The sequence below is a fragment of the uncultured Microbacterium sp. genome (genome assembly GCF_945952435.1).
Lineage (GTDB): Bacteria > Actinomycetota > Actinomycetes > Actinomycetales > Microbacteriaceae > Microbacterium.
This window is the reverse complement of record NZ_CAMFHZ010000013.1, coordinates 1-56854: the sequence shown is the minus strand read 5'-3', so window position 1 is coordinate 56854 and position 56854 is coordinate 1. Positions and strand designations below refer to the sequence as shown.

General features: G+C 71.9%; 50 protein-coding genes, 1 tRNA gene and 1 pseudogene (1 of these 52 cut by a window edge). 31 read left to right on the top strand and 21 right to left on the bottom strand.

Translation table 11 applies throughout. From position 1 onward, the window contains the following. Positions 1-143, top strand: the 3' portion of a protein-coding gene (gene typA / locus Q0P88_RS08670) for a translational GTPase TypA (RefSeq protein ID WP_295013135.1). The gene continues 1768 nt to the left of window position 1, outside the view; 143 of the gene's 1911 nt are visible here — the last part of the coding sequence; its start codon lies beyond the left edge, outside the window; it ends in the stop codon at positions 141-143. Between the two features lie 62 nt (positions 144-205). Here typA and Q0P88_RS08665 read toward each other — a convergent pair whose 3' ends face one another. Beyond that, positions 206-754, bottom strand: coding sequence for a helix-turn-helix domain-containing protein (locus Q0P88_RS08665; RefSeq protein WP_295013133.1), 549 nt, complete (start codon positions 752-754; stop codon positions 206-208). Between the two features lie 65 nt (positions 755-819). Here Q0P88_RS08665 and Q0P88_RS08660 point away from each other — a divergent pair, with 65 nt between their 5' ends. The 6 genes from Q0P88_RS08660 to Q0P88_RS08635 all read left to right on the top strand — a co-directional run bounded on the left by Q0P88_RS08660 (position 820) and on the right by Q0P88_RS08635 (position 5244). Next, positions 820-1557, top strand: a complete 738-nt coding sequence (locus tag Q0P88_RS08660) for an AzlC family ABC transporter permease (RefSeq protein ID WP_295013131.1) — start codon at positions 820-822, stop codon at positions 1555-1557. Next, positions 1557-1871, top strand: a complete 315-nt coding sequence (locus tag Q0P88_RS08655) for an AzlD domain-containing protein (RefSeq protein WP_295013129.1) — start codon at positions 1557-1559, stop codon at positions 1869-1871. The genes Q0P88_RS08660 and Q0P88_RS08655 overlap by 1 nt, the downstream gene beginning before the upstream one ends. Positions 1872-1880: 9 nt before the next feature. Next, positions 1881-2363 carry a histidinol dehydrogenase gene (locus Q0P88_RS08650; RefSeq protein WP_295013127.1) on the top strand — a complete coding sequence of 161 codons (483 nt, stop codon included), beginning with the start codon at positions 1881-1883 and terminating at the stop codon, positions 2361-2363. Between the two features lie 9 nt (positions 2364-2372). Continuing rightward, a complete protein-coding gene (gene fdxA / locus Q0P88_RS08645) occupies positions 2373-2693 on the top strand; it encodes a ferredoxin (protein ID WP_295013125.1) in 321 nt (106 codons plus the stop codon). After that, positions 2694-3806 (top strand): succinyldiaminopimelate transaminase, encoded by a 1113-nt coding sequence (gene dapC / locus Q0P88_RS08640; RefSeq protein ID WP_295013123.1) that lies wholly within the window; start codon positions 2694-2696, stop codon positions 3804-3806. Between the two features lie 142 nt (positions 3807-3948). After that, on the top strand, positions 3949-5244 hold the full coding sequence (locus Q0P88_RS08635; protein WP_295013121.1) for a citrate synthase: 1296 nt from the start codon (positions 3949-3951) through the stop codon (positions 5242-5244). Between the two features lie 69 nt (positions 5245-5313). On the opposite strand, the gene Q0P88_RS08630 is transcribed toward Q0P88_RS08635, so the two are convergent. Together Q0P88_RS08630 and Q0P88_RS08625 are read right to left on the bottom strand one after the other, a co-directional pair. Further along, on the bottom strand, positions 5314-6726 hold the full coding sequence (locus tag Q0P88_RS08630; protein ID WP_295013119.1) for a DEAD/DEAH box helicase: 1413 nt from the start codon (positions 6724-6726) through the stop codon (positions 5314-5316). A 184-nt stretch (positions 6727-6910) separates the two neighbouring features. Further along, positions 6911-8302, bottom strand: coding sequence for an MFS transporter (locus tag Q0P88_RS08625; protein WP_295013117.1), 1392 nt, complete (start codon positions 8300-8302; stop codon positions 6911-6913). 133 nt (positions 8303-8435) lie between these two features. Here Q0P88_RS08625 and Q0P88_RS08620 point away from each other — a divergent pair, with 133 nt between their 5' ends. Then, complete coding sequence (locus tag Q0P88_RS08620) at positions 8436-9005, top strand: TetR/AcrR family transcriptional regulator (protein WP_295013115.1); 570 nt, start codon at positions 8436-8438, stop codon at positions 9003-9005. Between the two features lie 33 nt (positions 9006-9038). Here Q0P88_RS08620 and dapD read toward each other — a convergent pair whose 3' ends face one another. Beyond that, positions 9039-9992 carry a 2,3,4,5-tetrahydropyridine-2,6-dicarboxylate N-succinyltransferase gene (dapD, locus tag Q0P88_RS08615; RefSeq protein WP_295013113.1) on the bottom strand — a complete coding sequence of 318 codons (954 nt, stop codon included), beginning with the start codon at positions 9990-9992 and terminating at the stop codon, positions 9039-9041. A gap of 65 nt (positions 9993-10057) precedes the next feature. Between dapD and dapE the strand changes: the two genes are divergently transcribed. The 3 genes from dapE to Q0P88_RS08600 all read left to right on the top strand — a co-directional run bounded on the left by dapE (position 10058) and on the right by Q0P88_RS08600 (position 12624). Next, complete coding sequence (gene dapE, locus Q0P88_RS08610) at positions 10058-11131, top strand: succinyl-diaminopimelate desuccinylase (protein ID WP_295013111.1); 1074 nt, start codon at positions 10058-10060, stop codon at positions 11129-11131. Next, complete coding sequence (locus Q0P88_RS08605) at positions 11124-12374, top strand: hypothetical protein (protein ID WP_295013109.1); 1251 nt, start codon at positions 11124-11126, stop codon at positions 12372-12374. The genes dapE and Q0P88_RS08605 overlap by 8 nt, the downstream gene beginning before the upstream one ends. A gap of 76 nt (positions 12375-12450) precedes the next feature. Then, positions 12451-12624, top strand: a complete 174-nt coding sequence (locus tag Q0P88_RS08600) for a DUF3117 domain-containing protein (protein WP_295013107.1) — start codon at positions 12451-12453, stop codon at positions 12622-12624. A 105-nt stretch (positions 12625-12729) separates the two neighbouring features. Here the strand turns inward: Q0P88_RS08600 and Q0P88_RS08595 are convergent, their stop codons facing one another. Continuing rightward, positions 12730-13362 (bottom strand): O-methyltransferase, encoded by a 633-nt coding sequence (locus tag Q0P88_RS08595; RefSeq protein ID WP_295013105.1) that lies wholly within the window; start codon positions 13360-13362, stop codon positions 12730-12732. A 96-nt stretch (positions 13363-13458) separates the two neighbouring features. Between Q0P88_RS08595 and Q0P88_RS08590 the strand changes: the two genes are divergently transcribed. Next, the gene (locus Q0P88_RS08590) at positions 13459-13947 is read left to right on the top strand and encodes a Sec-independent protein translocase TatB (protein WP_295013104.1); all 489 of its coding nucleotides are present in this window, start codon (positions 13459-13461) and stop codon (positions 13945-13947) included. A 1-nt stretch (position 13948) separates the two neighbouring features. Here the strand turns inward: Q0P88_RS08590 and Q0P88_RS08585 are convergent, their stop codons facing one another. From Q0P88_RS08585 to Q0P88_RS08575, 3 genes are read right to left on the bottom strand one after another with little or no spacing between them, the layout of a single operon-like run. After that, the gene (locus Q0P88_RS08585; RefSeq protein WP_295013102.1) at positions 13949-15076 is read right to left on the bottom strand and encodes an Mrp/NBP35 family ATP-binding protein; all 1128 of its coding nucleotides are present in this window, start codon (positions 15074-15076) and stop codon (positions 13949-13951) included. Next, on the bottom strand, positions 15073-15615 hold the full coding sequence (locus Q0P88_RS08580) for a DUF1003 domain-containing protein (RefSeq protein ID WP_295013100.1): 543 nt from the start codon (positions 15613-15615) through the stop codon (positions 15073-15075). Before Q0P88_RS08580 ends, Q0P88_RS08585 begins: the two co-directional genes overlap by 4 nt. After that, positions 15612-16883 (bottom strand): magnesium transporter MgtE N-terminal domain-containing protein, encoded by a 1272-nt coding sequence (locus Q0P88_RS08575; protein WP_295013098.1) that lies wholly within the window; start codon positions 16881-16883, stop codon positions 15612-15614. Before Q0P88_RS08575 ends, Q0P88_RS08580 begins: the two co-directional genes overlap by 4 nt. An 86-nt stretch (positions 16884-16969) precedes the next feature. Between Q0P88_RS08575 and Q0P88_RS08570 the strand changes: the two genes are divergently transcribed. Genes Q0P88_RS08570 through Q0P88_RS08560 form a run of 3 tightly spaced genes read left to right on the top strand, consistent with a single transcriptional unit; the run spans position 16970 to position 19691 of the window. Next, entirely contained in the window at positions 16970-17851 is an 882-nt protein-coding gene (locus Q0P88_RS08570) for a general stress protein (RefSeq protein ID WP_295013096.1), read from the top strand. Further along, positions 17848-18534 (top strand): alpha/beta family hydrolase, encoded by a 687-nt coding sequence (locus tag Q0P88_RS08565; protein ID WP_295013094.1) that lies wholly within the window; start codon positions 17848-17850, stop codon positions 18532-18534. Before Q0P88_RS08570 ends, Q0P88_RS08565 begins: the two co-directional genes overlap by 4 nt. 5 nt (positions 18535-18539) lie before the next feature. Beyond that, positions 18540-19691 (top strand): MalY/PatB family protein, encoded by a 1152-nt coding sequence (locus Q0P88_RS08560; protein WP_295013092.1) that lies wholly within the window; start codon positions 18540-18542, stop codon positions 19689-19691. A 12-nt stretch (positions 19692-19703) separates the two neighbouring features. Here Q0P88_RS08560 and Q0P88_RS08555 read toward each other — a convergent pair whose 3' ends face one another. Then, positions 19704-20639 (bottom strand): phosphotransferase, encoded by a 936-nt coding sequence (locus tag Q0P88_RS08555; RefSeq protein WP_295013090.1) that lies wholly within the window; start codon positions 20637-20639, stop codon positions 19704-19706. Further along, positions 20615-22042, bottom strand: a complete 1428-nt coding sequence (locus tag Q0P88_RS08550) for an aminopeptidase P family protein (protein ID WP_295013088.1) — start codon at positions 22040-22042, stop codon at positions 20615-20617. Before Q0P88_RS08550 ends, Q0P88_RS08555 begins: the two co-directional genes overlap by 25 nt. A 146-nt stretch (positions 22043-22188) precedes the next feature. Here Q0P88_RS08550 and Q0P88_RS08545 point away from each other — a divergent pair, with 146 nt between their 5' ends. Then, positions 22189-22596, top strand: a complete 408-nt coding sequence (locus tag Q0P88_RS08545; protein WP_295013086.1) for a DUF3054 domain-containing protein — start codon at positions 22189-22191, stop codon at positions 22594-22596. 52 nt (positions 22597-22648) lie between these two features. On the opposite strand, the gene Q0P88_RS08540 is transcribed toward Q0P88_RS08545, so the two are convergent. After that, positions 22649-23680, bottom strand: coding sequence for an endonuclease/exonuclease/phosphatase family protein (locus Q0P88_RS08540; protein ID WP_295013084.1), 1032 nt, complete (start codon positions 23678-23680; stop codon positions 22649-22651). An 80-nt stretch (positions 23681-23760) separates the two neighbouring features. Here Q0P88_RS08540 and Q0P88_RS08535 point away from each other — a divergent pair, with 80 nt between their 5' ends. Beyond that, on the top strand, positions 23761-24651 hold the full coding sequence (locus Q0P88_RS08535; RefSeq protein WP_295013082.1) for a PHP domain-containing protein: 891 nt from the start codon (positions 23761-23763) through the stop codon (positions 24649-24651). A gap of 168 nt (positions 24652-24819) precedes the next feature. Here the strand turns inward: Q0P88_RS08535 and Q0P88_RS08530 are convergent, their stop codons facing one another. Then, entirely contained in the window at positions 24820-26340 is a 1521-nt protein-coding gene (locus tag Q0P88_RS08530) for a DEAD/DEAH box helicase (RefSeq protein WP_295013080.1), read from the bottom strand. Between the two features lie 200 nt (positions 26341-26540). Here Q0P88_RS08530 and Q0P88_RS08525 point away from each other — a divergent pair, with 200 nt between their 5' ends. Together Q0P88_RS08525 and Q0P88_RS14075 are read left to right on the top strand one after the other, a co-directional pair. Then, positions 26541-27254 carry a ferritin-like fold-containing protein gene (locus Q0P88_RS08525; RefSeq protein WP_295013078.1) on the top strand — a complete coding sequence of 238 codons (714 nt, stop codon included), beginning with the start codon at positions 26541-26543 and terminating at the stop codon, positions 27252-27254. Positions 27255-27280: 26 nt separating this feature from the next. Further along, positions 27281-27868, top strand: coding sequence for a thioesterase domain-containing protein (locus Q0P88_RS14075; RefSeq protein ID WP_363316504.1), 588 nt, complete (start codon positions 27281-27283; stop codon positions 27866-27868). 16 nt (positions 27869-27884) lie between these two features. Here the strand turns inward: Q0P88_RS14075 and Q0P88_RS08520 are convergent, their stop codons facing one another. Both Q0P88_RS08520 and Q0P88_RS08515 read right to left on the bottom strand, forming a co-directional pair. Beyond that, a complete protein-coding gene (locus Q0P88_RS08520) occupies positions 27885-28172 on the bottom strand; it encodes a hypothetical protein (protein ID WP_295013077.1) in 288 nt (95 codons plus the stop codon). Positions 28173-28174: 2 nt separating this feature from the next. Next, positions 28175-28399, bottom strand: coding sequence for a DUF3107 domain-containing protein (locus Q0P88_RS08515; RefSeq protein ID WP_295013075.1), 225 nt, complete (start codon positions 28397-28399; stop codon positions 28175-28177). Positions 28400-28526: 127 nt separating this feature from the next. Between Q0P88_RS08515 and Q0P88_RS08510 the strand changes: the two genes are divergently transcribed. Together Q0P88_RS08510 and Q0P88_RS08505 are read left to right on the top strand one after the other, a co-directional pair. Continuing rightward, a complete protein-coding gene (locus Q0P88_RS08510) occupies positions 28527-31763 on the top strand; it encodes an ATP-dependent DNA helicase (RefSeq protein WP_295013073.1) in 3237 nt (1078 codons plus the stop codon). Next, on the top strand, positions 31727-35257 hold the full coding sequence (locus Q0P88_RS08505) for an ATP-dependent DNA helicase (protein ID WP_363316503.1): 3531 nt from the start codon (positions 31727-31729) through the stop codon (positions 35255-35257). The genes Q0P88_RS08510 and Q0P88_RS08505 overlap by 37 nt, the downstream gene beginning before the upstream one ends. On the opposite strand, the gene Q0P88_RS08500 is transcribed toward Q0P88_RS08505, so the two are convergent. Beyond that, positions 35203-36606 carry a phosphotransferase gene (locus Q0P88_RS08500; RefSeq protein WP_295013071.1) on the bottom strand — a complete coding sequence of 468 codons (1404 nt, stop codon included), beginning with the start codon at positions 36604-36606 and terminating at the stop codon, positions 35203-35205. The two genes, Q0P88_RS08505 and Q0P88_RS08500, sit on opposite strands and share 55 nt — an antisense overlap. A gap of 187 nt (positions 36607-36793) precedes the next feature. Here Q0P88_RS08500 and nudC point away from each other — a divergent pair, with 187 nt between their 5' ends. Both nudC and Q0P88_RS08490 read left to right on the top strand, forming a co-directional pair. Further along, positions 36794-37696 (top strand): NAD(+) diphosphatase, encoded by a 903-nt coding sequence (gene nudC / locus Q0P88_RS08495; protein WP_295013069.1) that lies wholly within the window; start codon positions 36794-36796, stop codon positions 37694-37696. Beyond that, positions 37693-39399, top strand: a complete 1707-nt coding sequence (locus Q0P88_RS08490) for an ATP-dependent helicase (RefSeq protein WP_295013067.1) — start codon at positions 37693-37695, stop codon at positions 39397-39399. Before nudC ends, Q0P88_RS08490 begins: the two co-directional genes overlap by 4 nt. A gap of 774 nt (positions 39400-40173) precedes the next feature. Here Q0P88_RS08490 and Q0P88_RS08485 read toward each other — a convergent pair. Next, positions 40174-41589 carry a zinc-dependent metalloprotease gene (locus tag Q0P88_RS08485; RefSeq protein ID WP_295013065.1) on the bottom strand — a complete coding sequence of 472 codons (1416 nt, stop codon included), beginning with the start codon at positions 41587-41589 and terminating at the stop codon, positions 40174-40176. A gap of 124 nt (positions 41590-41713) precedes the next feature. Here Q0P88_RS08485 and Q0P88_RS08480 point away from each other — a divergent pair, with 124 nt between their 5' ends. The 4 genes from Q0P88_RS08480 (at position 41714) to Q0P88_RS08465 (ending at position 46779) form a co-directional block, all read left to right on the top strand. Continuing rightward, positions 41714-42829 carry a PDZ domain-containing protein gene (locus Q0P88_RS08480; protein ID WP_295013063.1) on the top strand — a complete coding sequence of 372 codons (1116 nt, stop codon included), beginning with the start codon at positions 41714-41716 and terminating at the stop codon, positions 42827-42829. Positions 42830-42862: 33 nt separating this feature from the next. Beyond that, entirely contained in the window at positions 42863-45787 is a 2925-nt protein-coding gene (locus tag Q0P88_RS08475) for a UPF0182 family protein (protein ID WP_295013061.1), read from the top strand. 48 nt (positions 45788-45835) lie between these two features. Continuing rightward, a tRNA-Met gene (locus Q0P88_RS08470) sits at positions 45836-45909 on the top strand. A 72-nt stretch (positions 45910-45981) separates the two neighbouring features. Further along, on the top strand, positions 45982-46779 hold the full coding sequence (locus Q0P88_RS08465; RefSeq protein ID WP_295013059.1) for a carbon-nitrogen hydrolase family protein: 798 nt from the start codon (positions 45982-45984) through the stop codon (positions 46777-46779). Between the two features lie 16 nt (positions 46780-46795). On the opposite strand, the gene Q0P88_RS08460 is transcribed toward Q0P88_RS08465, so the two are convergent. Next, a complete protein-coding gene (locus Q0P88_RS08460) occupies positions 46796-48004 on the bottom strand; it encodes an aminotransferase class I/II-fold pyridoxal phosphate-dependent enzyme (RefSeq protein WP_295013057.1) in 1209 nt (402 codons plus the stop codon). Positions 48005-48102: 98 nt separating this feature from the next. Between Q0P88_RS08460 and Q0P88_RS08455 the strand changes: the two genes are divergently transcribed. From Q0P88_RS08455 to Q0P88_RS08445, 3 genes are all read left to right on the top strand, one after another. Continuing rightward, positions 48103-49611 (top strand): S1C family serine protease, encoded by a 1509-nt coding sequence (locus Q0P88_RS08455; protein WP_295013055.1) that lies wholly within the window; start codon positions 48103-48105, stop codon positions 49609-49611. Between the two features lie 111 nt (positions 49612-49722). After that, positions 49723-50970, top strand: coding sequence for a CDP-glycerol glycerophosphotransferase family protein (locus tag Q0P88_RS08450; RefSeq protein WP_295013053.1), 1248 nt, complete (start codon positions 49723-49725; stop codon positions 50968-50970). Beyond that, positions 50967-52421, top strand: coding sequence for a CDP-glycerol glycerophosphotransferase family protein (locus Q0P88_RS08445; RefSeq protein WP_295013051.1), 1455 nt, complete (start codon positions 50967-50969; stop codon positions 52419-52421). The genes Q0P88_RS08450 and Q0P88_RS08445 overlap by 4 nt, the downstream gene beginning before the upstream one ends. A 12-nt stretch (positions 52422-52433) precedes the next feature. On the opposite strand, the gene Q0P88_RS08440 is transcribed toward Q0P88_RS08445, so the two are convergent. The 4 genes from Q0P88_RS08440 to Q0P88_RS08425 form a co-directional block, all read right to left on the bottom strand. Continuing rightward, complete coding sequence (locus Q0P88_RS08440; RefSeq protein WP_295013214.1) at positions 52434-53471, bottom strand: glycosyltransferase; 1038 nt, start codon at positions 53469-53471, stop codon at positions 52434-52436. A gap of 150 nt (positions 53472-53621) precedes the next feature. Beyond that, positions 53622-53921 carry a hypothetical protein gene (locus Q0P88_RS08435; RefSeq protein WP_295013049.1) on the bottom strand — a complete coding sequence of 100 codons (300 nt, stop codon included), beginning with the start codon at positions 53919-53921 and terminating at the stop codon, positions 53622-53624. Positions 53922-54024: 103 nt separating this feature from the next. Next, positions 54025-55002 carry a hypothetical protein gene (locus Q0P88_RS08430; RefSeq protein WP_295013047.1) on the bottom strand — a complete coding sequence of 326 codons (978 nt, stop codon included), beginning with the start codon at positions 55000-55002 and terminating at the stop codon, positions 54025-54027. A 100-nt stretch (positions 55003-55102) separates the two neighbouring features. After that, entirely contained in the window at positions 55103-55795 is a 693-nt protein-coding gene (locus Q0P88_RS08425; RefSeq protein WP_295013045.1) for a phosphocholine cytidylyltransferase family protein, read from the bottom strand. 238 nt (positions 55796-56033) lie between these two features. Here Q0P88_RS08425 and Q0P88_RS08420 point away from each other — a divergent pair. Then, positions 56034-56854, top strand: a pseudogene (locus Q0P88_RS08420) (hypothetical protein); the annotation flags it as partial.

Below are 56854 nucleotides of genomic sequence, written 5' to 3'. Positions count from 1 at the left end.
TCGAGGAGAGCCTCGAGTTCGCCCGTGACGACGAATGCGTCGAGGTGACGCCGGAGAAGGTCCGGATCCGCAAGGTCATCCTGGACGCGACGGTTCGCGGCCGCGAGGCCTCGCGGCAGAAGCGCCAGGACGCCGGCGCCTGATCCCCTTCCTCCGACGGCCCCGTTCTGCTTCGGCAGGCGGGGCCGTCGGCGTCGGAGCGGCGTCAGCGCAGCTCGGAGACGAGCACCGCGGACGTGCCGGGCTCCCGCGCCTCGAAGACGTGCGGAGCGTCACCCGGATAGAGCAGGTAGTCGCCGGGGAGCAGCTCCTCCGGCGCGTCGGCCGGTCCCACGAGGGCGCGTCCGGAGAGAAGCACGACGTGCTCGGTCGTGCCGGCCTGGTGGGGGAGCGATCGGCGCGGAGCCCCGGGCTCGGCGTGCAGGACGTAGAGGTCGCGACGGGCGCCCGGCGGGCAGGCGGAGATCAGCGTCGCGACGTAGGGCGCGGCCGAGGCGGGCACCCCGGTGCGGGCGTCCGCCCTGATCAGCGTCGGGGACGCGACGCGCTCCTCGACGAACGTCGCGAACGGCTGGCCCAGCGCGTCGGCGATCGCCCAGAGCGTTTCGACGCTGGGGCCGGTCGTTCCGCTCTCGAGCTGCGAGACGGTCGCCTTCGACACGCCCGCCCGCCGGGCGAGCTCGGAGACGGAGAGGCCGAGGGCCTCCCGCTCACGACGGAGGGAGCGAGAGATGCGGGTGCGGAGGTCGTCCATACGGACAGTATTCCAAACGTCCGTTCGGTTTGACAGACGAAGTCGGACCGTTCAGAATGATCGCCATGCGTTCACTTGAGCGAACGGTCGATCCCGACGACGATCAGGCCGAGGTCCGCGCCGCGCGCAAGGAGGCGCTCGGCGTCGCCGTCGCCACGAGCGCCTACGGCATCTCGTTCGGGGCCCTCGCCGTGGCCAGCGGCTTCGACGTCTGGCAGACCTGCGTGCTGAGCCTCGTGATGTTCACGGGCGGGTCGCAGTTCGCGTTCGTCGGGGTGATCGACGCCGGAGGACTCGCCGCGGCACCGGCTGCGATCGCCTCGGCCCTCTTGCTCGGTGTGCGCAACGTCGCCTACGGCATCAGGATGTCCCCGGTCATCGGGCGCGGAGCGGTGCGCAGGGCCGCGGCGGCGCCGTTCACGATCGACGAGTCGACCGCCGTCGCGCTCGCCCAGCCCTCCCCGCGCGCCCGCACCGCGGGGTTCTGGATCACCGGCATCGGCATCTATCTCGGCTGGAACCTCAGCACCCTGCTCGGCGCGCTCCTCGGCGACGTGCTGGGGGATCCGAAGGCCTACGGCCTCGACGCGGCCGCCGCAGCGGCGTTCCTCGCGCTGCTCTGGCCGCGTCTGAGGAGGCGTCAGGCGATCGCGGTCGGCGTCGCGGCGGCGGCCGTGGCCACCCTCCTCACCCCCGTCCTGATTCCGGGACTTCCCGTGCTCGTCGCCGCGCTCGTCGCGGTCGTGGTCGGGTGGTTCAACCTCTTCGGATCGCGCGAGCTCCCGAGTGCGGAGGCGGCGTGATGACGCTCTGGAACGCCGTGCTCCTCGCCGCGATCGGCTGCCTCGCGCTCAAGGGCATCGGCTACCTCGTCCCCGCGTCGGCGCTCGAGGCCCCCCGCCCCGCGCGGATCACGGACCTGCTCACGGTGGCGCTGCTGGCTGCGCTCGTCGCCGTCCAGGCGCTCGCGAACGGGCCGCACGTCGTCCTCGACGCGAGAGTGCCCGCCGTGCTCGTCGCCGCGGGGCTGCTGTGGCTGCGCCGCTCATTCCTCACCGTGGTGGTGGCCGCCGCCGTGGTGGCCGCCGCCCTGCGCCTTCTGGGGTGGGCCGCGTAGTCTTCTCGGGTGCCTAGCCGTCTCCTCCTCCGAGTCCTCTCGTGGATCGCCCTCTTCGTCGTCGGCGTCGTCTTCGGACTGGCGACCACGGTCGCGCACGCGTCCTCGCTCGGCGCCGTGCCCTGGATCGCGAAGACCCCTGTTCTCGCCGCGACGCTCGGGTCCGGCGCCGTCGGGATCGTGCTCGGCGTCCTGGCCTGCGGAGGGATGCTCCTGGCGGTGCGGCTGCTCCTGCGCGACCGTGCGGGCGCGCTGGCGACCGGGCTGGGCATGCTCGGCGGGATGGTCGTCATCTCCGGCACGGGGCCCGGGGGATCGGTCATCGTCCCGAACGACGTGCTCGGCGTGGTGTGGAGCTGGACCGTCGCGGCGATGGTGCTGCTCGTCGTCGCCTGGCCGGACTTCTCGCGCATCCGGCGTCTTCAGCAGGAACGGGCCGACGGGGCCCCATCGGCGCCCGGGATCGCCGGGGGCGTCGCCGACGGGTCGTAGACTGGAGCGGTGACGTATGTGATCGCTCTTCCCTGTGTCGATGTGAAGGATCGTGCCTGCATCGACGAGTGTCCGGTGGACTGCATCTACGAGGGTGAGCGCTCGCTCTACATCCATCCGGACGAGTGCGTGGACTGCGGTGCCTGCGAGCCGGTGTGCCCGGTCGAGGCGATCTACTACGAGGACGATCTCCCGGAGGACTGGGCGGACTACTACAAGGCCAACGTCGAGTTCTTCGACGAGGTCGGCTCCCCGGGCGGTGCCGCGAAGGTCGGCGTGATCCACCACGACCACCCCATCATCGCCGCCCTCCCCCCGCAGGGCGAGTAGATGTCCGTCCGCGACCTGGCCGACTACCCCTGGGATGCGGTCGCGCCGTACCGCGAGCGTGCGAGTGCGCATCCCGACGGGATCGTGGACCTCGCGATCGGATCCCCGGTCGACCCGACGCCGGAGCCGATCCGTCGCGCCCTGGCCGAGGCGACCGACGCGCACTCGTATCCGCAGACCGTCGGCACCCCTGCGCTGCGCGAGGCGATCGCCGACTGGTATGCGCGACGACGGGGCGTGCCGGACCTGCGGGTCGACAACGTGATGCCCACGATCGGCTCCAAGGAGCTCGTCGCACTGCTGCCGACGCTCCTCGGACTCGGGGCGGGGGACGTCGTGGTCCAGCCGCGCGTGGCGTATCCCACCTACGCGGTCGGAGCGCAGGTCGCCGGCGCGACGGTCGTCTCCGCGGACGACCCGGCCGACTGGCCCGAGGGCACCCGGCTCGTCTGGATCAACACCCCCGGCAACCCGGACGGCCGCACCTGGACGATCGACGAGCTCGCCGCAGCGGCCCGCCGTGCGCGCGAGCTCGGGGCCGTGCTCGCGAGCGACGAGTGCTATGCGGAGCTCGGCTGGGAGGGTCCGTGGGCGACCAAACCCGTGCCCAGCGTCCTCGACCCCCGCGTCACGGGAGGCTCCCGCGCCAACCTGCTCAGCGTGTACTCGCTCAGCAAGCAGTCCAACCTGGCCGGGTACCGGGCCGCCTTCGTCGCGGGCTGCGCGAAGATCGTCGGCGAGATCCTCACGGCCCGCAAGCACCTCGGGCTCATGCCCCCCGCCCCCGTGCAGCACGCGATGGAGGTCGCGCTCCGGGATGACGAGCACGTCGCGGCGCAGAAGGAGCTGTACCGCGCCCGGCGCGCGCTGCTCAAGCCCGCGCTCGTCGAGGCGGGCTTCCGCATCGACGGCTCCGAGGCGGGGCTCTACCTCTGGGCGACCCAGGGGCGGGACGCGTGGGAGTCGATGGGCGCGCTGGCGGATCTCGGGATCCTCGCGGGCCCCGGCCCGTTCTACGGGGAGCACTCCCCGCAGCATGTGCGGCTCTCGTTGACGGCGTCGCTCGAGCGCATCGAGGCAGCAGCCGCGCGCCTCCGCGCCTCGGTTTCGTAGGATTCGCGCAGGCGATCGGCCGCTGGTTTGGGCGTTGTCACAGTAGGCTCCGCCGCGGGCTAGGCTGTATGAGCGACGTGATCGCGTGCCCACCGGCCGGATCGCGCATCCCCCACACGAGACAGACGCATAGGAGGTCTGCGTGAGCGCAGCGGGCGAGCGGCCTACGAAGGCGACGCTGACAGTAGGCGAGACGACCGCGGAGTTCCCGATCCTGCAGGGCACCGACGGGCACCCCAGCATCGACTTCTCCAACCTGACCAAGCAGACCGGCCACACCGGGCTGGACTACGGATTCGTGAACACCGCGTCCACGAAGAGCGCGATCACGTTCATCGACGGCGACCAGGGCATCCTGCGTTACCGCGGATACCCGATCGAGCAGATCGCGAACGCGTGCTCGTACCTCGAGGTCGCCTGGCTGCTCATCTACGGCGAGCTTCCCACGCCCGCGGAGCTCGCGGACTTCGACGAGAAGATCCGCCGGCACACGCTGCTGCACGAGGACCTGAAGCACTTCTTCCAGGCCCTTCCCGACAACGCGCATCCGATGGCGGTGCTCTCGTCGGCGGTCGCCGCGCTCTCGACCTACTACGAGAACGAGTCGGACCCGCACAACCCCGAGCACGTCGAGCTGAACACGCTGCGTATGCTCGCGAAGCTCCCGGTGATCGCGGCCTACGCGCACAAGAAGAGCATCGGCCAGGCATTCCTGTACCCGGACAACTCGCTGAGCTTCGTGGACAACTTCCTCAAGCTCAACTTCGGTGTGCACAGCGAGCCGTACGAGATCAACCCGGTGATGTCGAAGGCGCTCGAGCTGCTGCTGATCCTCCACGAGGACCACGAGCAGAACGCGTCCACGTCGACCGTCCGTCTGGTCGGATCCACGGGAGCGAATCAGTTCGCCTCGGTCTCCGCCGGCATCCAGGCCCTCTCCGGTCCGCTGCACGGCGGCGCGAACGAGGCCGTGCTCACGATGCTCGCGCAGATCCGGGACTCGGGTCAGAGCGTGCAGCGCTTCGTCGAGCGGGTCAAGAACAAGGAAGACGGGGTGAAGCTCATGGGCTTCGGTCACCGCGTCTACAAGAACTACGATCCGCGCGCGAAGCTCGTCAAGGCCGCCGCGGACGAGGTGCTCGCCGAGCTCGGTGTGACCGATCCGCTCCTGGACCTCGCGAAGGAGCTCGAGGAGATCGCTCTCGCGGACGACTACTTCCGCGAGCGTCGGCTCTACCCCAACGTCGACTTCTACACCGGTGTGATCTATAAGGCGATGGGCTTCCCCACGCGCATGTTCACCGTGCTCTTCGCGATCGGGCGGTTGCCCGGCTGGCTCGCGCAGTGGCGTGAGCTGAACCTCGATCCGCAGACGAAGATCGGCCGCCCGCAGCAGCTCTACACGGGGTCGCCGGAGCGCGACTTCCGGCGCGGTTGAGTCGCGACCGACAGACGAAGGAGGGGGATCCATGACGGATCCCCCTCCTTCGTCTGTCGGCAGCGGCGGTCAGCGCGTGGTCGGCGTGCCCTGAGGGCGGGACGACCGACGGCGACGGCGGCGGGCAGCGGGGACGACGTCCCCGGTGGTCGCGGGCTTGCGGTGCGCGGAGGCCTGCGGCTGGGCCTGTCCGGCGCCGCCGTGGCCGGCGCGGCCCTGCCCGGCACGGCCGCCCTGGCCGGTGCGGCCGCCCTGCGTGGGCTTCTTCGCGGGCTGGCGCTGCTGCACGGGCTTCGGCGCGGGCTTGACGTAGGGAGCGGTCTCGCCGACGAGCGCCGTGACCGCGGGGGACGACGCCGTGACCGGCTCGATCGCCGCCGTGATCTGCGCCTTGCGGAGCAGATCCTTCACGTCGCGCCGCTGCTCGGGGAGCAGGACGGTGACGACCGTGCCCGCGGCGCCCGCGCGTGCGGTGCGGCCGGAGCGGTGCAGGTACGCCTTGTGCTCCGCCGGCGGGTCCACGTGCACGACGAGATCCACATCGTCCACGTGCACGCCGCGCGCGGCCACGTCGGTGGCGACGAGGACGCGCACGCCCCCGTCGGCGGGGTCGGCGGAGAAGGCCGCGAGGTTGCGCTCGCGCGCGTTCTGCCCGAGGTTGCCGTGCAGGTCGACCGCGGGGATGCCGGCGGTCGTCAGCACCTTCGCGAGCTTCTTCGCCTGGTGCTTGGTGCGGGTGAACAGGATGCGTCGGCCGGTGCCCGACGCGAGCGTCTGGACGAGCGTCTTCTTGGCCTCCGCGTCGGCGACCTCGAACACCCGGTGCGTCATCTCGCCGACGGGCACGCTCGCCTCGTCCACCTCGTGGCTGACGGGGCTGGTGAGGAAGCGGCGGGCGAGCACGTCGATGCCGTTGTCGAGGGTCGCGCTGAACAGCAGGCGCTGGCCGTCCTGCGGCGTCGCGGCGAGGATGCGCGTGACGCCGGGGAGGAAGCCCAGGTCGGCCATGTGGTCTGCCTCGTCGAGCACCGTGGTGCGCACGGCGTCGAGACGGACGACACCCTGCTTCATGAGGTCTTCGAGGCGGCCGGGGCAGGCCACGAGGATGTCGACGCCGCGACGCAGCGCCTCCTCCTGGGGGCGCTGGCTGACGCCGCCGAAGACGGTGGCGACGCGCAGACCCGCCGCAGCGGCCAGCGGCGCGATGGTCGCCGCGATCTGAGAGGCGAGCTCACGGGTCGGCGCGAGCACGAGCCCGTGGGGATGCTGCGGACGCGCCTTCGTGCCCATGAGGCGGGTGACGAGGGGGAGCGAGAACGCGAGCGTCTTGCCGCTGCCGGTCCGGCCGCGGCCGAGCAGGTCGCGCCCGGCGAGGGCGTCGGGCAGCGTGTCGCGCTGGATGGGGAACGGCTCGCTCTTGCCGCTCGCGGTGAGGACGGCGGCCAGCGGGGCCGGCACGCCGAGGTCGAGGAAGGAAGGCATAGGTGTCTCCTGGGCCGCTTCGCGGCCACGGTCAGGGGCGCCGGGATGGCGCCGGAGGTCGCCGCTCGCAGAGTCGGATCGACTGGGGGAGACGTGCTCCGCGCCCGGAGATCCTTCGGTGGCGACGAGTTGCCGGATGATCCGACAACCGATCCAGTCTACCGGATCTCCGGGGCGGGTGCGGTCACGCCGCGTCGACGAGCTGCGGCGCGGATGCGGTGACCGCGTGAGGGCGGGTGCGTACGGCCCAGACGATGATGCCGGCGGCGAGCGTGCAGGCGGCCACGAGGCCCCACGCCATCGCGAATCCGGAGGCGGATCCGTGCGGCGCGGCGCCGAACACGATCGCGCCGGTCGCGGCGGATCCGATGGCCGATCCGATCGTGCGCAGGTTGGCGTTCACGCCCGTGGCCACGCCCGTCACCTCGGCGGGGACGCCCTGCACGACGATGCTGGCGGAGGCCGCGTAGGCCAGGCCGCAGCCGATCCCGAAGCCGGCGCCGGCAAGGGCGAGCTGCCACGGCGAGGTGTGTGCGAGGGCGGCCGACGCCGCAGAGACGCCCATGAGCGCGGCACCGAAGGCGAGCATGAGGCGCAGCGAGAGGACGCGGTTGATGGCTCCCGCGGCGAAGCCGATGCCGCTCATCCCGATCAGCATCGGGACGAGCACCAGTCCGGCGTCGCGTACCGAGAGGCCGCCGCCGCCCATCGCGGCGGGGAGCTCGAGGAACTGCGGCAGGTAGCCCCAGAAGGCGAAGACGCCGGCCCCGATGAGCAGGGCGGCCGCGTTCGCCGGCCAGATGGCGGGAGACAGCGTGAGCCGCAGATCGACGAGCGGTTCGGCCGAGCGCAGTTCGGAGACGATCCAGGCGGCGAACGCGAGCGCGGCGACGCCGAAGAACGCGAGGGTGACGGGCGAGGCCCAGCCCCAGCGGGCGCCGGCGCTCAGCGGGATGAGGAGCGCCACGAGCCACGCCGACAGCAGCAGCGAGGAACGGACGTTCACGCCGCCGTGCGCCCGGACGCCGCTGTCGCGGACGAGCGCGACCGTGAGGAACGCGCCGATCAGCGCGACCAGGAACGGCAGCGCGAACGTGCCACGCCATCCGACCAGATCCGCGAGGGGGCCCGCCAGCACCGTGCCGGCGGCGCCGCCGATGCCGATCACGGCGCTCACGACGCCGATCGCCCCGGTAACGCGTTCGCGGGGAAGCGCATCGCGCAGCAGGCCGTAGGCGAGGGGGAAGAGGGCGCCTCCGATGCCCTGCAGCACACGGCCGACGATGAGGACGGCGAGGTTCGGCGCGAGCGCGGCGAACACGTCGCCGAGGGCGGTCACGCCGAGCGTGAGCAGGAAGGTGGTGCGACGGCCGCGGAGGTCTCCGATCCGCCCGAGGGTCGGGGTGGCGACGGCGGCGGCGATGAGCCAGGCTGTCATGCTCCAGCTGGCCGCATCGGCGGTGACGCCGAACTCGGCCTGGACGAGCGGGACGAGGGGGATGACGAGGTTCTGCAGAAGTGCGATGGACGAGACCGCCACGGCGATGGCGGCGAGGATCGAGGACGAGCGGGACATGAGTTCCCTTCCGATGCCTGCGGGGAGTAAAGTGAGAGGAGACCTCCGAACGGAGGACGCCTCCGGTTAGACATTAGCGGAGGCTCCCTCCGTTTCGCAAGAGTCGACTCGCGAATCCGTGAAGGGAGCTGAGATGGTCACCGAGCCGACCGCGCCGCCGACGCTGGCGGAGCGCCGTCCGCGCCGCGCCGACGCCGCCCGCAATTTCGATGCGCTACTCGCCGCGGGACGAGAGGCGTTCAACGTCGACGGCCCGAACGCCTCGCTCGAGGACATCGCGCGCAGGGCGGGCGTCGGGATCGGCACGCTGTACCGCAACTTCCCGACCAAGGACGCCCTCATCGAGACGATCTACCTCGGCGAGATCGACGCCCTGGTCGCGGCCGCACGGGACGTCGAGGGCCTCGAGCCCTGGCCGGCGCTGCGCGCCTGGCTCGACCGATTCGTCGACTACGTCGGCACCAAGCACGCCCTGCTGGCAGGGCTCAACGGCGAGTCGACCGTGTTCGCCGAGTGCCGGGCCAGCATGATGGGCGCCGGCGCCCCGCTCATCGCCCGCGCTCAGGCTGCGGGCGAGGTCAAGCCGGAGCTCGGCGTGAGCGACGTCGTCAAGCTCGTCTCGGCCGTGACCGCGGTCGCGGTCGAGGACGAGGAGCAGAGGCGCAGGCTCGTCGACCTCGCGATCGGATCGCTCCGGGTCTGAGCACCGTCCGGCCTGCGCGGTCCGCGGAGCGGCTCAGGCGTGCAGGGCCTCGTTGAGCGTCACCCCGACACCCGCGCGGCGGACGGCCTCGACCGCTCCCGTGAGGGAGTTGCGCCGGAACAGGAGGCCGTCCCGTCCGCTGAGCTCCCCGCCCTTGACGACCGGCTTGCCTCCCTCGGCGAGCGGCGCCCCATCCGCGAGCACGATTTTCGTCCCCGCGGTGACGTAGAGTCCCGCCTCGACGATGCAGTCGTCGCCGAGGGAGATCCCGATGCCGGCGTTCGCGCCGAGCAGGGTCCTGGCCCCGATCGAGACCCGATGCGTGCCGCCGCCGGAGAGCGTCCCCATGATCGAGGAGCCGCCGCCGATGTCGGAGCCGTCGCCGACGACGACGCCCTGGGAGATCCGACCCTCGACCATGGATGCGCCGAGCGTGCCGGCGTTGAAGTTGACGAATCCCTCGTGCATGACCGTCGTGCCGGGGGACAGATAGGCGCCGAGGCGCACGCGCGAGGCGTCGGCGATCCGCACGCCGGTCGGCAGGACGTAATCGGTCAGGCGCGGGAACTTGTCCACCCCCGAGATCTGGATCCCCGCGCTCTGCAGCAGCGGACGGAGCCGGACGGCGTCGGCGGGCAGCATGGGCCCCGCGCTGGTCCAGGCGACGTTCGGGAGGTGCGCGAAGATGCCGTCGAGGTTCAGCTCGTTCGGGCGCACCAGCAGGTGCGAGAGCGCGTGCAGGCGCAGGTACGCGTCCGGCGTGGACGCCGGGGCCTCGTCGAGGTCGATCCGCAGCTGCACCGCCTCCACGGTCACGCCCCGGCGATCGTCCGGACCCGCGTAGGGCGCCCAGGTGAGAGCGGACGCGGCGAGGTCCGCCGGGGTCGGCTCCTCGTGGCCGATCTCGGGGAACCACGCGTCCAGCACGGTGCCGTCGGCGGCGATGGTGGACAGGCCGGAGCCGTGGATCGTGCGCGCGTCGGTCATCCCTCCACGCTACCGGCCCCGGGCTTCCAGCTCGGCCTTCGTGACGGCGCATTAGGGTGTTGAGCATGCCGCTCGATCTGACCGCCTCGTCCCTCGACATCGCCCGCACGATCTGCGACATCCCGAGCGTCTCGGGGGAGGAGGCTCCTCTCGCGGACCTCATCGAGCAGGCTCTGCGCGGCCGGGATCATCTCGAGGTGATTCGGGAGGGGAACACGATCGTGGCCCGGACGGACCTCGGCCGCTCGCAGCGCGTGGCGATCGCGGGCCACATCGACACCGTGCCGATCAACGACAACCTCCCCACCCGCGACATCGAGGTCGACGGCGAGGCGTTCCTCTGGGGACGCGGCACCGTCGACATGAAGGCCGGCGTCGCGGTCCAGCTCAAGCTCGCGGCCGAGCTGGTGGACCCGGCGGTCGACATCACCTGGATGTGGTACGACAACGAGGAGGTCGAGGCGGCCCGCAACGGCCTCACGCTGCTCGCCGCGCGACGTCCCGACCTCTTCCAGGCGGATTTCGCGATCCTCGGGGAGCCGTCCGACGGCGAGGTCGAAGGTGGCTGCAACGGCACGCTGCGCGCCGTGGTGCGCACGAGCGGCGTCCGCGCACACGCGGCCCGCGCCTGGATCGGGGAGAACGCGATCCATGCCGCCGCTCCGATCCTCGCGCGCCTCGCCGAGTACCGGCCCCGGGAGGTCTCGGTCGAAGGGCTGGACTACCGCGAGGGGCTGAACGCCGTGCGGATCTCCGGCGGGGTCGCGGGCAACGTCATCCCCGACGCCTGCGAGGTGGAGGTGAACTACCGCTTCGCCCCGAGCAAGTCGGCGGCCGACGCCGAAGCCCATGTGCGCAACGTGTTCGCGGGGTTCGACGTCGAGATCACCGACGCGTCCGACGGTGCGCGTCCCGGCCTCGATGCGCCGATCGCGCAGCAGTTCGTCGCGGCGGTCGGCGCCGTTCCCCGCCCGAAGTACGGCTGGACGGACGTCGCGCGATTCTCGGCGATGGGCATCCCCGCCGTGAACTACGGCCCGGGCGACCCTCATCTCGCCCACCATGACGAGGAGCGCGTCGCCGTCGCCCAGATCGAGTCCACGGAGCGGGGCCTGCGATCCTGGCTGCGCGGTGCCTGAGCGGCGCGCCGTCCGGCTGAGCGTCGCGCCGCGGTGGGCGGCGCGCGCGTGTGCGCGGACGCCGGCCTGGCTCGGGATCCTCGCGATCTACGTCACGGCGCGGCTGATCACGACCGCGATGCTCATCGGTGCGACCGGGCTCTCGGGAGCGCCGGGGTCGCGGTTCGGGCCCCATGCGACGATCGCGTCGTTCGTCAGCGGATGGGACGCGCAGTGGTACTGGTACATCGCGGTCTACGGGTACCCCTCGGTGCTGCCCCTAAGCGCGGACGGCCACGTCACGCAGAACTCCTGGGCGTTCCTCCCGGTCTACCCCTGGATCGCGCAGGCGGTTAGTCTGCCCTTCGGCGGTCTATGGCCCATCGGCGCCGTCATCGTCTCGCTCGTCGCGGGCTATCTCTGTTGTCTCGTGCTGTTCCGGATGATGCGGGGGCGGATCGGGCGGCTGGCCGCGATCTGGACCGTCGTGTTCTTCGCCGCAGGACCGCTGGGCGCGCTGTTCCAGGTCGGCTACGCCGAAGTGCTGAACATGCTCTTCCTCCTGCTCGCCCTCGATGCCCTCTCGCGACGCCGCTACGTGCGGCTCTATCCGCTCATCCTGCTCATGGCGTTCACCCGGCCGGGCGAGCTCGCCTTCGCCCTGATGCTCGGTCTCATGCTGGTGGTGCGGTGGATCCATCGCCGACAGGATCCGCTGCGCGGGCGGGAGATCGCGCACTATCTCTGCCTGGGAGCGCTCGGCGCCGTCGCGGGGTTCGCCTGGCAGGTGATCGCGGGCATCGTGACAGGGGTGCCGAACGCGTACATGGAGACCGAGCTGAGCTGGCGCGGGTTCTGGATGCCCGGCGGGGGGCACGCCGCCTTCATGCCGTTCGAGGGATGGCTCACCGCCATGCCGTACTGGGCCTCTCTTCTGGGCCTGCCCGGGTGGACGGGGCTCGTCGTGCTCGCGATGCTCGTCGCGGCGTCCGCGTGGGCGCTCATCGCCGGCCCGGGTGTGCGTCGTCTCGGCCCGGAGATCCGGCTGTTCAGCGCGTCCTACGTCCTGTACCTGCTCGCGGTGTTCTTCCCGCAGTCCTCCACGATGCGGCTGCTGTTCCCGCTCGCGCCGCTGTGGGGAGCGGTCGGCTGGCGCCGGTCGTGGTGGTTCCGGGGCATCGTGCTGGCCCTGTGCCTCGCCCTGCAGTGGGTGTGGATCTCGAACGTCTACGGCATGGCGAACACGTTCTGGCGCGTGCCCTGAGCGGCGGTGGCGGTAAGCGGTGTCCCAGCACCACTAATATGGAAACCGTAGACCACCGAGGAAAGGGAGCACCGCGATGGCAGCGATGAAGCCGAGGACCGGCGACGGACCCATGGAGGCCGTGAAGGAGGGCCGGCTGATCATCGTGCGCGTTCCGCTCGAGGGCGGGGGACGTCTGGTCGTCTCCGTGAACGACGCCGAGGCCAAGGAACTCCACGACGTGCTGAGCGCCGTCGTGGCCGCGGCCTGACCGCACGACGACGCAGATCAGAACTTCGAAGGGCCCGCTCCGGCGGGCCCTTCGTCATGTCGGGCGCACGGAGGTGCGCGCCGTCGACGAGGATCGTCGGAGCGGTCAGCCCGCAAGGCTGGTGAGCTGCAGCAGGCCTTCGCCGGCCGGGGAGATCGCCGCGAGCACGGCGGGGGACTGCTGGGTCTCCTGGATGAGGGAGCGGTAGGCCACCGTCACGTCGTCCCGTTGCACGGGGTCGGCGACACGACCCGCGCCGAGCACACGCGGCACGAGGACGGTGCCTCCCGCGCGCACGAGACGGAGGCCGTGCTCGACGTACTCGATCACGTTCTCCGGATCGGCGTCGACCAGCACGATGTCGTAGGCCGCCTCGTTCATGCGGGGGAGCACGTCGGCGGCGCGGCCCGCGATGAACCGCGCACGCGTCGGCGCGATCCTCGCGTCCTGGAACGCCGATCGGGCGGCGGCCAGGTGCTCCGGCTCGTTGTCGATCGAGGTCAGCACGGCCTTCGGCGCGCCGCGGAGCAGCCACAGCCCGGAGACGCCCGCGCCCGTGCCGATCTCGACGATCGAACGGGCGGCGGTGGCGGCGGCGATCACGGCGCACTGAGCCCCGACGGCGGCGCTGATCGGCTGCGCGCCGAGCTCGACGGCGTGAGCGCGCGCCCGGACGATCTCGTCCGGTTCGATGATGGCTTCGCGCACGTATCGTGCGTTCGCGTCCTGCTCGCTCACTTCGACTCCCTGGCGGTCGCTGAGTGCACCGCGTACCGCACCAGCGTAGGCGCATCGGGTGCTCGGGACGGGCAGGCGCGGCGGTACCCTTAGGACATGTTCTTCGGCATCACCTTCGAGAAGCTCGTCGTGATCGGCGTGATCGCGGCCTTTCTCGTCGGTCCCGAGCGCCTGCCGCGCTACGCGGAGGCCTTCGCCCGGTTCGTCAAGCAGGCCGGCGACTACCTCCGCGGTGCCAGGGATCGGATGCGTGAGGAGGTCGGTCCGGAGATCGACGAGCTCGACTGGCGCAAGCTCGACCCCCGCCAGTACGACCCCCGGCGCATCATCCGCGACGCCCTCATGGACGACAGCCCGTCGAAGCCGGCCGCCGTGATCGCCGAGCCGTCGCCGTCCGTGACCGACGACGCAGCACCCGCCGCCCCCGCGGCGACCGCGCCCGTGGGCACCGGATCCGCGGCGGCCCTGCTCGCGAGTGCGACGGCGATGAACGCCGCGGCGCAGGCGGGAGCGGAGAAGGCCGTCTCGCTGCCGCCGTCGTTCTCCGCCGAGGAGCCCCCGCCGTACGACAGCGAGGCCACCTGACTCAGCGCGGCGTGACGGTCAGCCGCCGTCCGGCGAGGCCGCGTCCCGTCGCGTCGATCCGTTCCGCGAGCGCGAGGATGGTCTGCGCGGCGGGATCGGTCGGATCCGCGAGCACGACAGGGATCCCCGCGTCCCCGCCGGTGCGCAGGGCGGGGCTCAGCGGGACGGAGACGAGCAGCGGCACCGGATCGGAGCCCTGGGACAGCGCGTCCGCGACGGCCTGCCCGCCGCCCGCGCCGAACAGCTCGAGCAGCGTGCCGTCGGGGAGGGCCATCGCCGCCATGTTCTCGACGACCCCGATCACGCGCTGACCGGTCTGCCGCGCGACGAGTGCGCTGCGGATCGCGACCTCCGATGCCGCCTCCTGCGGGGTGGTCACGACGAGCACCTCGGCGTGGGGGAGGAGATGACCGAGGGTGATCGCGATGTCGCCCGTCCCCGGAGGCATGTCGATGAGCAGCACGTCGAGGTCGCCGAAGAACACGTCGGTGAGGAACTGCTGCACCGTGCGGTGCAGCATCGGCCCGCGCCAGGCCACGACCGACTCCCCGTCGCGCAGGAACATGCCGATCGAGATCGTCTTCACGTCGTGCGCCACGGGGGGCAGCATGAGGTCGTCGATCCGGGTGGGCTGCGTCCCCGGGGGGATGCCGAGCAGACCGGGGATCGAGAAGCCGTGCACGTCGGCGTCCACGAGGCCGACCCGGCGTCCCCTGGCGGCGAGGGCCACCGCGAGGTTCGCGGTGAGCGTGGACTTGCCGACCCCGCCCTTGCCGCTCGTGACGGCGATCACGCGGGTGAGCGCGTCAGGGCCGAACGGCATCTGCCGCGGCGCGCGCCCGTCGCGCAGACGCTCGGTGAGCGCGCGCCGCTCCGCCGGAGTCATGACGCCGACCGCGACCTCCACCCCCTCGATGCCGGGCACGGCGGCCGCCGCCGCGCGGACGTCCGACTCGATCCGTGTCGCGGCGGGGCAGCCGACGATCGTGAGCACGATGCCGACGTGCGCGGTCCCGTCCTCGACGGTGATGTCCCGCAGCATGTCGAGGTCGGCGAGCGGACGGCGCAGCTCCGGATCCGAGACCGCGCCGACCGCGCGTCGCACGGCGGCGGCGAGCGGATCCGTCACGGCGTCGGCTCCGCCGGATCCTCCTCGCGGAGCTCGGCGAGCAGTGCTCTCAGCTCCGCGCGCAGCACGTCGCGCGTGACGCCCTGGGCGTGCGGTCCCGCGGCGGTGCCGTGCTCCTCGATCGCCATGCGCAGCGCCACGATCTCCCTGGCCAGGTACTCCGTGTCGGCGAGGTTGCGTTCGGCGCGTTGACGGTCCTGTTCGATCTGCACCCGGTCGCGGTCGTCCTGACGGTTCTGCGCGAGCAGGATGAGGGGCGCGGCGTACGAGGCCTGCAGCGACAGGATGAGGGTGAGCAGCGTGAAGTTCGTCGCGGCCGGATCGAACTGCCAGTCCTTCGGCATCGCGATGTTCCACCAGAGCCACACCGCGACGAAGACCGTCATGCCGATGAGGAAGCCCGAGGTGCCCATCGCCCGTGCGAACGCCTCGGAGAACCGGCCGAAGCGGTCGCTCGACTGCGCAGGGCCGGTCCGCCCGAGCATGCCGCCGCGCCCGCGCGGGGCGTCCAGGCTGCGGCTGCGCTGCTTCGCCATCATCCCGTCGCGCCCTTCGCCGGGACGGTCTGCTCGTCGGTGTCGTGCGAGCGCCAGTCGTCGGGCAGGAGGTAGTCGAGCACGTCGTCGACGCTGATCGCGCCCACGAGCCGGTGCGCGGGGTCCACCACGGGGAGCGAGACGAGGTCGTAGCTCGCGAGCATGCGTGCGACCTCCGCGGCCGAGGCGGTCACGGGCACCGGTTCGAGCGTGTCGTCCACGATCGCGCCGAGGCGTTCGTGCGGGGGATAGCGCAGCATCCGCTGGAAGTGCACCATGCCCAGCAGGCGCCCCGTGGGCGTCTCGAACGGGGGCAGGGTCACGAACACGGCCGCGGCGAGGGCCGGGTGCAGCTCGTGCCGCCGGATGAGCGCGAGCGCCTCCGCGACCGTCGCATCGGCGGACAGGATGATCGGCTCGGGGGTCATCAGACCGCCCGCGGTGTCCGGGTTGTACCGGAGCAGCATGCGGACGTCCTCCGCCTCCTCCGGCTCCATGAGCTCGAGGAGGTGCTCCAGTCGTCCCTGCGGCAGCTGCGCGAGCAGGTCCGCGGCGTCGTCGGGCTCCATCTGGTCGAGGATGTCGGCGGCGCGCTCGTCGCCGAGCCGATCCAGGATGTCCATCTGATCGTCCTCGGGCATCTCCTCGAGGGCGTCGGCGAGGCGCTCGTCCGGCAGCTCCTCCGCGACCTCGATGCGCCGCTGCTGCGGCAGATCGAGGAGGGAGTTCGCGAGGTCGGCGGGATGCATCTCCGAGTACGTGGCGACGAGCTGCTCGGCGGACTGCGCCTCGCCGGGCAGACGGTACTCGCGCACCTCGTTCCACGCCGCGAACGTCGTCGCTCCCTTCGCGAAGGGCGAGGCGCTCGTCTTCGGCTTGCGGAGGAACAGCTGGCCGACGGACCACTCGCCGAGCCGGTTCGGCTCGATCGCGACGTCCTCGATCGTGGCGGTCCCCGAGGCGTCCGCGAAATCGACCCGACGGCCGATGAGCTCGGCCATGATCCGCACCTCCCCGCTGCGGGGCTTGAAGCGGCGGACGTTGAGCAGGCCCGACGTGATGACCTGGCCGGTGCTGATCGAACCGACCCGGCCGATCGAGAGGAATACCTGTCGACGGCCTGGGATCTCGCACACGAGGCCGATGACGCGCGGGGACGCGGTACTTCGGAACACGACGACGACATCTCGGACTTTGCCGATCCGGTCGCCGGCGGGGTCGAACACGGCGCACCCGGCCAGGCGCGCGACGAAAACCCGCTGTGTGCTCATGTTTCCAGCGTAGTGTCCCGCGCACCCGCCCCCGCGGTCGGAGACGTGCTCGGGCGCCGACGGCGCGGGCATGGAAGAATGGGCGGATGAGCATGCTCAACTCCTCCGGCACCGCCGCCGCGGTGGGCGACACCGTCGCCACCGTCACCGACTACGACGCGGCGCAGAAGCTCGTCTCGCAGCTGATCGCGGGCGACGTGCCGGCCAGGGAGATCGCCATCGTCGGTGTCGGCGTGCGCACGATCGAACGGATCACCGGGCGCCTCGGCTACGCGAATGCGGCGCGGTCGGGCGCCGTGAACGGCATCCTCATCGGACTGTTCCTCTCGGCGATCTTCGTGCTGGGCAACCCCGCGGTGCCGATGCAGGCGTTCATCGGCATGATCTTCGTCGGTGTCGCGATCGGCATGATCCTCAGCCTCATCGCGTACGCCGTCGTGCGCCGCCGCCGCGACTACGCCAGCGTCATGCAGCTCAGCGCCGACCACTACGAGGTGACGGTCCTGTCCGCGTCGGTCGGCAAGGCCAGACAGGTGCTCGGACGCGCCGTCACGCCGGTCCCCGCGCCCGCCGCGCCGTCCGCGACCGCATCCGAGCCGCCGCGGTACGGGGAGCGCGTCGATCCGCACGCGCCCGCTCCCTCCGGCCCTGCGGCGCCTCACGCCTCGGCCCCGCCCGCGCCCCCGACGTCCGACGAGCCGCCCCGCTACGGCGAGCGGATCGCACCGGAGCGTCCTCCGCTTCCCCCGGCACCGCCCGCCGCACCCGCGGTTCCGGCCGCCGGCGCGGCGCCCGATGCGGGGGACCCCGCGACGGACGCCGACGCCCCGGAGCGGGGGATCGAGGTCGGGCTGCCCGAGGACGAGGAGTCCCGCGGCGAGCCGGTCGGCGAGGCGACGCCCGGCGACGCGCCGCTGCCCGGCGACGGATCCGGTGAAGGGCTGCCGGGCGACGAGCCCCGCCGATGATCGAAGCCGCCGAGGAGCGCACCAGGGTGACGGTGCCGCTGCCGGCGGGCGAGGTCGACGTGACGGCCGCTTGGGGCGGTGACGCCGACGAGCCGGACGCCCCCGTCGTCGCGATCGCGCACGGCGCGGGAGCGGGGATGGATCATCCGTTCCTCGTGGGCTTCGCGCGCGGACTGCAGGAACGCGGGCTGCGCACCGTCCGCTTCGCCTTCCCCTACTCGGAGGCGGGGCGGCGCATGCCCGGTCCCGCGGCGCACGCGATCCTCGCCTGGCGGGCGGTGGTCGCCGCGATCCGACTCCGCCGCCCGGACGCGCCCGTCGTCGCCTGCGGAAAGTCGTACGGCGGCAGGATGGCGTCCATGGCCGCCGCGGAAGGGCTTGCGGTGTCCTCCCTCGTCTACCTCGGCTATCCCCTGCACCCTCCGGGGAGGCCCGACAGTCCGCGGATCGCGCATCTCCCCTCCGTACGGCCCCCGCAGCTCTTCGTCGAGGGCACGAAGGATCCGTTCGTCCAGCCCGTGGGTCAGTTCGAGGACGCCGTCGCGGCATGCCGGGATGCGCGCATCGTCTGGATCGACGGGGGAGGGCACTCGTTCGAGGTGGCGGGGAGGAAGCGTCCGGCCGAGGAGATCGGTGCGGGACTCGCGCCGCTCGTCGGGGAGTTCGTGGCAATCGTGAGGTGAGCAGGATGGAAGAGTTCGGAATCGATCGGCTGCGCCGGATCGGCAGTCTCAAGTGGTCGGTCTTCCCCGACGCGATCGGCGCGTTCGTCGCCGAGATGGACTTCGGGGTCGCCCCCGTGATCGCGGACGCGATGAAGGCGGCGATCGACGATGGTCTGACCGGGTATCTGCCCGCGGGCGTGGCGCAGGCGATGAGCGAGGCCGCCGCGCGCTGGCAGTCCGAGCGACACGGGTGGGAGGTTCCCGCCGAGAGGATCCGCCCCGTGCCGGACGTGCTGACGGCGCTGCGCACGACGATCGACTTCTTCACCGAACCCGGCGCCCGCATCATCCTCCCGACGCCCGCGTACATGCCGTTCCTCACGATCCCCGCACTGCACGACCGCGAGATCATCGAGGTGCCGATGCTGCAGGAGGACGGCCGATACGTCCTCGACCTCGACGGGATCGATCGGGCCTTCCGCGACGGCGGGGGCCTGCTCATCCTCTGCAACCCGTACAACCCGGTCGGGCGGGTGTTCGAGCGGGCCGAGCTGGAGGCGGTCGCCGAGATCGTCGCCCGCCACGGCGGACGCGTGTTCTCCGACGAGATCCACGCGCCGCTCGTGTTCGCCCCGCACCGGCACGTGCCGTACGCGAGCCTCGACGCCGTGACGGCGGGCCACACGATCACCGCGACCAGCGCGTCGAAGGCCTGGAACCTGCCCGGTCTCAAGGCCGCTCAGGTGATCCTCTCGAACGAGGCGGATGCGGAGGTCTGGATCCGGCCCGAGGTGGCCTGGGCCGAGCACGGGACGGCGAACTTCGGCGTGATCGCCGCGACCGCGGCGTACGACGCGGGACGCCCGTGGCTGGACGACACCCTCGCCTACCTCGACGGCAACCGTCGCACGCTCGCCGACCTGCTCGCGGAGCACATCCCGGGCATGGGCTACCGGCCGCCGGAGGGCACCTACATCGCCTGGCTCGACGCGCGCCGGCTCGGGATCGAGGGATCGCCCGCCGATTTCTTCCGGGAAAGGGCCGGGGTCGCTCTCACGGACGGCATCGCCTGCGGTGCGGCCGGGAAAGGGTTCCTCCGCTTCATCCTGGCGACCCCGCGTCCGATCCTCGAACAGGCCGTGCGGCAGATGGCGGCGGCACTCGACGCCCGGTGACGCCGCGCGCGATCATCCCCACGCGAGGTCCGGATCGGCCAGGATCCTGCGGACAGTGCGGACTCCGAGCATCGACATCTCGGGGTTCGTCGCCCGGTAGTACCATCCGAGGCCCATCGCCTGCTGCAATGCCCACCCGGCGGCGCGCCGCCATTCGGCATCGTCGCTGCCCAGCCGCTCGCGCAGCGCGCGTCGTCCGTCGAGATCGAGGACGTGCCACGCCACGATCAGGTCGAGTGCCGGATCGGCCGGGCCGAACGAGCCGGCGTCGAGCACTCCGCCGAGACGCCCGTCCGGTGCGAGGAGGAGGTTCGGCGGGATGAGGTCGCCGTGGGACATGACCTCCCTGCCCGGGTGCGGCACCGCGGAGAGCGTCTGCCACAGCGCACGGACCTCTGGCACGTCGACGAGGCCGCCGCTGCGCGCGAGGCACTCCCGCATCCAGGCGTCGTGCGGGCGGAACGCACCGCCTCGCCCTTCGCCGCCGAACACACGGCCGCGCAGCGGCACCCGACGCAGTGCGCAGATGAGCACGGCGAAGTCCTCGGCCAGCCCGCGGTGCGACTGTGGAGGAAGGTCGTGCGCGACCGGGACGACCGAGCCCGGCACCCACGTCTGCACCGACCACGCCGACGGGTAGCCCGCGTCGGCCTCGGCGACCCCGAGCGGCACCGGCGCGGGGAAGGGGGAGACGTCGGCGAATTCGGCGAGTGCCGCGGCCTCGGCGCGGATCGCCGCGGAGGTGGTGATGCGCAGCGGGAACCGCGCGGCATGGTCCCGGCCGATGCGGAACAGGGCGTTCACGGTCCCCGCGGAGCGCAACCGCTCGACGGGCCGCCCGGCGAGCGCGGGAAAGGCCGCCGCGATCCTCTCGGACGCGGCGGCTTCGTCGATCCGGAGCTCGTCCGGATGCATCCGCTCGGTCAGGCCTGCACCCGCGCGATCCACGCCTCGATCTCGGACGAGGTGCGCGGGATCGCGGCGGAGAGGTTGACCGGGCCGTCCTCGGTCATCAGGATGTCGTCCTCGATGCGCACGCCGATGCCGCGGTACTCCTCCGGGACGGTGAGGTCGTCGATCTGGAAGTACAGACCGGGCTCGATCGTGAACACCATGCCGGGTTCGATGAGGCCGTCGTAGTACATCTCGCGCCGGGCCTGCGCGCAGTCGTGCACGTCGATGCCGAGGTGGTGACTCGTGCCGTGCACCATGTAGCGCCGGTGCTGGCCGCCCTTCTCGGCGTCGAGCGCCTCCTCCGCCGTCACGGGAAGGAGGCCCCATTCGGCGGTGCGGCGGGCGATGACGTCCATCGCCGCGGCGTGGACCGTGCGGAACGGCACGCCGATCCGCGCCGCAGCGAACGCGGCGTCGGCGGCCTCGACGACCGTGTCGTAGATGCGGCGCTGCACGTCGGTGAACGTGCCGCTCACCGGGAGCGTGCGGGTGATGTCGGCGGTGTAGAGGCTGTCCGCCTCCGCGCCGGCATCGACCAGGATGAGGTCGCCGGGCAGCACCGCGCCGTCGTTGCGCGTCCAGTGCAGGTAGCAGGCGTGCGGGCCGGAGGCCGCGATGGTGTCGTAGCCCTCCCAGTTGCCGTCGCTGCGGGCGCGCTGATGGAACACGCCCTCGACGATGCGTTCGCCGCGGGGGTGCGCGATCGCGCGGGGCAGATCGCGGATGATGTCGTCGAACCCGGCGGCGGTGATGTCCACGGCACGGCGCATCTCCGCGATCTCGTAGTCGTCCTTCACGAGGCGCAGTTCCGAGACGAACTGCGTGAGCTCGCCGTCCTCGTCGACGACGAGGTCGCCCGATCCCTCGGCGAAGTCGTCGAGGTGCGCGGTCGCGAGGCCGAGGTCGGCCGCGACGCCGGCCAGAGCCGGGCGCGGCCCGATCCAGAACTCGCCGATCGTGGCGTCCGAGTAGAACTCGCTCGTCGTGCGGTCGGCCCGCTCGCGGAAGTACAGCGTGACGTCGTGCCCGTCGGCGGTCGGCTCGAAGACGAGCAGGGAGTCCGGCTCGGCGTCGGCGGCCCACCCGGTGAGGTGCGCGAACGCGGAGTGCGCGCGGAAGGGGTAGTCGGTGTCGTTGCTGCGCTGCTTGAGCGATCCGGCGGGGATCACGAGGCGCTTCCCGGGGAAGGCGGCGGAGACCGCGGCGCGACGCGCGGCGGCGGGTGCCGCCTGCGCACGGGGGGCGGGGAGGGTGTCCGGACGTTCGGCCCAGCCCTCCGAGATGGTGTCGAGGAAGCCCTGGGGGAAGGGCTGACGGCGGTTCGTGGCCGACGTCGTCGGCGTGGTGCTCTCGGCGGCTTCTTCGCTCTGCTCGATCGTGTCGTTCTCGGAGGTCATGCCTCCATCCTCTCACCGCCGGCCGTGCCCCGTCCTCGTGCGCGGTCCTCCGGATCGTCGGTCGCAGTCCGTCGGGGCGCGGTCTCTCGGGCGGTCGCGCCGGCGCCGGGCCGGGCCCGCACAGCTCGTCCGGCTAGGGTCGGCCCATGACCGATCCTGCGTCCGACCGTCTCTCCGCCCGCCGCACCGCCCTCGCCTGGCCGTGGGCGCTGGGGGCGGATGTCGTCCTCGTGATCGTCTTCGCGGCGATCGGGCGCGCGAGCCACGAGCACGGGGTCGACCCGGGAGGCGTCGTCGAGACGGCGTGGCCGTTCCTCGTCGGTCTGGGGGTCGGCTGGCTCGTGCTCCGCGCGTGGCGCGCCCCGGCCGCGCCGCTGCGCACCGGTCTTCCGCTGGTGGTGAGCACCGTCGTCCTCGGGATGATCCTGCGGGTCGTGAGCGGCGGCGGGACGGCGGTCGCGTTCATCGTCGTCGCGACGATCACGCTGCTCGTCTTCCTCGTCGGATGGCGGGGCGTCGCCGCACTCGTGGCACGGATCCGCGCCCGGCGCTGAGGCGAGGGGCGGCGACGCCCCGCCCGGGGGATCCCGGCGGGGATCCTCGGCCTCAGGGCGTGACCCGCTCCAGCTGGGTGATGAGGGCGCGGTGGTCGCTGCCGGAAGGGCTGCCGGGCAGGACCTCGGATCCGCTCGGACGCCATTGCGCGGTCGCCATCACGTGGTCGATGGGTGCGCCGACGAGCTCGGGAAGCGAGGTCGGCCACGTGCCGAGCCCTCCGGATCCGGTGCGGGCGGCGACGTCGCGGCACGCACCCATGTCGCCGCCGTCCGTGCCGAGCGCGGCCATGTGGTCGAGCGTGGCGTTGAAGTCGCCTGCGAGGATCACGTTCTTGCCCGCGGGACACTGGTCGGCGACCCAGCGCAGGTCCGAGCTCCAGCCGGTCATCTCGTCCTCGCGCGGGGCCACCGTGTGCACGGCGACGACCGTGGGGCCCTTGCCATCGACCGGCATGACCACCGCGCTCGGCACGGAGCTCGTGTTGCTCGTGCCGTCGCTCGACGACGGGATGACGGAGTAGTCGCCCAGCCCGGGGGAGATGAGCACGGTCGTCTGCCACGAGTCGGGTCCGCGCGGCACGTCGGGGCGGAACTGCACGTGATGCACCCACATGGGATGGCCCGCCGCCCGCAGCTTCAGGGCGATGTCCTCGCCGACCGCCTCGGTGGTCTCCGGGAGCGCGACGATGTCGGCCTTCTGATCCACGATGGTCGTCGCGATGTCCTCGGCGGACACCGCCTCGCCCGCGGTGTTCCAGGCGAGCACGCGCACGCTCGTGGCCGTCTTGGCCGGCAGGGCCTCGGAGGAGATCCCGCGCATCGCCCCGATCGCGGCGGACGCGCCGCCGCCCAGAAGGGCGATGATCGCGAGGGAGGCCGCGAAACCGCGCAAGGGCCGGGCCAGCATGAGCAGCAGCGCGAGCAGCAGCAGCGCGGCGAAGGCCAGCACGAGGATGCCGCGGGAGGCGACCGCCTGGGTGATCGGGAAGGTGCGCTCCAGGTGGAAGAACTGCGGCCACGTCAGGATCGCCGTGGCGATCGCGAGGAGCACGGTCAGCAGGATCCCGATCAGTCGAAACATCGCTCCAGAGCCTAGGCGAGCGCCTCTGTGAAGGATCTGGGGCCGGGCTCGGGATCCGCCGGGCGGGATACGCTCGGAGGATGACCGATGCCGATCCGGACCGCCGCCCGCACCTGTTCCGGGCCCCGATCGATCTGCATCTGCACTCGAACCGCTCCGACGGCACCGAGGCGCCCGCGGAAGTCGTCGCTCAGGCGTGCGCCGAGGGCGTCGCAACGCTGGCGCTCACCGACCACGACACCACCGCGGGCTGGGCGGAGGCCGCCGCCGCCGCGGTCGCGCACGACATGACCTTCATCCCCGGCATGGAGATGTCGGCGAAGGACGGCTGGCGCAGCGTGCACGTGCTCGCGTACCTGTTCGATCCGACCGAGCCCGATCTGCTCGCGGAGACCTCCCGCATCCGCGACGACCGCATCGGCCGTGCGGAGAGGATCGTGCGCAACATCGGCCGCGACTATCCGCTGCGCTGGGAGGACGTGGTCGCGCAGACCGATCCCGGGGCGACGGTCGGGCGCCCGCATATCGCCGACGCCCTCGTCGCGCGCGGGATCGTGACGGACCGGAGCGAGGCCTTCGACGGGATCCTGCACCCCCGCGAGGGCTATTACGAGGGCCATTACGCCCCGGATCCGCTGACCGCGGTCGAGCTCGTCATCGGCGCGGGAGGAGTGCCGGTCATCGCCCATCCCGCCGGGCGGGAACGGATGAGCGCGCAGACGCTGCGCCGGCTCATCGACGCGGGTCTGGGCGGTCTCGAACTCGGCCATCGCGAGAACACGGCCGAGGGGACGGCCGAGCTGCGCCGCCTCGCCGAGCGCCACGACCTCATCGTGACCGGATCCAGCGACTATCACGGCGCGGGCAAGCCCAACGTGCCGGGGGAGCACACGACGACCCCGGCGATGCTGCAGCGCATCATCGACCGCGGATCCGGCTCCGCCCCGGTGTACCCCGTCCGAGCCCGCTGACCCGCTCGCGGCGGAGCATCCTCGCCCGCGCCCTCGCCCGCTCCCGATCCCGTCACCGCTCCCGTCGCAAAAACGCCGCTCGCTCCCGCTCCCGTCGCAGAAAGCGCCGCTCCGAAGGGATCGGAACGGCGCTTCTTGCGACGGGAGCGGGCGGGAACCCGCGGACGGTCAGGCCCCGGACTGCGGGGCGCTGCCCGCGGCGGCACCACCGGAAGGACGGCGGCGACGACGACGACGCTGCGCGGCGGGCTTGCCGTCGTGGTGCTCGGCGCCCTGGCCGTCGTGCGTGCCCGAACCCTCGGCGCCGCGGTCGGCGCTCCCGGAACCCGCATCCTTCGCGGCAGGGGTCTCGGCGCCCTCGGCGAACGTGGATCCGACGTCCGCGGTCGCACGGCGACGGCGACGGCGACGGCGCGTCGCACCCTCGCTCGTGCCCTCCGCGGCGGCGTCGGCCGCGCGCTGCGGCTCGCGCTGCTTGCGCGCGGGCTTCTCCGACACGGGGGCCGTCACCAGGCGCCCCTTGGTGCCGACGGGGATGTCGAGATCCTCGTAGAGGTGCGGGCTCGACGAGTAGGTCTCGACGGGCTCGGGCTGTCCGAACTCGAGCGCCCGGTTGATGAGGGCCCACTTGTGCAGGTCCTCCCAGTCCACGAACGTGACGGCGATGCCCGTGCGGCCCGCGCGGCCCGTGCGGCCGGCGCGGTGCAGGTACGTCTTGTCCTCGTCCGGGATGGTGTGGTTGATCACGTGGGTGACGTCGTCGACGTCGATCCCGCGCGCGGCGACATCGGTCGCGACGAGCACGTCCCTCTTGCCCGCTTTGAACGCCGCCATCGACCGCTCGCGCTGATCCTGGCCCATGTCCCCGTGCACGCCGCCGACGTTGAAGCCGCGGTCGCTCAGCTCGTCCACGAGGCGCTGGGCGGCACGCTTGGTGCGGGTGAAGATCACGGTCTTGCCGCGGCCCTCCGCCTGCAGGATGCGGGCGATGACCTCGTCCTTGTCGAGCGAGTGCGCGCGGTAGACGAGGTGGCGGATGTTCGCCTGGGTGAGGCCCTCGTCGGGGTCGTTGGCGCGGATGTGGATCGGGTTGGTCATGAACCGGCGCGCCAGCGCGACGATCGGGCCGGGCATGGTCGCCGAGAAGAGCTGCGTGTGGCGCACGGCGGGGACCTTGGAGAAGATCTTCTCGATGTCGGCGAGGAAGCCCAGGTCGAGCATCTTGTCCGCCTCGTCGAGCACGACCTCGGTCGCGTGCGAGAGGTCGAGCAGGCGCTGGTTCGCCAGGTCGATGAGGCGCCCCGGCGTGCCGACGACGATCTGCGCGCCGGCCTTGAGCTGCTCGATCTGGCCCTCGTACGCCTTGCCGCCGTAGATCGCGACGACGCTGGTGGAGCGGCCGGAGGTGAGCAGGTCGATGTCCTCGTACACCTGTACAGCGAGCTCGCGCGTCGGCACGACGATGAGCGCCTTGACGCCGTGCTCGGGGTCGAGACCCAGGCGCTGGACCACAGGGATGCCGAAGCCGAAGGTCTTGCCCGTGCCGGTCTTGGCCTGGCCGATGATGTCCTGGCCGGGAAGTCCGAGGGGGATGGTCTGTTCCTGGATCGGGAAGGCGTCGACGATGCCCTTGGCCGCGAGGGCCTCCACGATGTCCTGATCGATGCCGAGATCGGCGAAAGTCGTCACTGTGTTCTCTTGCCTGTCCGGCGGGCCTGCGAGCGCGGCGCCGCCTCGATTGAAAAGGTCCACGCCGGATCCGTATGCACAGGCGCGGGGGCTCCGATCCGTCGCCGGAGCGGCTCCAGCCTACCGGAGCGGCCGAGGATCCCGCCCGCTCGCGTGCGCCTCCACCGGGGTGCAGGCGCACGCTGAAGTAGGCTGAGCGCGTGGTGAGGTGGTTCTGGCAGCGCGACAAGGCGCCCCGACGCACGCTCGTGCTGCGTTCCCGCGGAGAGTCGGGGGACGCGACCCGCGTCGACTTCGCCGAACTCGCTCCGGAGCCGAACACCTTCCTCGGCCAGGCGGCCTATCTGCAGCTCGGCTACTTCGAGACGCTCACCCGCCTCATCCGGGCGACGGCTGATCTCTCCGAGAAGGAGATCCTCTCCCGGGCCGCCGGCGCCGCGCTCGCGAAGCATCGCGGAATCGTCGACATCATCACCGCGCACGGAGACGATCCGACCGAGGTCATGCTGCCCTTCCGCGAGCAGTTGGACGCATTCCGCCGGAAGACCCTCGGGCCGCGGATCGCGGAGACCATGCTCGCCGTCTATCTGACCGCGGGCATGCTCGACGACTTCTACCTCGCACTCTCCTCCAGCTACGGGGAGACCGGGGCGAAGGTCGCGAAGATCCTCTCCGAAGCCGACGACCGCGGGGAGATCATCAAGATCATCGCCGCGACCATCGCGAGCGACGAGCAATGGCGCTCGCTGCTGTCGATGTGGGGGCGTCGCCTCGTCGGAGACACGATCCTGGTCGCCCGGGCCGCCCTGCGCCCACATCTGCCGGGGGCGGAGGACGACAAGCTCGAGCCCGTGTTCACCGAGCTCATGGGCGCCCATGCCCGCAGGATGGACGCGATGGGGCTCGCCTCGTAGCGAGCCCCGGCCGGCGGCCTGTCCTGGTGCTACGCGGGGCTGCCGAAGCACCTGCCCCGGGACATCCCGGTCTGGGGACTGCAGGCGCGCGGGTGCTGCAACCCGGTGCGCAGCCCGCCTCGCTCGGCGACATGGTGGAGGACTACATCGCGGAGATGCTCCGGGTGCAGCCGGACGGGCCGTACCACCTGGTGGGCTGGTCGCTCGGCGGCATGGTCGCGCAGGTCATGGCGGCCCGCCTGCAGCAGCGCGGGCACGAGGTCGGCGTCGACGTCCACGCGCTCGCCGACGTGCTCGCGGAGCTCCTCGCCCCTGGCGGGCCTCGGGCGGGAGGTGCTCGCCGCTCTGGTGCGCTCCTACCGCAACACCGCGCGGATCCTGCGGGAGTTCCGGCACGAGCCCTTCGTGGGCGACGTGCTGTTCCTCCGCGCCTCGCGAGTCGGCATCGGCCCCGACCACGATCCCCAGGAGTGGCAGGCGCACGTCGACGGGGAGCTCCGGGTCGTCGACGTGGACTGCACGCACCGCGACATGACGCGGCCCGGCCCGCTCCGTGTGGTCGGGGAGCACCTGACCGAGTGGCTGAGGGCGGGCGACCAGGGAGGGGAGCCTGAGAGGTTCGGGCGGAACTCAGATCCCGAGTGCCGCGCGCCGCGTGCCGTCCCGGTGCACGCGCACGCGGGTCAGCACGACGGTCGCGACGGCGGACACGACGATCGCACCGCCGAGGGAGAGCAGCCAGAGCCAGACGCTCGACTCCTTCAGCCCGCCCCACTGGCCTAGGGCGTAGGCCGCCGCGGCGACGGCCGTCGCGATGGCCGGGGCGACGGCGACGCCCCGCACCGTGCGAGAGGGGACGAGGTAGTGCACCGCGATGCCGAGCAGGCACGCCGCGATCAGTGCGAGGAGGATGTACACGGTCAGGCCACGAAGCCGACGCGGCGGGACTCCTCGGTGCCGAGCTCGACGTAGCCGAGGCTGGCGGTGGGGACGATGTACGAGTTGCCCTTCACGTCCGCGAGGGTCACGTGGCTCGCGCCGGAGTCGAGCGCGCCGGCGATGGCCGCGCGCACCTCGTCCGCCGAGGTCGAGGTCTCGAAGCTGAGCTCGCGGCCGGTGTTGATGATGCCGATGCGGATCTCCACGGAAGCGCTCCTTGAAAGCCGGGGTCGATGAGTCCTCGTCACTCTATCGCGGGCCACAGGGCGCCGGCCGCGGGGCGCGGTCCTGTTCGCCGAGGGCGATGTCGGCCGCGGCGGATAGCGTGGAGGCATGCCCGCTCCTCCCACCCCGACCGCTGCGCAGGCCGCGGTGATCGACGCCCCGGCGACCCTGTCGGGCACGGTGATCGGGGGGCCGGGCACGGGTAAGACGCATGCGCTGGTCGAACGCGTCGCTGCCCTCCTCGCCGCCGAGCTCGCTCCGCAGGAGCTGCTCGCGCTGACTCCCAACCGTCACGCCGCGACGGCCCTTCGCGACCGGATCGGGGTGCGAGTGCGCGTCGCCACGCCTGGCCCTCTCGCGCGCTCCCTCGGATCCTTCGCGTTCCAGGTCGTGCGCGGGACGATGGTGCACAGCGGACAGGAGCCGCCGGCGCTGCTCACGGGCGCCGATCAGGACCGCCTCATCGCGGATCTGCTCGCCGGCGATGCGGAGGACGAGGCGGAGGGCGTGCGGCGCTGGCCGGAGGAGCTCGGCGCGACCGTACGGTCCTCGCGCGCCTTCCGGTCCGAGCTGCGCGCCTTCCTCGCGGAGTGCACGGAGCGGGGGGTGACCGACGCCGAGCTCGCGACCTCCGACCGCGCATCCTGGCGCGCGGTCGGCACGTTCGGACGGGCGTATCGGGGGGTGCTCGACCGGGCGCGTGCGGCCCACCGCGATGCCGCGGACCTCCTCGCCGAGTCCGCGGCGATCCTCCGCACCGCGGACCCGGAACTGCTCGGCCCGCTCGGGGCGCTGAGGGTGGTGCTCATCGACGACGCGCAGGAGCTGACCGTCGGCGGGGTGGGCCTCGTCGAGGCGCTGCGCGCGCGCGGCATCGCCGTGATCGCGTTCGGCGATCCCGACATCTCCTCCGGGGCGTTCCGGGGCGCCGGTCCCGAGCTCTTCGCCCGGCTCGCGGGGATGCTCGGGGACGTGCACGTGCTCGACCGTGCGCTGCGTCAGGACCCGCCGCTCACCGCGCTGACCCGCACGGTCGTCCAGACGATCGGCGTGTCCGGACGCGTGGAGCACCGGCGCGCTCCCGAGCGCACGGATCCGGAGGACGCGGGCGGCGCGGTGACCGCGTTCCTCGCTCCCTCGCCGCACGAGGAGCACGACCGCATCGCGCATCAGCTGCGCGAATGGCACCTGTCGCACGGCGTGCCGTGGGAGCGGATCGCGGTCATCGCCCACGACACCCGTCAGGTCACGATGCTCGAGGCCGAGCTCGCCGCGCGCGAGGTGCCGACGCGGGCCGCCGGGGTCCAGAGGCCTCTCGGCAGCGAGGCCGTGGTGCGCGACATCGTCGGGATCGTCCGGCTCGCGCTCGTGGACCCGGCCGAACGGGATCCGCAGATCCTCGCGGAGGCGCTGCGCACCCCGTTCGGCGGCCTCGACGGCGTCGGGCTCCGCCGGCTGCGGGCGCGCCTGCGCCATGTCGAGCTGGAGCAGGGCGGCTCGGCCCCGGCACGACGGCTGCTGCGCGACGCGCTGGCCGAGCCCGCTCTGCTCGCCCGCATCGACACCCCCGAGGCGCGGACGGCCGACCGCTTCGCGACCGTGCTCCGCGAGGTGCGGGCGGCGCATGCGCGGGGGGAGACGATCCACGAGCTGCTCTGGAGGGTCTGGGACGCCGCACGCGCCCGGGACGGACGGCGGCTCGCCGCGGCCTGGCAGGATGCGGCGTCCGCGCCGGGCGGGGCGGAGACGGCGCGGGCGCTCGACGCCCTCGTGGCCCTGTTCGACGCGGCCAAGCGCTCGGTCGAGCGCGCGCCAGAGAAGGGCCCGGAGGCGTTCATCCACGACATCCTCGACAGCGAGATCCCCGAGGACTCGCTCTCCGCGCCCGAGCGCCCCGGCACGGTCGCGCTGATGACGCCTGCGACGGCGCTCGGCACCGAGTTCGACGCCGTCGTGCTCGCGGGCGTGCAGGACGGGATCTGGCCCAACGTGCGTCTGCGCGGAGGGCTTCTGGAGACCTGGCGGCTCCCCGAGGCGATCGCGGCGGCCCGTTCCGGGGAGCCCGAGCACGAGCACTCCACGCTCGACCGACGACGCGCGGCGCTGCACGACGAGCTGCGGCTGTTCGTCCGGGCCATCTCGCGCGCCCGGCATCGGCTGCTGGTCACCGCGGTCGACGACGACGATCAGGGGCCGAGCCCGTTCTTCGCGTTCCTCCCCGATCCGGAGCCCGCCGACGACCGGCACGCGCACCCGCTGACCCTGCGCGGCCTCGTGGCGAAGCATCGGCGCACCCTCACCACGTCGACCGATCGGGCGGCCAGGGCCGAGGCGGCAGGGCAGTTGCGCCTGCTCGCGGAGGCGGACGTGCCCGGCGCGGATCCGGACGGATGGTTCGGGATCCGCGGGCCTTCGGACGACCGCCCGCTGCGCGACCTCGACACCGGCGCCGTCCCGGTGTCGCCCTCCCGGCTCGAGGCCTTCGAGGAGTGCGGGGTGAACTGGGCGGTGTCCGCCCTCGGCGGCGACACCGTGTCCTCGGCCTCCGCGGGCATCGGCACCTTCGTGCACGCCGCGATGGAGCACGTGCCCGACGGCGACCTGGAGGCGATGCGGCGGATCCTCGACGAGCGCTGGGGCGAGCTCGATTTCGAGAGCGAGTGGATCAGCGTCAAGGAACGCCGCAGGGCCGACCTGTACCTGCAGCGCCTCCACGACTACCTCGTCGCGGTGAGGACGGACGGCGGGCGGCTCGTGTCGGCCGAGGGGGAGTTCCGTCTGGCGATCGACATCGCGGAGGGGTCCGCGCCGCGGGCGCACCCCGTGGATCCGGAGGATCTGGCGCACCAGGCGATCCTCCGGGGCACGATCGACCGGGTCGAGGCCTATCCCCGCGGGGCGGGCGAGCACGCCGACGCCCGCGGACCGCAGCGGTCGTGGACGGCGATGGCGGACGGCGACGGCGACGAGCGCGTCGTGGTCGTCGATCTGAAGACGGGAAAGAGCGAGGACAAGGTGACCGAGGCGAAGGTGCTCGACCACGCGCAGTTGGCGGCGTACCAGCTCGCCGTAGAGGAGGGTCTCGTGGCGGGCGCTGCGCCGGCCGACCTCGTCGGCGCCCGGCTGGTGATCGTGTCCCAGACGATCGGCCGGAGCACGTACAGGGTCGCGCACCAGCATCGCCTGGACGACGAGGCCCGAGACGCCTTCCTCGCCCGGGTGGCCGAGGCGGGCCGTGGCATGGCGGCGTCGAGCTTCACCGCCCAGGTCGAGGCGCACTGCGCCGACACCCAGGTGCGGATCAGCCCGTGCCGGATCCACACGATCCCCGCGGTCAGCGCGTGAGCGCCGGGACACCCGCGTCCGCCTGGGAGGGCGGGTTCGCGATCTCGGCGGTCGACATCGCGACCGCGCTCGGGCTGCCCACTCCGACCGAGGCGCAGCAGAGGGTGATCGAGGCGCCGCCGACTCCGGCGCTCGTCGTCGCCGGCGCCGGCAGCGGCAAGACCGAGACGATGGCGGGCCGCGTCGTCTGGCTCGTCGCGAACGGCCACGTCGCCCGGGACGAGATCCTCGGTCTCACGTTCACCCGTAAGGCCGCGGGAGAGCTGGCGGAGCGGATCGCGCTGCGCCTCGACCGGATCGACGAGTACGGCCGGCGCGGCCTGCTGCCCCACCTGCCCGAGATCGTCGCGACCGACGCACTCGCACGGATCGCCGCGGCGCGCACGCCGGCGCAGCGTGCGACGGTGCAGCGCGAGGTCCTCGACGGCCTGGCCGAGCGCTTCGGAACCGGGGCCGACCCGACCGCGCCGCGTCCGACGGAGGACCTCATCATCCGGCCGAGGGTCTCGACCTACAACGCGTTCGCCGACGGCATCGTCCGCGAGCACGCGGCGCACATCGGCAGCGATCCCGAGGCCGCGATGCTCAGCACGTCGGCCTCCTGGCTCATCGCCCGCACGGTCGTCCTGCGTGCGGAGCTGCCGGGGCTGGAGGACGTGGACCGTGCGCTGGGCGGCGTGATCGACGCCGTGCAGCGTCTCGCGGGCGACGTGCTCGACCACCGCGTCGACCTCGACGACATGGTGAGGATCGCGCAGGCCCAGGCCGACGAGTTCGCGCCCTTCCTGCCGCAGACCGACCTCGACAAGATCGTGCCGAACCTGCGTGCGATGCCGATCCTGGCCGAGCTCGTCCGCGAGTACATCGCCGAGAAGCGGCGGCGGGGCGTGCGCGACTTCGCCGACCAGGTCGGAGGGGCCTACGACATCGTCGAGGCGGCGCCGGAGGTGCGCGCCGAGCTCCGGGCGCAGCATCGCGTCGTCCTCCTCGACGAGTACCAGGACACCTCGGTCATCCAGACCCGCTTCCTCTCCGCGCTGTTCCGGGACGGAGCAGTCATGGCTGTCGGCGACCCGCATCAGTCGATCTACGGCTGGCGCGGCGCAAGCGCCGACAACCTCTACGCCTTCGGGCGCACGTTCGCACGGGAGCGCACGCCCGCGCAGTACAGCCTCATGACCAGCTGGCGCAACGACGAGCGCATCCTCGACGTCGCGAACCGGGTGCTGCGACCGCTGCAGCAGCCGGGGCTCGCGGTGCCGGAGCTCGAGGCGAGGCCCGGATCCGGCACCGGCCGCGTCGAGGTCCGCTACGGCGAGACGGTGGACGACGAGGCGGCCGACGTCGCCGACTGGTTCGCGGGACTGCGCGGACAGCACGACGAGGACGCCGCGGGGCGCCCGCACACCGGCGCGATCCTGTTCCGCTCGAAGCGGCACATGCAGACGTTCGCGGGAGCGCTCGCTGCGCGGGGCATCCCGCACCGCATCCTCGGGCTCGGCGGCCTGCTCGCGACCCCGGAGGTCGTCGATGTCGTCTCCGCGCTCCGCGTGATCCACGATCCGACCGCGGGGTCCGCGCTGATCCGGCTGCTGGTCGGCCCGCGGTTCGCGGTAGGCGTCGCCGACATGGCGGCCCTGCACGATCTCGCCCGGGAGCTGGCCGTGCGCGACGGCGCCCTCGCCCCGCTCTCGGACGAGCTCCGGGAACGGCTGCGGTCCTCGCGGGGAGCCGATGAGGCGGTCTCGATCGTCGATGCGGTCGACGTCGTCCGAGCCGTGCGAGACGACTACCGTCTGCTCGGGGGGATCAGTCCCGAGGGCCGGGCACGGCTGCGCGCGGCGGGGGAGATGCTGGAACGGCTGAGGCTGGCCTCCGGGCAGCCGATCCTCGAGCTCATCCGCACGATCGAGACCGAGCTGAGGCTCGACATCGAGCTGGCGGTCAACGAGACCCGCGGGCCGGCCCGTGTCGCGGCGACGCAGCTGCGCGCCTTCGGCGACGAGGTGCGGGCGTTCCTGACCGCGGACGACCGCGGCACGATCTCGAGCCTGCTCGCCTGGCTGGACAAGGCCGAGATGACCGACGAGCTCATGCCGCGCACGGAGCCGCCAGAGCCGGGCGTCGTGCAGCTGCTGACGATCCACGGGTCCAAGGGCCTCGAGTGGGACGCCGTCGCCGTCGTGCGCCTCGTCGAGGACGAGCTGCCCGGACGCATCACGGACGCGCAGGGGTGGTTCGGGTTCGGCGTCGTGCCGTTCTCCCTGCGCGGCGACCGGGACGCGCTGCCGCGTTTCGCCTGGGATCCGCAGGAGGCGCGCGACGCGGCCGGTCCGGATCCGGCGAAGCAGGAGAAGGCGGCGAAGGCCTCGCTGCTCGCAGGGATCACCAAGGAGCACCCCTCCGGCGGAGCACTGCGGCGGTTCAAGGACGCCTACCGTGCCTATCAGCGCGCCGAGGAACGCCGTCTCGCATACGTCGCGATGACCCGTGCCCGCACCGATCTGCTGCTGACCGGATCGCACTGGGCCGGACAGAAGAACCCGCGGACCCCGAGTCCCTACCTGCTCGACGCGATCGAGGAGCTGGGGCTCGATCCCTTGCCCGCCGCGGTCTCGGAGGACAACCCGTACGAGGGCGCCTCCCGCACCAGCGTCTGGCCGATGGATCCGCTCGGCGCCCGCCGGTCCCGCGTGAGTGCGGCGGCCGACGAGGTCCGTCGCGCCGCCGAGGCGCCGGAGCCGCCCGTTGCGTCGCCGGAGCTCGAACGGTTGCTCGCGGAGCGCGCGGCACGGCGACGCGGGGCGCTGGCGGATGCGCCCACCCGGGTTCCGGCCTCGCGCTTCAAGGACTACGTGACCGACTATGCCGGCACCATCCGCTCCCTCGCCCGGCCCATGCCGGAACGCCCCTACCGGCAGACCCGTCTCGGCACGCTCTTCCACGCCTGGGTCGAGCACCGCTCCGGATCCGTGGGCGTCGGCACCTCGCTCGACGATGCGCTCTGGGACCGGGACGACGATCCCGCCCCTGTCGTCACAGGGGTGGGCGGGAGCACCGACGAGAGCGCCCGCGCCGATGCGGAGGATCTGGCCCGGCTGCGGGAGATCTTCGAGCGCAGCGAATGGGGGCCGCTGCAACCGATCGCCGTGGAGACCGAGATCGACTTCGCGCTGCCTGTGGGCGAGGGGGAACCGCCGCGGATCGTGATCTGCAAGCTCGACGCGGTCTATCGCCGGCAGGACCGCTCGGGACGGATCGAGATCGTCGACTGGAAGACGGGGAAGCCGCCGTCGACGGCGCAGGAGCGCGAGGAACGGTTGCTGCAGTTGGCCCTGTACCGTCTCGCCTACCACCGGCGATTCGGCGTGCCGCTCGCCGAGATCGACGTCGCGCTGTTCTACGTCGCGGACGAACTCGTCATCCGCGACGATCGGATCTACTCCGAGGAGGAGCTGGTCCAGCGCTGGAACGCGGCGCGCGCGGCGCGGTGAGCTTCGGCGACGTCGTTGTCCTCGCCCGAGATCCCGCCCTCGCTGGGAAGCAGCGTCCGGCCTCCGGAGCGCCGGTCGGATCCGTCCTCACGCAGGTCGGGATCGTCGCGGAGGTCGCTGAGGTCGGCGGTCGCATTCGGGTCCAGGTCCTCGAGAGGACCGGTCGCATCGAGATCGTCTCTGTCCCGGGCCACCGCATCGTCCTGCGGTCGCCCGCGCTCCTCGCGCCGCTCTTCCTCGGGCTCCTCGGCGTGGCCGCGGGGACCGAACGCCGCGGTGTCGTCGGACGCGATCCCCGCGAACGCCGTCGCATCGTAGGCGTCGGTCTGCATCGACGTGTCGATCGGGTTGGGTTCCCGGGCCGGCACGCGGTCCAGGGCCGACAGCGCCTCGTCGACTCCTGCACCGGATCCCGGCCGCGGCGCGAGGTCGTCGTGGATCCCGTCCGCGAGCGCGTCCAGCAGCACGGCCGCGTCATCGACGATGTCCGAGCGGCGGGTGTCGTGCCCGTGCAGCAGCCAGCGCGCCAGCTCCAGCTCAGCGAGCAGGCGGGCGCGCACCCCGAGCCCGCCGTCCGGGGCGCGGAGCGTCGCGCCGGCGTAGGCGTCGAGCACGTCGTCCCGTGCGTCCGCGGCCAGGGTGAGCCAAGCGAGGTCGACCGCCGGATCCCCGATCGACAGCCCGTGCCAGCCGATCACGCCGACCACGCGCGGACCACGCTCGTCGTCGTCCTCGAACAGGAACGACCCGGCGTGCGCGCCTCCGAGCGTGACCGCGGACTCGAAGCGCCACAGCTCGTCGGCGTCGACGGCCTCTCGCCATCGCACCGTGAGCCGTGCCGAGACGCGGCCCGTCGCCGCCGCCCGGTCCACGAGGGTGCGGATCTCCTCGCGGGCCTCCTCTGGCGTCCGCTCGGCGAGACCCGCCCCGCGCACGACCGACGCCGGCAGCGCGTGCAGCCCGGCGACCGCCTTGCCGATCGCCGCGGCCGCTCCCGCGCCGGGAGGGATGTCGGCGGCGTCGATCTGGAAACCGGGCACGAGCGTCGTGACGAGGGTGCGCGTCTCGCCCACCCGGCCGTCGCCGAGATGCTCCGGCGCGGCGAAGCGCAGCATCGATCGCGCCCCCGGGGTCAGCGCCCGCAGCGCGAGGCTCTCCCTGGCCAGCTCGGAGGACGTGTCGTCGTCGCTCGCGGCGCGGATCGCGACCTCCGTGCCGTCGGCGAGCGTCGCCACTGCGGAGTCGAACCGGGCGTCCCCGTCGGCGCTGAGCGCGCGGGCGCCGATCACATCGGCTCCGGGCACCGCGGCGGTGACGGCCGCGGCTAGAGTGAAGGGTGAGCGAGCCATGTCACCAGGGTAGGTCGAGCCTCGTCCACGCCGGGCCCGCCACGCCTGTGTGAAGGGGAGTCGATGACGGGTCACGGTCGCCACCGGGTCGATGTCCTCAGGCACGCCTGTGTGAAGGGGAGTCGATGACGGGTCACGGTCGGCACCGGGCCGATGTCCTCGGGCACGCCTGTGTGAAGGGGAGTCGATGACGGGTCACGCGACCGGGGATCCCGGCGTGCCCGTGCTGGATCGAGCGGGCGAGTGGCGGGAGGATCCGCACACGATCGACCGCCTGCGGGCCGATGAAGCGACCGGCGTGCTCGTCGTGCGCGAGCGCCGTGTGCCGGTGGACGACGGCGGCCTGCTCCTCGTGTCTCCCGCCGACCCCGTGCTCGAGCACACGAGGGAGTGGGCACTGTTGGGACGCCGTGCGGACGGTTCCGGGCTGCTCCTTGCTCTGCAGGACCCCGAGGACGACACGGACGCGGACGGTTCCTGGGCGCCTCGCTGGGCGGATCTGCGCGAGGCCATGCCGGTCGTCGACGCCTTCGACGCCGAACTGCTCGTCGTCGCCATCGCGCTCGCCGGCTGGCTGCGCGACGGCTTCTGCCCGACCTGCGGAGGGATCGCGCGCCTGCGGCAGAGCGGCTGGTCCCGGCGCTGCGAGAACTGCGGACGTGAGCACTTCCCGCGCACGGATCCGGCGATCATCGTGGCCGTGCAGAGCCGCGACGGCGAGCGGCTGCTGCTGGGGGCCAACGCCCAGTGGAAAGGGCGCATGCATTCCTGTTTCGCGGGCTTCGTGGAGGCGGGGGAGTCGCTCGAGGCCACCGTGCATCGCGAGCTCGCCGAGGAGGCGGGCGTGCGCGTCACCGACCTCGCCTACTTCTCCTCGCAGCCCTGGCCGTTCCCGCGCTCGCTCATGGTGGGCTTCCACGCCACGGCGGCGGACGAGGCCTCCGCCCGGGGCGACGGCGAGGAGATCATCGAGGTGCGCTGGCTGACCCGCGCGGAGATCGGCACCTCTCTCGCCGGCGAGGGGCCGGTCGCCCTCCCCGGGACGGCGTCGATCGCCCATCGCCTGATCCTCGACTGGTACCGGCGGTGAGCGCTCTCGACGGACTCGACGAGCGTCAGCGCGAGGCCGCCTCCATCCTGCGCGGCCCCGTCGCGGTGCTCGCCGGCGCCGGGACGGGCAAGACCAGGGTCATCACGCATCGGATCGCGCACGGCGTGGAGACGGGCGCCTACTCGCCGAACCGCGTCATGGCGGTCACGTTCACCGCGAAGGCCGCGGGGGAGCTGCGAGGGCGTCTGCGCGCGCTCGGCGTCGAGGGCGTCTCCGCACGGACCTTCCACGCCTCGGCCCTCGCGCAGCTCGGATTCTTCTGGCCCTCGCTCGCGGGAGGCCCTGCCCCCGCCATCGTCGACAACAAGGTACGGCTGCTCGCGCAGGCGGCCGACCTGCTGCGTCTGCGCCCCGACACGGCGACCCTGCGCGACCTCGCCTCCGCGATCGAGTGGCGCAAGGTCTCGATGCTCTCGATCGAGGAGGCGGCGGAGAAGGGCGCGAAGATCGGGCGTTTCGATGCCACGCAGATCGCGGATCTCTCGCGCGCCTACGAGACGTTGAAGGACGACCGGCACCAGCTCGACTTCGAGGACGTGCTGCTGGCCTGCGCGGGCATGCTCGAAGCGGAGCCCCGCGTCGCGGCCGCCGTGCACGAGCAGTACCGGCACTTCACGGTGGACGAGTTCCAGGACGTGTCGCCGCTGCAGCACCGTCTGCTCGAACTCTGGCTGGGGGACCGCGGCGATCTGTGCGTCGTCGGAGACGCCTCGCAGACGATCTACTCGTTCGCCGGCGCCGACCAGCGCTATCTGCTCGAGTTCGAACGACGTCATCCCGGCGCGACCGTCGTGCGCCTCGAGACGAACTACCGCTCGGTCGAGCCCGTGCTGACCGTGGCCAACGAGCTCATGCGGGGTCGCCCCGGTGCGCTCGAACTCGCACCGACGGAGCCGCACCCCGATGCCGAACCGGCCGTCGTCGTGGCGTTCGACGACGACGCGGAGGAGGCTCGGGGGGTCGCCCGCTCGATCGCGGCGCGCATCAGGGACGGCGTGGCTCCCGAGGAGATCGCGGTGCTCTACCGGGCCCATTCCCAGTCGGGCGCGATCCTTCAGGCGCTCGCGGCCGCGGGGGTCGCGGCGAGCGTGCTCGGGGGACGTCGTTTCTTCGACATGCCCGAAGTGCGCCAGGCCGTGCAGGCGCTGCGGGCCGCAGCCGTCGCGCCGCAGCAGCACGCCTTCCTCCCCGCCGTGCGCGACGTGCTGCGCGGGCTCGGCTACACCGACGAGCCGCCCGAGGCGGGGGGCGCCCTCCGCGACGCCTGGGAGGCGCGTCGCGCGGTGCTGCGCCTCGCCGAGGACGCGCCGGAGGCCACCACGATGCGGGCCTTCGCGGACGACCTGTTCGCCCGGGCTAAGGACCAGCACGAGCCCGTGCTGAGCACGGTGACGCTCTCGACCCTGCACGCCGCCAAGGGCCTCGAGTGGCCGCACGTGTATCTCGTCGGCTGCTCCGAGGGACTCCTCCCGATCTCGTACGCGAGCGGGTTCGAGGCGATCGACGAGGAACGGCGCCTCGCCTATGTGGGCGTCACGCGCGCCGCGCGTACGCTGACGATGACGTGGTCGCGGGACGCGGACCGTGCGGGACGCCGCCCGTCGCGCTTCCTCGCGGAGATCGGCAGGCGCAGTCTGCGTGAAACCGCACCGTCCGCGATGCCCGGCGTCCGTCGCGGCTGACCCGGATCGTCCTGGACTCTCCGCTGCGTGTGGACTCCGCGTGCTCGGAGAGCAGTCCGGCGCAGGCCGCCGCGGCCGCGACGATCACGGCGAGCGGGATGTGCCCGGGGTCCCGCTCGAGCAGTTGCACGTGCAGAGCGGCCCAGGCCGGATCCCGTTCCCGGTCGTGCGCGTCCCGGCACGAGAGGCATGGGGTGCGACCGGGGAGGACCAGCGGTCCGACGCTCGCCCCGCCGGCGTCGAAGGAGAGGGCCACGTGGGGTCGGTCGCGGACGAGCTGCGGCAGCGCGTCGCGTGCGGCGACCGCACCGTGCCGGAGGAGCACGACCGGCACGTCGGCAGCCCCCGTGTCGTCTCCTTCGACGAGGTCCACTCCGGCCTCGTCCAGCGCCTCGTCCAGTCGCAACAGGGTGCGGGCGTCGAGCGCGGGGGAGGGTTCGATCCGGGTCGTCGGCCGAGGGGTATCGACCACGAGGAGGGGAGCGATCGCCGTGCGCAGCCTGCGCGCGGCTGGCAGCGATGCTCCGAGTCCATGCGCGACGACCTCGAAGGCTCGTTCCGGAATGCCGCTCCCGAGGCGGTCCAGCATGCGCGGCAGCCAGGGGCCGTCGACGTCGAGGCGCACCGCGTTCGCGCCGATGCCCAGCTGCACCGTCTCCGCGTCGCGCCACAGCACGGGCCGTGCGGGGTCGAGGCGGAGGGTCGTCATCCCTCGATCATGACGGCGACGGCCCCGGGGACGGCCGCGGATCCCGCGATCGGTGGATAACCGACTCAGACGGGCTTCTCGCCGGAACCGTCCTCGGATCCGGCGGGGCCGTCCGATCCGGGATCCGTCGTCCCGGAGCCCTCATCTTCGCCGCCGGCGGACGTGTCCGTCCCCGCTCCGAAGTCCTCGCCGTTCAGCAGGCGGGCGAGCGCCTCGTCCATCTCGTCGGGCTGCGGCTCCTCGCCGCGGGCGCGCGCCTGCAGCCGGGCCACGAGCGCCGCGGGATCGTCGATGTCGGAGGCGTCGGGCATGAGGTCCGGATAGTCCCAGAGCGCATCGCGCGCCTCGATGCCGACCGCCTCGGTGACGGCGCGCCACATCGCGGCGGCCTCGCGGAGCCGACGCGGACGGATCTGCAGGCCGACGAGGGCGCCGAGCGCATCCTCGGCAGGGCCGCCTGCCGCTCTGCGGCGCCGCGCCGCCTCGGCGATCCGTGCGCTGTCGGGAAGTCGGGACGTCGCCTGCGTCGTGACGACGTCGACCCAGCCGTCGATCGTCGCGATGAGGTTCTCCAACCGCTCGAGAGCCTCTCGCTGGGCCTCGGACTGCGAGGGGAGCAGAGCACCTCCCTCGATGGCGCGGCGCAGCTCCTCCGGGTCGCTCGGGTCCATGCGACCCGCCAGGTCCTCCAGGGCGTCGACGTCCACGGTGACGCCCTTCGCGAACTCCGTGATCTGCGACATCACGTGCAGGTGCAGCCAGCGGGCGTGCCGGTAGAGGCGTGCGTAGGCGAGCTCGCGCGCCGCAAGGAAGAGCGCGATCTGATCCTCGGGGATCTCCAGCCCCTCACCGAAGGCGGAGAGGTTCTGCGGGATCACCGCGGCCGTGCCTGCGGGGAGCACGGGGATCCCGACGTCGCCGCCCGATACGACCTCGAGGGAGAGGTTGCCCAGCACCTGCCCGAACTGCATCGCGAACACCGATCCGCCGATGCCACGCATGAGCCGGCCTGCGCCCTGCACGGCGTCCCGCATGTCCTCGGGGGTCTGTCCCTCGAGGGCCGACGTGAGCGCGTCGGCGATGCTCGTCGAGACGGGTGCGGCGACCTCCTTCCACACCGGCAGGGTCTGCTCGACCCACTCGCCGCGGGTCAGCGCGCGCGGCGGCTCGGCGAGCTCGGAGATCGTCGTCGCCTCGCCCACCCAGAGGTCGGCCAGCGCGAAGGCCTCGGCGAGCGAGCCGCGTGCGCCGGTGTCGATGCCCTGCCCGTCCTGGTTGGCGATGTGCAGCGCCTGTCGCAGCGCGGTCTCCCACGGATCCCCGCTCATCGCGTGCTGCATCTGCTGCATCATCTGCTGCATCATCGCGGGATCGATGTTCATGCCCTGCAGGGCATTGAGATCGATCGCGTCGGCGTTCTCGCCGAGCATGCGGCGCAGGAACTGCAGGAAGTCCTCGGAGTTCGGGTCGTTCTCAGCCATGGCCTGTCCCTCTCAGCACGTGTATAGCCCGTGCTGACTACGCTAGACGCACGATCTTCTGAGGAGCCCGGAATCCGGGCCGCCCCCTGTACGCCGCTCGCGAACGAGCACGGAAGGAACCGCTGTGCCCGTCACCGAGACACCAGCCCGCGCGTCGCGCGCCGGTCGGATCGGGCTCGTCGCCTTCGTCGTCTCGCTCGCCGCGCTGCTCGTGCTCACCTTCCTGCCGCTGCCGTTCGTGATCGAGCAGCCGGGTCCGGTCTTCAACACGCTCGGCGACGTGAAGGACGCCAAGGGGAAGAGCGAGCCCCTCATCGTGGTGAACGGCGCCCCCACCTATCCGACCGGCGGCGCGCTCGACCTGGTCACGGTGCAGGTCGTCGGCAATAGGGAGAATCCGCCGTCCTGGGTCCAGCTCGTCGAGGCGTGGTTCGACTCGTCGAAGGCCGTCGTGCCGATGGATGCCGTGTTCCCGCAGGGCGTCAGCACCGACCAGCGCGATCAGGCCAACCAGCTCATGATGGTCGACTCGCAGCAGGAGGCCACGGCGGCGGCCCTGCGCGAGCTGGGTCACGAGGTGCCGGTCACGATCTCGGTCGCCACCGTCGTCGACGACGGCGCCGCGCACGGCCTGCTCCAGCCGAAGGACGTCGTGCTCGCCGTGAACGGCGTCAATCCCGCCGACACGGATGCGATGCGCGCGCAGATCCAGAAGAGCGCCGGTGCGCCGGTGAGCCTCACGATCCGCCGCGGCGACGCGCAGAAGGACGTCGAGGTGACCCCGCGCGCTCAGGACGTCAACGGCACCAAGACCTGGCTGCTGGGCATCACGCTGCAGCAGACCTACCAGTTCCCGATCGACGTGAAGCTCCAGCTCGACAACGTCGGCGGTCCGAGCGCGGGCATGATGTTCGCGCTCGGGATCATCGACACGCTGACTCCGGGCGAGCTGAACGGCGGCAAGAAGGTGGCGGGCACGGGCACCATCACCGCGGACGGCACGGTGGGACCGATCGGCGGCATCCGGCAGAAGCTCTACGGCGCCCGCGACGCCGGCGCCACGTACTTCCTCGCGCCGGGATCCAACTGCGACGAGGTCTACGGCCACGTTCCCTCCGGTCTCACCGTCGTGCGCACCGACAGCCTGGAGCAGTCGTTGTCGGCCCTCAGGACGATCGCCGACGGCCACGACGTGGCCGCGCTGCCGACCTGCACGGCCGCCGACGTGAAGAAGTCGTAAGGCTCAGGCTCCCGAGAAAATCGCCGACCTAGGATGGGAGGCGTGACCACCTCCTCGGCATCGAACCCGGCCGCGCCCCGAACCGCCCGACGCATCGTCCTGTCGACGGTGGTGATCCTCGCCGTCCTCATCGCCGCGTTCTTCGTGTTCGCCTCGATGTACACCGACTTCCTCTGGTACGACCAGCTGCACTTCTCGCAGGTGCTCACGACCCGGTGGATCGCGACCGCGGTGATGTTCGTGATCGGCTTCCTGGGCATGGCCGTCCCGATGTTCATCGCGATCCAGCTCGCCTACCGGCTCCGCCCCGTGTACGTGCGGCTGAGCTCGCAGCTGGACCGCTACCAGGAGGTGGTGGAGCCGCTGCGCCGGCTCGCGATGTGGGGCATGCCGGTGTTCTTCGGCCTGTTCGCCGGCTTCGCCGCCGCGGGGCAGTGGGAGACCGTGTGGCAGTGGGCGAATGCGACGCCGTTCGGCTCGACCGATCCGCAGTTCGGCATCGACAAGGGCTTCTACGTCTTCGATCTGCCCTTCTACGAGATGCTGCTGGGCTTCGTCTCGGCCGTGCTGATCCTCACGCTCATCGTGTCGGCGATCGTGCTGTATCTGTACGGATCGGTGCGCATCGGCCAGGGGGAGCTGCGGATCTCCAAGGCGGCCAGGGTCCAGCTCGCGGTGATCGCGGGCGTATATCTGCTCGTGCAGGCGGTGAGCCTGTGGTTCGACCGCTACAAGACGCTGACGAGCAGCGAGGACCGGATCACGGGCGCCGCGTTCACCGGCGTCAACGCGACGATCCCCGGGCTCGCGATCCTCGCGATCATCGCCGCGATCGTCGCGGTGCTCTTCTTCGTGACCGCGATCATCGGGCACTGGCGCTTCCCGCTCGCCGCGACCGCGCTGCTCATCGTCGCGGCGCTCGTTCTGGGCATCGCCTACCCGTGGGCGGTCAACACGTTCCAGGTCAAGCCGAACCAGAACCAGCTGCAGACCCAGTACTACGAGCGCAACATCAAGGCCACGAAGGACGCCTACGGCATCGCCGGAGTGCAGACCACGCCGTTCAAGGCGCAGACCACGGCCGAGGCGGGCCAGCTGCGCAGCGACGCGGACACGACCGCGTCCATCCGGATCATGGATCCGAACGTCATCGGACCGACCTTCCAGCAGCTCGAGCAGTACCGCAGCTACTACAAGTTCGGCGACACTCTCGACGTCGATCGATACACGATCGACGGCAAGACGCAGGACGCGGTCGTCGCCGTCCGCGAGATCGACACCAACCGCATCGGCAGCCAGACCTGGAACAACGACACCCTCGTCTACACGCACGGATACGGCCTCGTGGCCGCGGCGGGCAACCAGCGCACCGATGACGGCGAGCCGGTGTTCCTCGAGCGCGGCATCCCGACCTCGGGGGTGCTGACGGACACCGACAAGTACGAGCCGCGGGTGTACTTCGGCGAGGAGTCCCCGGCCTACTCGATCGTCGGCGCGCCCAAGGGCTCCTCGCCCGTCGAGATCGACTACCCGCGCGGGAAGGACTCGAGCGAGAGCCAGACGAAGACGACCTTCACGGGCGACGGCGGACCGCGCATCGGCGGCTTCTTCACCAAGCTGCTCTACGCGCTGAAGTTCCAGTCCGAGCAGATCCTGTTCTCGGACGGCGTGAACGCGGACTCGCAGATCCTCTACGACCGCGACCCCGCGACCCGCGTGTCCAAGGCCGCGCCCTACCTCACTCTCGACGGGGACCCGTATCCGAGCATCGTGGACGGGCGCATCGTCTGGATCGTCGACGGCTACACCACAAGCGCGAGCTACCCCTACTCGTCCACGGTGAACCTGCCGAAGGCCATCGCCGACTCGGTGAACACCGCGCCCGGTTTCGTCACGGACGACATCAACTACATCCGCAACTCGGTCAAGGCGACGGTCGACGCCTACGACGGCAAGGTGACGCTGTACGCGTGGGATCCCGCGGATCCGGTGCTGAAGACCTGGCAGAAGATCTACCCGTCGACGCTCAAGCCGATCAGCGACATGTCGGCCCAGCTGATGAGCCACGTGCGCTATCCGACCGATCTGTTCAAGGTGCAGCGGGCCATGCTCGGCACCTACCACGTGAACGACGCCGCGTCGTTCGCCCGGCAGGACAACCAGTGGGAGACGCCGGACGACCCGCAGAGCAGCAAGGACGACCCGAAGCTCCAGCCGCCGTATTACCTGAGCATGAAGATGCCAGGGCAGGAGAAGACGCAGTACTCGATGTACACGTCCTTCATCCCGGCGTCGCAGGGCTCGGTGAGCCGCAACGTCATGATGGGCTACCTGGCCGTGGATGCGGACGCCGGCGCCACCGCGGGCAAGAAGTCCTCCACCTACGGCACGCTGCGCATGCTGGAGATCGACACCGACACGAGCGTCCCCGGCCCGGGGCAGGTCTACAACACGTTCGTCTCCGATACGACGGTGTCCCAGCAGCTGAACGTGCTCAAACTCGGCCAGTCGGACGTGATCCACGGGAACCTGCTGACGCTGCCCGTCGGCGGCGGCTTCCTCTACGTGCAGCCCGTGTTCGTCCAGGCGTCGTCCGGGACGAAGGTGCCGAAGCTGCAGAAGATCCTCGTCGCGTTCGGCGACAAGATCGCGTTCGCGGACACGCTCACCGAGGCACTGGACCAGCTCTTCGGCGGCGACTCGGGAGCGACCGGCGGCGACAACAACGTGTCGCCGACGCCTGCGCCGAGCGACGGATCCGGGACGAGCACGCCGGCGACCGGCGACACCGCCGCGATCCAGGCCGCCCTGCAGGATGCGAAGGCGGCGATGCTCGCGAGGGACGCGGCCTTCAAGGCGGGCGACCTGACCGAGTTCGCCGCGCAGGACAAGAAGCTGACCGATGCCGTGAACAAGCTCATCCAGCTCGAGGGGAGCGGTTCGACGACCTCGAAGTAGCTCCGATTGGCGCTGCGCCGAATCCCGTGCTAGGCTCATTTCTTGTGCCGCGGGGTGGAGCAGTTCGGTAGCTCGCCGGGCTCATAACCCGGAGGTCGCAGGTTCAAATCCTGTCCCCGCAACAAGAGAAGGCCCCCTGATCAGGAGAAATCCCGATCAGGGGGCCTTCGTTCTGCGTGCGGCAAGATGGAGGCATGACCGCTCTCGCCGTCGCCGTGTGCCAGTTCGCCCCGACCGCCGACCGGGCGGCGAACCGTGAGCGGATCGCCGCGCTCGTCGCGACGGCCGCAGGCCGCGGCGCGCGCCTCGTGGTCCTTCCGGAGTACTCCAGTTATTTCGTCGAACCGATGGACGCCTCGCTCGCCGAGAACGCGGAGGATCTCGACGGTCCCTTCGCCGCGGAGCTGCGGCGCCTCGCGGCGGCGTTCGACGTCGTCGTCGTCGCCGGCCTCGTCGAGCGGGCGGGCGCCGGGCGCACCCGCAACACGCTCGTGGCGCTCGACGCGTCGGGGATCGTCGCGGTCTACCGCAAACAGCATCTGTACGACGCCTTCGGGCAGGCGGAGTCGACCTGGATCGAGCAGGGCGAGGTCCCGCAGGCGGCGACGTTCGCCCTTTCGGGCCTCACCTTCGGCATGATGACCTGCTACGACCTGCGCTTCCCCGAGGTCGCCCGCACGCTCGTCGACGCGGGGGCGGAGGCGATCCTCGTCCCGGCCGAGTGGGTGCGCGGCCCACTCAAGGAGCACCACTGGACGACGCTGCTCGCCGCCCGGGCGATCGAGAGCACCGCGTACGTCGTCGCCGCCGACCATCCGACGCCGATCGGGGTGGGGCACTCGGCCGTGGTCGACCCCCAGGGCGTCGTGGTCGCCGGGGTCGGCACGGGGGAGGGCATCGCGATCGCGGAGCTGGACGCGTCCGCGGTGGCGACGGTGCGCGAGGTCAATCCCGTGCTGCGACTGCGCCGCTACGGCGTCGTGCCGCGCTGACGGCGTCCCGCGGAGCTCAGCGGGTGCCCCGAAGCCCGGCGAGCCTGGAGGACGCCTCCGCGATCACCTCGGGGCGTTTGCACGCGGCGAAGCGCACGAGGCCGGCGTAGTCCGCCCGGTGCTCCGGACGCACGAACGCCGTGAGTGGGATCGCGGCCACGCCGATCCGTTCCGGCAGGCTGCGGCAGAATGCGGCGGCGTCCGCGCCGTCGATCGCAGAGGCGTCCGCGACCGTGAAATAGCCTCCGGCGGGACGATGCACGCCGAAGCCCGCGGCGAGCAGGCCCTCGGCGAGCAGCTCGTGCTTGGCCTTCAGCGTCTCGGCGGCATCCTCGAAGAAGGCGTCGGGCAGACGCAGTCCCGTGGCGACCGCGGGCTGGAAGGGCGCTCCGTTCACGTAGGTGAGGAATTGCTTGACGCTCAGCACCGCGGTGACCAGCTCCGCGGGTCCGTGGATCCAGCCGATCTTCCATCCGGTCACGGAGAACGTCTTGCCCGCCGACGAGATGGTCAGGGTGCGTTCTGGGGCTCCCTCCATCGTCGCGATCGGGACATGGGGGCCGGTGAAGGCGAGGTGCTCGTACACCTCGTCGGTGACGATGATCGCGTCGTGCCGTTCGGCGAGGCGGACGATCTCGGCACGGATCGCGGGTGTCAGGACGGCACCCGTCGGGTTGTGCGGATCGTTGACGAGGATCACCCGGCAACGATCCGTCACGGCGGCGGCGAGCTCCGCGGGGTCCGGCTGGAAGTCCGGTGCCCTGAGCGGCACGGTGCGCAGCCGTGCGCCGCTCAGCGCCGTGATCGCGGCGTAGGAGTCGTAGAAGGGCTCGAACACCACGATCTCATCGTCCGGACCGTCCACCAGGGCGAGGAGCGCGGCGGCGATGGCCTCGGTCGCCCCCGCCGTCACGAGGATCTGCCGCTCGGGATCGAGCGCGAGACCGTAGAAGCGGCGCTGGTGCTCGGCGATCGCGTGCAGCAGGTCCGGAGCGCCCCTGCCGGGCGGGTACTGATTGGTTCCCGCCCTGATCGCGGCCTGCGCCGCCTCCAGCACCTCGGCGGGTCCGTCCTCGTCCGGGAAGCCCTGGCCGAGGTTGATCGCGCCCGTCCTCGCCGCGAGGGCCGAGATCTCGGCGAAGATGGTGGGAGCGACCTCACCGTTGCTCGAGAGCAGTCCCGCGCCCTGTGCGGTCCGGCGCCACGCGCCGCTCGTGATTCCCATGCGGCCCAGGGTAACGGCTTAGCCGAATCTCCCCGGGGGCATAGGAAAATCACAGAGTCAGCGGTCAAGGTGGAGGAACAAGGTTCGAAGGAGCAACAATGAGCGAGCAGACGCCGCAGCAGAACGCCGGGCATTCCGTGCCCCCCTCGTTCTCGTCCACTCCCGCCGCGCCCGACTTCTCCGCCGCCGGAGACGCCTCGGCCACGGCCCCCACGCAGCCCCTGCCGCCGTCCGGCGGCTACGGAGTTCCCGCAGACCCCGCTGCCCCGCAGGGCGCAGCCTCGCAGGGCTACGGCCCGTCGGCGCACTCCGGCGCGCCCCAGCACGCGCACGCCGCCCCCGGCGCCGCCTTCGGCGTCGCGCCCACCGCGACCGCGGAGCGCAAGACCCGCTCCGGGATCGGCGGGGGCAAGGTCGCGGCCATCGTCATCGCGGCGGCCCTCGTCGGCGGCATCGCCGGCATCGGCGGAGCGGTCGGCTACAACTCGCTCGCCGCGTCCTCGTCGCCGTCGAAGAGCGTCAGCGGACCGAGCACGGTCACCGTCAACAACCCCGAGTCCGTGTCCGAGGCTACCGCGATCGCGGCCAAGGCGGTCCCCTCCGTCGTGACGATCAACGTGTCCGGATCCAGTGCGGCCGGTTCCGGCTCCGGAATCATCCTCGACAAGCAGGGTCACATCCTCACGAACGCGCACGTCGTGACCCTCGACGGCGAGGTGGCCGACCCGACCATCACCGTGACCACCTCGGACGGCAAGATCATGACGGCGACCGTCGTCGGGATCGATCCCACCTACGACATGGCCGTGATCAAGGTCAAGGACGGCTCCGATCTGACCCCGATGGAGTTCGCGGACTCCTCGAAGGTCAACGTCGGCTCGATGACCGTCGCCGTCGGCGCCCCCCTGGGACTGTCGAACTCGGTCACCACCGGCATCGTGAGCGCGCTCAACCGCTCGATCCAGATCCAGTCCTCCGCGGCTCCCTCCGACGGCAGCGGCGACTCGCAGCAGCAGACGCCGAACGACGGCCAGCAGCCGTTCCAGTTCGACATCCCCGGCCGCGGCTCGGGATCGTCGAGCAGCCAGGCCGAGACGATCTCGATCTCGGTGATCCAGACCGACGCGGCCATCAACCCAGGGAACTCCGGCGGCGCGCTCGTGGACAGCGACGGCAAGCTCATCGGCGTGAACGTCGCCATCGCCAGCGCGGGATCCTCCTCCTCGTCCTCGGGGCAGAGCGGCAACATCGGCGTCGGCTTCGCGATCCCGTCCGACATCGCGCACCGCATCGCGCAGGACATCATCGACAACGGCAAGGCCACCCACGGCCTGCTCGGGGCATCCGTGCAGGACGCGAGCTCCCTCAAGGGCGCGAGCGTCGTCGGAGCCGCGATCGCCTCGGTGAGCAACGGGGGCGCGGCCGCCGCCGCCGCCCTGCAGAAGGGCGACATCGTCACCGGTTTCAACGGCACCCCCATCACCGACGCGAGCGACCTCACGGCGCAGGTGCGCTCGGTCGCGGGCGGGAGCACGGCGACGCTGACGATCGTGCGCAACGGCCAGGAGCAGGACGTCAAGGTCACCCTGGGCACGCTCTCCCAGTGACCGTCTGACCACGGGCGGCACGCCGTCCGATCCGACGAACCCGGATCTCCGATCCACGAGGGACGTCATCACGCAGCGACAGTCGGCTCCGCCGACGGGTAGGCTCGCGGGGTGGCGTCCTTCTCCTTTCGTGCGGGCAACGCCGGCAAGCTGCTGCGCATCCCGCTCTACCTCGCCGGACGCCTCGGCACCGCCGTCGTCCCCCGCGGAAGCGGTTGGGTGATCGGCTGCGGAGCCGGCATCGGGGACGGCGCCCTCGCCCTGTACCGGGTCGCCCTGGCCGCCGGCGTCCGACCGGTCTGGCTCACCGGATCCGAGCGCGAGGAGCGAGAGGCGCTGGCCCTCGGCATCCCTTCGATCCCCAAACACGGGTGGCGCGGCTGGTGGGCCACGGCGCGCGCCGGGGTCGTCGTCGTCACCCACGGCTTCGGGGACGCGAACCGCTACGCGACCGGGGGAGCCTTTCTCGTGCAGCTGTGGCACGGCATCCCCCTCAAGCGGATCGGTCTCGACTCCCCGGCCACCGTGCAGAGCGGGATCCTGCCGCGCTTCACCCCCGTGCAGCGTCTGCTCGGCGCGCTGTATCGCGGACAGACGCGACGGATCCGAGTCCTTCCCGCCGCCTCGGATCGCGCGCGCGGCCGGCTCGAGTCCGCCTTCGCGCTCGGCGTCGAACAGGTGCTCGTCACCGGCGAACCGCGGGTCGACGTGCTGTCGGCGGGGGACGCAGAGGAACGTCGATCGCACGCCGTGGCACTGCGCGACGTCGCGGTCGGATCGATCCCGGCTGGGACCAGGGTCGTGCTGTATGCGCCCACCTGGCGCGACGGCGCGCCCGATCCCGCCGTCCCCTCGGCGGCGGAGTGGACGCGGATCATCGAGACCCTCGAACGGGACGACGCCGTGCTGCTCGTGCGCTCGCATCCCCTGGGGGAGGGCGACTACCGGCCGCCGGTGGACACCGACCGCGTGCGCAGCATCGGATCCGCGCTCGTGGCGGACATCACCCCGCTGCTCCCCGCCGTCGACGTGCTCGTCACCGACTACTCCTCGCTCGCCTACGACGTGGGACTTCTTCCGCTGCCCGTGGTGTTCCTGGCCCCTGACCCCGAGCTGTACGCGCTCACCCGCGGCTTCTACGGGCACTACGCCGAGGTGGCGGGGCAGGACGCTGCACGGGACTGGACGAGTGCGATCGCCCAGCTCCATGCGACGCTCTCCGACGAGGCGGAGAGCGCGCGACGCCGTGAGCGCTCCCGGGCGTTGAGCGAGGGCGTGCACGCCCATCGCGACGGACGCAACGCCGAGCGCGTCTACGCGGCGATCGCCGCACGCACCCGATCGAAGGGAATCGCATGACGACCGTCCGCGTCGACGAGGCGCAGCAGGCGCTGCTCATCACGGGTACGGGACCGACCCCGCAGGAGGTGGAGCTCGCCGGACCGCGCGCCGTGGTCGCGGCGACGACCATCGCGGGCGCCGGCGACGGCGGGGACGCGCCGACCTGGGACGCGGTCGTGCCGCTGCACGTCTCCCGCTGGGGCGGCCCCGACCTGCCGCTGCCGAGCGGGGACTACACGGTGCGCGCGGACGGCGCGATCCTGCGCGACGTGGAGCTTGCGGCGACGCCGCTCGCCGAGCTGCGCGTCTCGGCCGGGGAGGGTGTCGTCCGTATCGCCCCGCCGATCGATCCGGCGTACGAGAGCGCCGAGGGACGGCTCGCTCTGGAGAGCCGGTACGCGTCCTCGCCCGGCTCGAACGAGAACGCGGTCTTCTTCGAGTCGTTCTACGGGCAGTCCAGCGGCTGCAATCCGGGTGCGATCGACCGTGAGCTCGCCCGCCGGGCACCCCACGTCACGCGATACTGGAGCGTGGTCGACCTGTCCGTCCCCGTCCCCGATGGCGCGGTGGCCGTGATCGAAGGTTCCCCGGAGTGGTGGCGCGCGCGGGCGGACGCGCGACTTCTCGTCGTCAACGACTGGTTGCGGCGGCGGTTCGTCCGCAAAGCGGGACAGAGGGTGCTGCAGACCTGGCACGGCACACCGCTCAAGCGGCTCGCCCTTCACCGCGCGGGCTTCCATCCGCGGCGGTGGCTCGCGGTGATCCGCGAGTCGCGTCGCTGGGACGTGCTGCTCGCGCAGAACCCGTACGCGGCTCGCGTGCTCGGCAAGGCCTACGCCTTCCTGCGTCGCCCGGTCTGGGTCGACGGCTATCCGCGCAACGACGTCCTGACGGCGGGTGACGCCGCCTCGATCCGTTCGGCGCTCGGGATCGACGCGTCCGAGCGTGTGCTGCTCTATGCGCCGACCTGGCGCGACGACCGGTCCGAGATGGTCGATTTCGTGGATCCGAATGCGCTGGCGAAGGCGGCGGACGCGGTGGTCCTCGTCCGCGGGCACTCGAGGACGATCCGCCCGGGACGCGACCACGAGGGCGCTCGCGTGATCGACGTCACCGGCTACCCGGACACCGCGGAGCTGCTGCTCGTCGCCGATGCCCTCATCACCGACTACTCCTCGGTGATGTTCGACTTCAGCGCGACCGGCAAGCCGATGTACTTCCTCGTCCCCGACCTGGAGCACTACCGGGGCGAGCTGCGCGGCTTCTACTTCGACCTGGCCGCGCGAGCGCCCGGTCCTCTGCTGCGGACCCAGGAGGAGCTCGTCCACGCTCTCGAGGACGTCTCCGCGGTCGCCGCGCACGCGCCGAAGTACGTCGCCTGGCAAGCCCAGTTCAACGGTCGCGACGACGGGAGCGCCGCCCGACGCGTGGTCGACCGGATCCTCGACCTCGGCTGGTTGGACGCCTAGGGCGTTGGACGACTAGGGGAGCGGCGTGTTGCGCGTCCCGAGCCGTGACGCGTCCACGGTGTCGCCGGCGCCGCGGAGGATCCCGCCCAGGAACCCCAGCCCCCAGGACAGGTGCATGGTGGGCAGCACCGCGAGCGTCCAGATCCGCTCCCGCGGTGTGCGGACCGGATCCGCGGGTCTTCCCGGCGCGAGCGCCATCGCGGCGACGAGCAGGGCGTAGGCGGCCAGCGGAACGTAGACGAGCGACGCGATCAGCGCGCCGAGACCGGAGAGCACGCCGGTGACCTGGAGCACGCCGATCACGAGCGCGAGCGCGACGAGCAGCACGAGCGCCGGAGGAGCGAAGAACCGCACGCCGTTGCGACGACCGTATCGGCGCACCAGTTCGCCCCGCCAGGCGCCGGTCGCGCGGAACTGCCTCGCCAGGCGGATCCAGCTCTCCCGGGGCCAGTAGGTCACGGACAGCTCGGGATCGAACCAGACCGTGTGCCCGGCGCGACGGATGCGCAGGTTCAGCTCCCAGTCTTCGCCACGGCGGATCGTCTCGTCGAACAGCCCGACCTCGTCGAGCACGGCGCGGCGCAGGACGCCGAGGTAGGCGGATTCTGCGGGCCCCTCCCTGGTGCCGCCGTGATAGCTGCCGCCCCCGAGTCCGACCGGCGAGTTGTACGCACGGGCGACGGCCGCCTGGAACGGCGTGCGGCCGTCGGCGCGCATCACGCCGCCGACGTTGGCGGCACCCGTGCGAGCGAGAGTCTCCAGCCCGCGCCGTGCATAGCCGGGGGAGAGCTCGGAGTGCGCGTCCACGCGGATGATCGTCGGATGAGTGCTCGCGAGGATCGCGAGGTTCAGCCCGACAGGGATGTGCGCGGCCGGGTTGTGCACGATCCGTAGCCGCGGCTCCGCGGCCGCGAGCCGCATCGCGAGCTCGGTTGTGCCGTCCGTCGAGGGTCCGAGGGCCAGCACCAGTTCCGTCGGACCGCCGACGTCCTGCGCGAGGACCGATGCCACGGCGTGTTCGAGGTAGCGGCGCTCGTTGAGCACCGGCATGACGAACGACACGCCGGTGCCCGGCGCGGGGCCGTCTCCGGGGGGCACGGCCTCCTCCGCGCGGGAGGAGGGATCGCTCTGAGTCACCCGTCGATCCTTTCATGTCCCGGCTCCATGCCCGCAGGACGCGAGTCCGGGCGCGCCGCCGGCTCAGACGACGAACCGCCAGACGTACTCGAGGCCGTCCTCGGTACGGAACCAGGCGACCGTGACGACCACGTCGTCGAGGTCGGTGCCGCACAGGCAGACCTCGAGCTGGTCACCGGGGGCGACCTGTCCCCACAGCATGGTCCTCCCCGGGTCGAGGGTGGTGCGGGCGAACGCACGGACGAAGGTGCTCGTCCCGCCCCGATTGGTGATGACCGGGTGCGCCCTGTCGCGACGATCGACCGACCACGGCACCGGATACGACGGATCGGGATCGTCGGGCGGTCCGGGGGAGAGGATCATGCGCGCAACGCTAGGGGCGGTCCCGGACGCCGCCCTCGCCGCCGCAGGCAGGGAACACGGAACCTGTGCGCACATCGGCGCACGGTCGTGCTGTGCAGGACGATCAGGCGGGATCGGACGGGGGCGCCGCAGGCGGGGTCGGTCCCGGTGCCTCGGGCGCCGAGATCTCGCCCCTGCGGCGCGCGACGACGTCCTTCGCTCGTCGTCCCACGACGCCGACGCCGCGCGCCGCGGATCCGGCCGCCCCTGCGACGGCCGAGCCCGCCAGCTGAGCGCCGCGCAGCACGCGCCGCTCGATCCGCTCGGCACCGGGCACCGGCTCGAGCTCCGCGGGCAGCAGGTGCGGGGGCGTCCCGAAGGCCTTCCGCGAACTCGTCAGCACGCGGCGGCCGAGCACGTGGTTGCCGGCGCCGCCGATCACCGCACCGACGCCGAACGGAAGGGCCTTGCCGAGGAACGAGGCGCCTCCGACGCCGGCGAAGTGCTTGATGAGCATGCCCTTCAGCCGGTCGGCCAGCGGTCCGACCGCGGCACGAGGCAGCGACTTCGTGATCAGCTCGCCCCAGTAGGCCGACCGCGCGACCCCCTGTCCCGCTGCCTGTCCCGCGAGCTGGCGGATGAGATCGACGCCTTCCTTGCCGAGCATGAGGGTCATCACGAGCGCCCGCGCCCGATCCGGGTTCGTCACGGAGATGCCGTGCACCTCGGCGATGGACTGCGCGAAGAGGGCCGTGGACTCGACGAACCCGGCGGTCTCGACCCCGGAGAGGGCGAGGGTGACGCCCGTCGTGATGCCGGGGATCACCGCCGTCGCCCCGACGGCCGCCCCGCCCGTCGTCACGGCGGCGAGATAGCGGCGTTCCAACAGGGTGATGATCTCGGCCGGCGAGGCGTGCGGGTGGCGCAGGCGGATGCTGCGGATGTGCGCGAGCACGAGCGGGCGCTGTACGGCGAGCACGCGATCCAGCCCGCGGATCATCGCCGGATGCTCGGAGGAGCCCTGCGGCGGGACGGCTCCCGACCACGGTGCGTCCTCCGGCAGGGAATGGATCCGATGCACCTTCTCATCTCTGCGGCCCATAGGCCAGAGCCTACGACGCCCGTCTGCGAACATGCCGGAACGCCGAGAGCCCGTCCCGCGGCGATCCGCGGAACGGGCTCTCGATCGGTGTGCGCCGACGTCAGACGAAGAGGTTCGCCCGTTCCAGGTCCTCGGCGAAGTCGACCTCGACCGCGTAGAGGTCCGAGATGTCCATCGGTTCGAGCCGCAGACCGTTCTCCACGATCGCGAGCTCGAGGCCGCGCTCGAAGTAGTCCTGATCGTCGACCCGCTGCAGCTGGCGCAGGAAGGCCTGCTTGTCGCGCGAGGAGATGTAGTTGATCCCGACGGCCTCGCCGATCCCGCCCTCGACCGTCTTGGACAGTTCCTTGATGAAGCCCTCGGCGTCGACCGTGTACTTGACCTCCTCGTCGCTCACCTTGGCGGTGTTGACGGTGACGAAGGACTGGTCGCGCTCGATGAACTCGATCGCCCGGCCGAGGATGCGCGGGTCGAACACGACGTCGCCGTTCATCCACAGCACGCCCTTGCGGCCGGTCGCGGCGAGTCCGCGCAGGAGGCTCTTCGAGGTGTTGGTCTCGTCGTACCGCTCGTTGTGCACGTAGTTCACGTCGGGGAACGCCTCGATGACGGTCTCGGCGCGGTAGCCGACGATCGTCGTGATGCGCACGTCGTCGCCGAAGGCGGCGTGGATGTTGTCGTGCTGCTGCTGCATGATCGAGCGTCCGTCGTTGAGCTCGGTCAGCGGCTTCGGGAGGGAGCGCCCCAGGCGCGATCCCATCCCGGCAGCGAGAATGATGGTCTGAAGAGTCACAGAACTGCTCCTGTCACGTTTGTTCACGGTCATGTCACCGATGGGACACGTCCTCGTGCCGTTGAGCATGTTAGCGATCGCACCTGGACGAACCCGGGGGGATGGACAGCGCGATGCCGATCCGTTATGAGGTGCTGGGCACATTCCCAGGTTTCCCCGGACCGGGGAACGGGGCGGGATGTCTCGCCCCGCGACGTCGCGCCGGGGCCTTCCGGCCTCCGGTTGATACCGTGAGGAGGTGAGCGCCGCACCGAACGAACCCATCTCGTCCGAGGAGACCTCTCCGCCCACTTCGCCCCGACGCCCTGCGGCGAAGAGCCCGCGCTCCGGCGCATCCCGCACGGCCGCCGAGACGGCGCGGGTCAAGGCCGAGGAACAGGCCGCGGCGGCACGGACGGCCGCCGCGAAGCGCTCGGCGGCGCGGACGAGCGCCGTCCGCGCCAGTGCGGCCAAGACGGCTGCCCAGAAGGCCGCCGCCCGCAAGACGGAGACGGCCGCCGAAGCGGCCAAGGAGTCCGCGGCCAGGGTCGCCGCGGTGAAGGCCTCCGCTCCGCGCACTCCGGCTGGCTCCCGGACGTCGCGGACGACCGGGAAGAAGGGGACGTCGTCTCCGTCGTCGACGGGCAGGGCCACGGCGAAAGCCACGACCCCGAAGACGACCCCGAGGCCCACGGCGGCGAAGAGGACCTCGAAGGCCCCGGCGGCGAAGGGCGCCGGGAAGAGCCGGAAGGGCGAGGAGTCCACCCTGCCGAGCGCCGCCGCGACGATCGACGAGATCGTCCTGGCGAACCCCGCGACGTCGTCGCGCGAGGGGAAAGGTTCGTCGCCCGAGGGGACAGGTTCGTCGGCGGGGACGAGGCAGCGTCTCGCGACGACGACCGACGTCCCCACGGACAGCACGATCGTCGAGACCGAGACCGAGACCGAGACCGAGACCGAGACCGAGACCGAGGACGGACGCGCATCCGCGGCGCGGAAGGCCGAAGCCGCCCGGTCTGACGTCGTCCCCTCAGAAGCCATCCCCTCAGAAGCCATCCCCTCAGAAGCCATCCCCTCAGA

Excerpts from the sequence above, each read along its gene's own strand:
- dapD (WP_295013113.1), bottom strand. The coding sequence starts at position 9,992 with ATGACCGACGCGCGCACGATCCACGGCTCCGGCCTGTCCACCATCGCC.
- Q0P88_RS08465 (WP_295013059.1), top strand. The coding sequence starts at position 45,982 with ATGACCGCTCTCGCCGTCGCCGTGTGCCAGTTCGCCCCGACCGCCGAC.
- Q0P88_RS08535 (WP_295013082.1), top strand. The coding sequence starts at position 23,761 with ATGACCGATGCCGATCCGGACCGCCGCCCGCACCTGTTCCGGGCCCCG.
- Q0P88_RS08485 (WP_295013065.1), bottom strand. The coding sequence starts at position 41,589 with ATGGCTGAGAACGACCCGAACTCCGAGGACTTCCTGCAGTTCCTGCGC.
- dapC (WP_295013123.1), top strand. The coding sequence starts at position 2,694 with ATGTCCGTCCGCGACCTGGCCGACTACCCCTGGGATGCGGTCGCGCCG.
- Q0P88_RS08510 (WP_295013073.1), top strand. The coding sequence starts at position 28,527 with ATGCCCGCTCCTCCCACCCCGACCGCTGCGCAGGCCGCGGTGATCGAC.
- Q0P88_RS08575 (WP_295013098.1), bottom strand. The coding sequence starts at position 16,883 with ATGAGCACACAGCGGGTTTTCGTCGCGCGCCTGGCCGGGTGCGCCGTG.
- Q0P88_RS08455 (WP_295013055.1), top strand. The coding sequence starts at position 48,103 with ATGAGCGAGCAGACGCCGCAGCAGAACGCCGGGCATTCCGTGCCCCCC.
- Q0P88_RS08460 (WP_295013057.1), bottom strand. The coding sequence starts at position 48,004 with ATGGGAATCACGAGCGGCGCGTGGCGCCGGACCGCACAGGGCGCGGGA.
- Q0P88_RS08565 (WP_295013094.1), top strand. The coding sequence starts at position 17,848 with ATGATCGAAGCCGCCGAGGAGCGCACCAGGGTGACGGTGCCGCTGCCG.
- Q0P88_RS08500 (WP_295013071.1), bottom strand. The coding sequence starts at position 36,606 with ATGGCTCGCTCACCCTTCACTCTAGCCGCGGCCGTCACCGCCGCGGTG.
- Q0P88_RS08475 (WP_295013061.1), top strand. The coding sequence starts at position 42,863 with ATGGGAGGCGTGACCACCTCCTCGGCATCGAACCCGGCCGCGCCCCGA.
- Q0P88_RS08655 (WP_295013129.1), top strand. The coding sequence starts at position 1,557 with ATGACGCTCTGGAACGCCGTGCTCCTCGCCGCGATCGGCTGCCTCGCG.
- nudC (WP_295013069.1), top strand. The coding sequence starts at position 36,794 with ATGACGGGTCACGCGACCGGGGATCCCGGCGTGCCCGTGCTGGATCGA.
- Q0P88_RS08600 (WP_295013107.1), top strand. The coding sequence starts at position 12,451 with ATGGCAGCGATGAAGCCGAGGACCGGCGACGGACCCATGGAGGCCGTG.
- Q0P88_RS08660 (WP_295013131.1), top strand. The coding sequence starts at position 820 with ATGCGTTCACTTGAGCGAACGGTCGATCCCGACGACGATCAGGCCGAG.
- Q0P88_RS08665 (WP_295013133.1), bottom strand. The coding sequence starts at position 754 with ATGGACGACCTCCGCACCCGCATCTCTCGCTCCCTCCGTCGTGAGCGG.
- Q0P88_RS08545 (WP_295013086.1), top strand. The coding sequence starts at position 22,189 with ATGACCGATCCTGCGTCCGACCGTCTCTCCGCCCGCCGCACCGCCCTC.
- Q0P88_RS08590 (WP_295013104.1), top strand. The coding sequence starts at position 13,459 with ATGTTCTTCGGCATCACCTTCGAGAAGCTCGTCGTGATCGGCGTGATC.
- Q0P88_RS08445 (WP_295013051.1), top strand. The coding sequence starts at position 50,967 with ATGACGACCGTCCGCGTCGACGAGGCGCAGCAGGCGCTGCTCATCACG.
- Q0P88_RS08435 (WP_295013049.1), bottom strand. The coding sequence starts at position 53,921 with ATGATCCTCTCCCCCGGACCGCCCGACGATCCCGATCCGTCGTATCCG.
- Q0P88_RS08630 (WP_295013119.1), bottom strand. The coding sequence starts at position 6,726 with ATGCCTTCCTTCCTCGACCTCGGCGTGCCGGCCCCGCTGGCCGCCGTC.
- Q0P88_RS08560 (WP_295013092.1), top strand. The coding sequence starts at position 18,540 with ATGGAAGAGTTCGGAATCGATCGGCTGCGCCGGATCGGCAGTCTCAAG.
- Q0P88_RS08440 (WP_295013214.1), bottom strand. The coding sequence starts at position 53,471 with ATGCCGGTGCTCAACGAGCGCCGCTACCTCGAACACGCCGTGGCATCG.
- Q0P88_RS08570 (WP_295013096.1), top strand. The coding sequence starts at position 16,970 with ATGAGCATGCTCAACTCCTCCGGCACCGCCGCCGCGGTGGGCGACACC.
- Q0P88_RS08580 (WP_295013100.1), bottom strand. The coding sequence starts at position 15,615 with ATGATGGCGAAGCAGCGCAGCCGCAGCCTGGACGCCCCGCGCGGGCGC.
- dapE (WP_295013111.1), top strand. The coding sequence starts at position 10,058 with ATGCCGCTCGATCTGACCGCCTCGTCCCTCGACATCGCCCGCACGATC.
- Q0P88_RS08625 (WP_295013117.1), bottom strand. The coding sequence starts at position 8,302 with ATGTCCCGCTCGTCCTCGATCCTCGCCGCCATCGCCGTGGCGGTCTCG.
- Q0P88_RS08430 (WP_295013047.1), bottom strand. The coding sequence starts at position 55,002 with ATGGGCCGCAGAGATGAGAAGGTGCATCGGATCCATTCCCTGCCGGAG.
- Q0P88_RS08620 (WP_295013115.1), top strand. The coding sequence starts at position 8,436 with ATGGTCACCGAGCCGACCGCGCCGCCGACGCTGGCGGAGCGCCGTCCG.
- Q0P88_RS08540 (WP_295013084.1), bottom strand. The coding sequence starts at position 23,680 with ATGTTTCGACTGATCGGGATCCTGCTGACCGTGCTCCTCGCGATCGCC.
- Q0P88_RS08550 (WP_295013088.1), bottom strand. The coding sequence starts at position 22,042 with ATGACCTCCGAGAACGACACGATCGAGCAGAGCGAAGAAGCCGCCGAG.